This is a genomic window from Amycolatopsis sp. NPDC045836, assembly GCF_056431745.1.
Window position 1 is genome coordinate 1 of record NZ_JBWKKF010000022.1, and the last position, 57,671, is coordinate 57,671.

The window sequence follows — 57,671 nt, forward strand, 5'->3', positions numbered from 1 at the left end:
CATCCGCCCACACTGCTACCCCAGCGGTCAACCCACGCGAACATCAACCGGCGTGTCACCAACCCGGCCAACCTATGTGGTCACAGCACTAGCGCGCGTACGTCCGGAGCCCGCGAACCGATCCGTCCTGTGGCACGAGATCCTACTTTCGGACCTCTGGTGCTGCGGACGCAGTTCACGATTCGATAACTCTGTGTGACGTTTGGTCAACTGTGACGATGGACGAGGGGCGTGGCGTTTCAAGCGCTGGTGCTGATATCCAGGTGATCGTCGGACAGGGGTGGGATGGGTACGTCGTTGGTGGACCGCGCACGGCGGTTGTTCGAGTTCCTCCGTGGTGCGCAGCGGCTCAAGGCGACCCCGGTGCGCTCGGTCGAGTCCTACCAGCGTGATGGTGCTGTGTTCTGGTTCGCGGAGCTACCACGGCACCCGGCGGTCCGGGTGGCTCAGACGGGGCTGACGGGGATCGATGAACCCCTGGTCGTCGTCGACAGGGTGCCGAAGGTTGAGCCACCCGAGCCGGGGGCCGAACTCGCCCGTTGGCTGACCGCGCCGTGGGATCAGCCCGGCCAGCCCCCGGCACTACGCGAGCGGATCCAATCCATCGACGAAGACGAGGGAGCTGAATCCCGGCTCCTGAGCCTCGACGAGTCGCCTGACATCCAGGAGCAGTTCCGCCTGTGGTTGCCGAAGTGGCAGGAGTGGGCCAGCCAGGACCTGGTCGACGCGCCCGCGCGCCAGTTGTACAGCGATCTGTATTCGACGTACATCAGTGCCACCGATAGTCCGGAAGAGCTCGAGCTGGTCCTCGGCGTCGGTTGTTTGAGCTGGCTCCCGGAGGACCAGCAACCGGTGATCCGCCACGTGCTGACCAGTCCGGCGACCGTGCACTTCGATGACCGGACGGGCGCCATCGAGGCGCACCGGGTCGGAGCTGGCGAACCCTTGCGGCTCGAATTGGACATGGTGGACCCGGGCCTGATCACAGCGCCCGACAAGGTCAACGAGGTCCGTGCGGACGTCGAGGCGTTCGAAGGCAGTCCGCTGGACCGCGACGCGGTCGGCGAACTCGTACGACGCCTCGTGCACAGCCTGGATGCCGACGGTGAATACCGAGATCAGGACCAATTCGTCAAGCCGGTACCGCACGCCGTCGCGGCATTGGCCCCAGCTCTGATCCTTCGGCGGCGCACGGAGAACGGCCTGATCGAGATCTTCGATGCGATCCTCCGCCAGCTCGGCGACGCGGGTGAAGTGCCGGACGGCCTGGTCCCCCTGGTGGATCCCGATCGGAAGCCGACAGCTCCGGGGCCGGACGGGGAGGGGGCGATCGTCGCGGTCGACGACGAACCCTTCCTGCCGATGCCGGTCAACGACAAGCAGCTGGCGATCATCCGCAGGGTCGACGCACAAGCTCAGACCCTGGTGCAGGGCCCGCCCGGCACCGGTAAGACGCACACAGCAGCGGCTCTCATCTCCCACCTCCTCGCTCAAGGCAAGCGGGTGCTGGTCACCGCGCACACCGATCGCGCGCTCCGTGAGGTCCGGGAGAAGCTGCCTGACCCGATCAAGCCGCTGTCCGTCGCAGTGGTGGGTGCGGCTCGTGAAGACATGGCTGACCTCAAGCTCGCCGTCCAGGAGATCGCGGCGGCGGCGGTGGACCACGACCCGGAGGCGAACGCCGAAGCCATCAGTACCCACCTCGGTGAGATCGACCGGCTGAGGCGCGAACGCGCGGCTTCCTACCGCCGGCTGGTCGAAGCCAGGGAACGTGAGGTCCGGCATCGCGAGCACCGCGGCTACCGCGGCACGCTGGCGGCCATCGCGCGACAGCTGGACGCCGAATCCGAGGCACATCGCTGGCTGTCGGCTCACGCGGCGGTCGGCGCCGACGACCCGGCACCGTTGTCCGGCCCGGAAGCGGTCGAGTGGCGCGGCTACCTGCTCGACGACCGGCTTCAAGCCGATGAGGTCGAAGCACGCACACGGCTGCTCGAGGTCGAGGCGGTGCCCGCGCCCGAGGAATTCGCCCTGCTGGTGATGAGGGAGCGCGGTTCGACCGCCGAGGAGCAGAGGCATGCTCAGCTCAAGGCGCACGTTGCGTTCGACGCGGTGGTGATGCTCTCCGCGGACGAACGCACGCGGTTGCAGCAGCGGTTGCACCGGCTCGCCGATGAGGCGGATCGGCTGGCAGCCAGACGAGAGCAGTGGATGAACGACGCACTGCGGGATGTCCGTTCCGGGAGAGCTGGCCAGTGGCGCGCCAGGGCCGACACGTTGCAAACCCTCGTCGCACAGTGCGCCGCGTGCACGGCGCGGCTCGGTCCGCTGACTTCCGTGGAATTCCAGGGGGAACCCGGACCGCTGGTGGCGCTGGCGGGTGAGGTGTCCCGGTACCTCGCGGACGGTGGCTCCATCAAGACCCTGCCAGACGGCTGGCCGAAGGTCGGGGCCTTCTCGCCCAAGGTGCTCAAGCAGGCGCACCCGTTGTTCGACGGGGTGCGTGTCGACGGATTGCCGCCCACGTCGGTGGCCCGGTTGGACGCGTTCCTCGCCTGGATCGGGGCGGCGAAAGCGTTGTCCGCCCTGGACCGGGCGTGGCCTTCGAGCGTTGCCATCCCCGCCGAGGACACCCCGCAGGAACGACTCCAGTGGCACGTGACCGAGCTGGACCAGTTGCGCCACGTGCTGGCGCTGGGTGACGAGCTCGGCGTGGAGGAGGAACGGCTGCGGGTGCTCAAACTCCCGGCGCCGGATTGGAACGACCTGGACGGCGTCCGCCGCTATGCGCAGTTGACCGATGCGGCAGGCGCCGAGGATGCCAGGCGTTCGGCGACGGCACCATTGGCAGCACTCGAGCAGCTGATCGCAGGAACCGCGCAGTGGACCGACGCGGCCCCGTGCACCGCGGAGTTGCTCGACGCGGTCAAGCTCCGGGCTCATGATGCCTATGCGTCGGCGTACAGGCGGTTGGAGAGGCTGTGGGAGGTCCGGCGGGTCGTCCAGCGCCGTGAAGAACTCGCCGGTCGGCTGGTCGCGGTGGCCCCGGAACTGCGGCGGGCCGTCGTCGAGGCTCCCCGGGAGCAGGTCTGGACGTCCAGGTTGGCCCGATTCGACGAGGCGTGGTGCTGGGCCGCGACGCGGGCGTGGGTGCTGCACCAGGAATCGATCGACGTCAATTCGGTGCAGGCGCGGATCAGGGATATCGAGGAGAACATTCGCACGCACGTAGAATCGGTCGCCGCTCGCCGCGCGTGGGACTTCGCCGCCGCACCGGAGCGCCTGAGCGGTACGGCGCGCGCCGACCTGACCCAGTACGCCCAGTTGGTGCAGCGGGCGGGCAAGAACACGGGGATCTACCGCAACCAGCGCAGGGCGGAGATCCGGAAGGCGATGGACCGGTGCCGGCCATCGGTACCGGTGTGGATCATGCCGATCTACCGGATCGCCGAACAGCTCCGCGTACGGCCGGACATGTTCGACGTCGTCGTGGTCGACGAGGCTTCGCAGGCCGGTACCGAGGCGGTGTTCCTGCAGTACCTCGCGCCGAAGATCGTGGTCATCGGCGACGACAAGCAGGTGTCGCCGTCCGCGGTTGGGGTCGACCAGCAGCAGTTGCGCGACCTCGCCCGCCAGTACCTGGCGGACGATCGGTACCGCGATTCCTGGCACGACCCCAAGCGCAGCCTGTTCGACGAGGCCAAGATGCGCTACGGCAACCTGATCACCCTGACCGAGCACCGGCGATGCGTACCGGAGATCATCGGGTTCTCCAACCGGATCGCCTACGAACCGGACGGGATCCGGCTCGTTCCGGTCCGGCAGTACGGCGCAGACCGCCTGGAGCCGGTCAAGGCGGTCCACCTCCCCGAGGGGTATGAGCGAGGAACGACCAACAAGCTGAATCCCGTCGAGGCCGAGGCGATCGTCGACCAGATCGAGAAGTGCATCGCAGACCCGGCCTACGACGGCAAGACGTTCGGCGTCATCTCCTTGCTCGGCCCAGCACAGGCCAAGGACATCCAAACCCGGTTGCTCAGCCGGATCCCGAAGGACGAATGGAGGGCTCGCGACCTGCGTTGTGGCGATGCCGCGGATTTCCAGGGGTCCGAGCGCGACGTGGTGTTCTTGTCGATGGTGGCGGCGCTCGCGTCCGGCAAGCGGCTGGCCGCATTGACCCAGGAGCAATACGTGCAGCGCTACAACGTCGCCGTCTCACGCGCCAAGGATCAGGTGTGGCTGTTCCATTCGGTGGGCATGGACGACCTGGTGAACCAGGCGTGCATGCGCTTCCAATTGCTCGATTACAGCTACGGCGTGATGCGGCGCGGGCAGGGCACCGGCGACGGGCCCGGTACCGTCGTGCCGGAGGACCAGCGGGTCGGCCCGTTCGACTCGCTTTTCGAGCAGCGCGTGTACAACCGGATCATCGACCGTGGATACACGGTCCTGCCCCAGTACGAGACCCTGGGATACCGCATCGACTTGGTGGTCGTCGGCGGACGGGGACGCCTGGCAGTCGAGTGCGACGGTGATCACTGGCACGGCCCGGACGCCTACGAGCGCGACCTCGCCCGCCAGCGCGACCTCGAACGGTGCGGCTGGCGCTTCTTCCGGATCCCCGGCTCAGCCTTCGACGTCGACCCGGCGGCTGCGCTCGCTGGCTTGTGGGACGTGCTCCAGGAGGAGGGCATCCACCCGTCCGGCTATCGACCGCCGACCGGCGACACCGCTGCGCCCGAAGTCACCGAGGCGCGGCCGCACGTGGCCGACGAGCACACCACCGTTCTGCCGGACTTGCAGGCCGAGCGGCAGGGGCCGACCGAGGAAGAAGCCCAAGAGCCGACCGAGGACGTTGTCAGGGAAGGCGCGCTCGAACCGTATGCCAGCTACACGGGCGCCCTCGTACCGGTAGCGGAGGCTTCGCGCCAGGAGCTGATCGACGGCATCAGGGAGATCGTCGCGGTCGAGGGGCCGGTGCTGGGTGAACGCATCCACAGCGCCTACGTGCACTGCTCGGGTGGTCGGCGGGTGGGCTCGCAACTGGCCCGCACGCTCAACTCGGCGGTGACCGCGGCGGTGCGCCAGGGCTTGCTCGAGGTGGACAACCCACTCGGCCAGAGCGGGGTCCGCCCGCTGACCTACCGGTTACCCGACCAGCCGCTCGTTCGATCCAGGCAGTTGGGACCGCGCGACCTCGGCGACGTACCTCCCCGTGAGTTGGCCACCTTGATCGCCGATACCGCCGAACACCAGGGGTGGGCTGACGAGGAAATCCTGTTCCGGTCAGTGCTCGAGAGCTTGGGCTTGAAGCGGCTCACGCGGAATGTGCACGACCGGCTCTCCGGTCTGGTGGAGCTGGCCCGTGCGCACGCATCCGGTACCAACGGGTGATCTTGGGTACGTAACGTCACGCTCCGCGTCGACGACATTCGAGGATGCGGATCTCCGAATCGACTTCGGACGAGTTACCCGTCAACGAGAACGGCGTCGCTCGGAGGTGGCTGCCCGCGACAGTAGGCGAAGATTTGGCCACTTCGGTTCAAGGATGGGGGAGCCACGGAAATAGGTGCGAACGCAGCGGATGTGAGTCACTCGCCGATGCTGGCTTCCTCGGCGTGGCGCAGGACGGTCAGGCGCCAGTTCGCGCGCCTGACGGACGTGGGTGAGGCTGTAACGTAACGCAGTGTGACGTCGACCTGATACCGAGTGAGTGACTATCGACTGTTCGACATCGTAGGGCGCAGAACCCACCTGGCGGAGGCACCTAAGATCGTCGGCGAGCGGTTCAGCGAAGAAGGGGAGACCGAGTGTCGGGCGGTGGATCACCTGTACCCAAACCTGCACCTCCACCGCAGCAGAAGCGTTGGTTCCAGGAGCGGACGTCGCCCTACCCGTGGGAGCAGGACGGGCTCGATCACGTACGTCGACTCATGCCCAATGCGGAGCCTTACCGCGCGTGGGCCACCTTCTCGTTCACCGCTGCTTCAGGTCGCATCAACGAGTGTGACCTGCTCGTCGCTGTCCCGGGCGGCCTGTACCTGGTCGAGCTCAAAGGGCACCCCGGGCGGGTCGTGAACAACGGTGAGACCTGGCGGTTCCTCCAGGACGGCTCCAGTCGGGCGCGCATTCTGCGCAACCCCCTGCACCTCACCGACCTCAAGTCGAAGGAGCTCAAGGGCAGACTGGAGTGGGCCGCCAAACGGTTGCACATCAGTCAGCGGGTGCCGCGCGTGGAAGCGGCTGTGTTCTTGTCCGCGCCGGATCTGCGGTCCGAGCTCGACGAGGTGCAGGGCACCCGGGTCTACGGCCGCGACGATGCTTCCCGAGGTTTGCCGTGGCTGTGGCGCGACCTGCTGTCCCGCCCGCCGCAGCAGGATTCGCAGCGGATCACGCCGGCCTTTTCCGCGGTTCTGCCGAAGCTGCTGGAAGAAATCGGCATCCGCGCATCGACGGCGCACCTGCGCTTCGGCGACGACTGGACGCTCGGCTCGGATCTGCTCGATGCCGGCCCCACGTGGGAAGACCGCCTCGCCGAACGGAAGGGGATCGTCCGCGAAGAGGGCCGGGTGAGGATCTACCTCACCGCCCAGCAGGCCAGTGAGGAACGGCAGCAGTCCGTCGAACGCGCGGCACGCCGCGAGTACCAGGTGCTGCAGGGCATCACCCACCGCGGCATCGCCCAAGCGGTGCAGATCCGCGACCACGGGGGCGGCCCGGCGATCCTGTTCCGCCACCGCTCGGACGACTTGCGGCTGGATTCGTACCTCGCGGTTCACGGTGAGCACCTCGGCGCCGAGGTCCGCCTCGACATGGTGCGCCAGCTCGCCGAGGCAGTCCGGTACGCGCACAGCCGCTCCCTCTACCACCGCGCGCTGGCCGCGCGGTCGGTGTACGTGTCGGCGAAGGAAGACGGCTCCCGACCGGTCATGCGGATCATCGACTGGCAGGCCGCAGCACGCGACTTCGACACCACCGGGTTCTCCTCGATCGGCAACACCTCCCTGCCGGGCGAGCACGTCTCGAACTCCGCCGACGTGTATCTGGCGCCGGAGGTTGACACGCCGTTCGCCGATCCGGTCGACCTCGACGTATTCGGGCTCGGGGCGATCGCCTACTTCGTCGCGACCGGCCAACCTCCCGCTGCCCAGCGCAGCGGGCTGATCGAGCGACTGACCACCGACAAGGGACTGCACCCCTACGCCGTCTCAGACGTCATTTCCGACCCGCTCGACGCGCTGATCTTCGACGCGACCCGCGCTGACGTCGCGGACCGGCTCGATTCGGCCGACGCGTTCCTCGCGCGCCTGGACGCAGTCGAGCAGGACGCCGTTCCCGCCGAAGAGACCACTGCGCAGGCGGACCCCCTCACCGCGATGCCAGGGCAGAACGTCGACGGCGACTGGGTGGTCGACCGAATCCTCGGCACCGGCGCGACGGCCCGGGCCCTGCTCGTCACCCGTGCCGAGGAGGACGAGGACGGCAAGCCGCACGACAAGCGGCGCGTCTTCAAGATCGCGCTCGACGACAACAAGGCCGCTCGCCTCCGCGCCGAGGCCGTCGCGTTGGACCAGGTCGGCGGCGGCGTGATCGTCCGCCTGCTCGACGGTCCGCGGGAGCTCGCCGGCCGGACCGTGCTCGACCTCGAGTTCGCCGGTGGGGAGGACGCCGCCGGCCCCACGCTCGGTGCGTTGCTGCGCGCCGAAGGCAAGCTCACCTACCACCAGCTGGAGCGCTACGGCAAGGACCTGTTCACCGCGCTCGACCACCTCGCGGGCAAGGGGGTGCGTCACCGGGACCTCAAGCCCGACAACTTCGGGGTGTACCGGCGGGCCGACCGCTCCACGCAGCTGATGCTGTTCGACTTCTCCCTCGCCGACGCCTCCGATCGCGACGTCCAAGCGGGGACCCGCGGTTACCTCGACCCGTTCCTCGACTCCACCCGGCGTCCCGCCTTCGACGACCACGCCGAGCGCTACGCGGCGGCTGTGACCCTGCACGAGATGGCCTCGGGGCAGCGGCCGGTGTGGGGCGACGGCATGACCGACCCGCGGACCACGGCCGACGAAACCCCGACGATCGCCTCGGATCTGTTCGACCCCGCCCTCCGAGACGGTCTCACCGACTTCTTCCTGCGTGCCTTCCACCGCGACGTCGACCGGCGGTTCGACACCTACCGGCAGATGGAGGACCAGTGGCGTGCGGTGTTCGTCGCCGCCGACACCGCCGCCCCGCTCACCAACCAGGCCACGGTCGGGATGGAAGGCGAATCCCTCGAGGACACCCGTGACGCGCACGCGGCGGCTGCCAAGCTGGACACCCCGCTCGAGCTGGCCGGCCTGACGCCGCGCGCGGTGTCGGTGGCCCAAGGCTTCGAGGCCACCACCGTCGGACAGCTGCTCGAGGTCCCGCTGCACCTGATCGCGAAGGCACGTGGCGCGGGCGCGATAGTGCGGAAGGAACTCAACCGCAGGCACAAGCAGTGGTCCAAGCAGCTGCTGCACGCGGAATCCGCGGCTGCGCGCACGGCCGACGAGGACCACCTCACCATCGAGGACTTGGCCGCACTCCTCACGACGGCACAAACGCGCCGGGGGTCGAAGAAAGCCGACGTCATCCGGCTGACGCTCGGCCTGCCCGACGGTGACGAGCCGCTGGAGCCATGGGCCTCGCAAGGCACGGTCGCCAAGCGCCTCGCCATCTCGCAGCCCTCGGTGTCACGTCACCTCAACGCCGCTGCGAAGGAGTGGTCGGCCGCGTCCTGGCTGTCCACGATTCGCAACGAGCTCGTCGACGCCGTGGCTGAGGCCGGTCGGGTCGTCACCGTCCAGGCGCTGGCCGCTGCGCTCCGTACTCGACATGGCGCAGGCGAGGACGACGCGGAACGCACCATGGCGCGGGCGATGGCCGTCGTGCGGGCCGCGGTCGAGACCGAGGTCTGGGCCGGCCTGCACACCAAGGACGGGGAAGACACCGGTCCACGTCTCGCGGTGCAGCGGCGTGGACAGCGGGTGCTGATCGCGTTGGAGTCGCTGCCCGGTTCCCAGGACCCGAGTGCTCCGGAGATGGCTGACTACGCCTTCGCTCTCGGTGTCCGCGCCGACGATCTGGTGGGCCGGGAGCCGCTGCCCGGCCGGGGCGTCGTCGTGCGCGAGCTGCGGGCGGTGCCGCCGCCGGAGGGACTACCGCCGCTGGCCGACACTCGGCTCGTCGAGTTGGCGTCGGTGATGTCCGAGCACGCGGCTGCGTCGCCGCGGCTTGAACTGTATCCGCGCGAACTGGACCTGGTGCGCGCGCTGCGGATCTCGCAGGCCGCGGCCGGGGTGCGGCGTGACCACGGCATCACCCAGCTCGACCTGATAGCCAAGGTCCGGGCCCGGTTCCCCGCCCTCGACGTGGACGAGCGGCTCACCCATGTCGAGCTGGAAGATGCTCTGCATGCCGCCGGTTTTCCGCTGGACTACGACACGGCGGACAAGGTGTTCCGGCCGCCGGCGCTCGAGCAGTCACGCTTCTCCACCTCGTCCTCCGCGCTCAGCGGGCACGGGCACGGGCGCTGGCGCGCCGCCGGCGCAGACCCCCACGAGGTTCTGACGAGGAAACTCACCGCGGCGATCGAGCGCGGCGGGTTCCTCGCGCTCACCCTGCGCGGGGCCTACCTGCCCGGTACTCCGGAGGGCATCGCCGCCCGATATCCGGTGCGGGCGATCGACGTCGATCGCGAGTTCGTGTCGGCGTTCCGGGCGCTGGTCGCCGAGCGTGGGCAGGATTGGGCGAAAGTCAGCAAGCTGGACGCGAGGTTCGGCGAAACCGGCGTCATTTCGCCGGGGCTGGCGTCGTACGTGCGGACGACTTGGGACCGGGTGCGCTCCCGCATCGACGAATCGGCGGGCGGGGCCAACGTCGTGCTGTTCCTGCACCACGCGGGCATGCTGGCCCGCTACTTCGACGAGGGCGGTCGCGCCTTGCTGACGCAGTTGCAGAACGCGGCCCGTCGGCCTGACGAGGCGCCACACGGCCTGTGGCTGCTGTGCCCGGCGGAGTCGGCGCTCGACATCCCGCAGCTGGACGGCAAGATCGTCGAAGTACTGACCGACAGCGAACGCGTGGTGCTCGACCGCGCGTTCCTCGACGAGGTTCGCACCACGGACGGTGCGGCGTGAGTGAAGGACTACTGGTGACAACGGCAGGGCGCGTAGTGGACAGCAAGCAGCTGGTGAAGGACCTGCAGCGCCAGGTGCTGGTACTGGAGGACGACCTCCGGGAGCGCGCCGGCGAGGAGCCCGAGTTCGCCACAGCGCTGCGGGCCGAGTACGACGACGCCTACGAGAAGAACCGCACCGCGGCGACGTACGAATCGTGGCTGGACGCCCGGGTCACCCAGGTCGCGGCTGCGTGGGTGCTCGGCACGGTGTTCGTGCGGTTCTGCGAGGACAACGGGCTCATCGAGCAACCGTTCATCTCAGGCCCTGGCGAGCGGCTCAGGGAAGCCGAGGAGCACCACGAGGCATACACCAGCAAATTCACGAGCCACAACGACCGCGACTGGCTGATCGCGGCTTTCAACCACATCGCCGACGCACACCCCACAGCCGCCGGACTTTTCGACAAGCGGCACAACCCGCTGTGGGAGATCACCCCGTCGTACGAGGCGGCGACTTCACTGCTGAAGTTCTGGCGGCGTCCCGACGAGGAGCTCCGCTACGACTTCACCGATCCCGAATGGGACACCCGGTTCCTCGGCGACCTCTACCAGGATCTCTCCGAGCACGCCCGCAAGACCTACGCCCTGTTGCAGACCCCGGAGTTCGTCGAGGAGTTCATCCTCGACCTGACGCTGGAGCCAGCGGTCGAGGAATTCGGCCTCAAAGGACTGCGGACGATCGATCCAGCCTGCGGCTCCGGACACTTCCTGCTGGGCATTTTCCAGCGTCTGCTCGCGAAGTGGCGCGAGGCCGAGCCCGGCACCGACGACTGGGAGCTGATCCGGCGTTCACTGGAGTCAGTGCACGGCTGCGACAAAAACCCGTTCGCGGTGTCCATCGCCCGGTTCCGCCTACTGATCGCCGCACTACACGCAGGCGGTGAAACGCGCTTGGCATCTGCTCCGACATTTCCGATCAATGTCGCAGCCGGCGACTCCTTGATGCACGGCAGAGGCGCACCGGGTGTTCAAGGTGAACTCTTCCCATCCGAGCGGCCTCACACATACGCCACCGAAGATATCGACGAGTTCATCGACTCACGCGACCTCCTGGGCCGGGCGTCCTATCACATCGTCGTTGGAAACCCGCCATACATCGCGGTCAAGGACAAGCGAGAGAACGAAACCTACCGCGCCGGTTACGATGCCTGTTCCGGCACGTACGCCTTATCGGTGCCCTTTGCGCAACGTTTTTTTCAACTTGCAATCCGTCGCGACGGCAGTGATCGCAATGCCGGCTTCGTCGGTCAAATCACCGCGAACTCGTTCATGAAGCGCGAATTCGGAAAGAAGCTAATCGAGAATTTCTTCAAGACGGTGCAGTTGACTCACGTCATCGACACTTCCGGCGCTTACATTCCCGGACACGGAACGCCGACGGTCATCCTCGTCGGGCGTAACCATCCCTACCGCCAAAACGACCCCACAAGGGCCGTGCTCGGTGTTCGCGGAGAACCAACTCAGCCCGAAGAGCCCGCGCAAGGGTTAGTGTGGTCCGCAATTGTAGCGCAGATCAGCAGGCCGGGCAGCGAGTCGGACTGGATCTCTGTAGCTGACGTCGACAGAGAGACTTTTGCCAAGTATCCATGGTCCCTCAGCGGAGGTGGCGCGGGAGACTTGGTTTCAAAGCTTGAGCAGGTTCAGAACACCCTCAGTACCGCCATCGCAGAAGACGGCCGAACAACACATACCGGCCTTGATGACGCATTCTATCTTCCTGGTAAGGCCGCACGCACCTACACAATGAGTTCCGGTTGCGTCCCCGTCGTGCCCGGCGAAGCGGTCCGCGACTACCGCATCGATGCGCACACTTCTACCTTTTTCCCATACGACGCCCAAGGCGCTATTCGTCCGATCACCAATATTGAACTCCGATTCCTGTGGCCAAATCGGACCGTTCTGCGCGAACGTGTCGACTTTGGAAACAAGCCCGAAGCTCGCGGCCTGCGCTGGTTCGACCATAGCATGTTCTTTCCCAAACGATTCAAGCGACCACTATCCATTGCGTTTCCATTTGTTGCGACGCATGGTCATTTCGCACTTGACCGAGGTGGGAAAGTTTTCAACAGGACCGCGCCGGTTATCAAGTTGCCGGATGGGGCGAGTGAGGACGATCATCTGGCCCTGCTGGGTGTGCTGAATTCGTCGACGGCGTGTTTCTGGCTCAAGCAGGTGAGCCATAACAAGGGCGTCGGTGGAATTGGCGGAGGCATTGGCGATGAAGATTGGGAACCTCGATACGAGTTCACGGGCACAAAACTACAAGAGTTTCCACTACCACGTGACTTGCCACTTGAGTTCGGCCGCACCATGGACTCGCTCGCTCAGCAGCTCGCGGCGTTCGAGCCGGGAGCGTTGTGCAGTAGCGAGGTGCCGTCGCGGGAACGACTCGATAAGACGCGGACCGAGCACGACCGCATTCGATGCCGGATGATCGCGTTACAGGAAGAGCTCGACTGGCACACCTATGGCCTGTACGAACTGCTGACGACCACCGATCTAACAAGAGTTACTGCCACCGACCGCGACGATGTGCCCGAGATCAGCCTCGGCGAACGGGCCTTCGAGATCGTGTTGGCCCGCAAGGTCGCTGCGGGGGAGTTCGAGACCGCTTGGTTCGAGCGCCACAGGTCAACACCCATCACCGAGATTCCTTCGCACTGGCCGGAGTGGTACCGGCAAATCGTTCAGGCTCGGATCGACATCATCGAGCAGCGGCGGGACATCGCGCTGATCGAGCGGCCGGAGTGCAAGCGGCGGTGGGCGACGCAGCCGTGGGAGAAGAAGGAAGCCGAGGCGCTCGAAACCTGGCTGCTGGACCGCTGCGAGCGACGCGACCTCTGGTACGGCTTGCGTGACGGTTTCGAACAGCCGCGGGTGCTGACGATCAGCCAGCTCGCCGACGCGTTTCGGGACGACGCCGACATGCAATCGGTCGCGCAGCTCTACGCCACCGACCATCTCGGCAAACGCGACCTCACGCTGGCCCAGGTCCTGGAAAAGATCATCACTGACGAGCACGTGCCGTTCCTCGCCGCGATGCGCTACAAGGACCCGGGGCTGCGCAAGCGCGCGCAGTGGGAGAAGGTCTGGGAGAAGCAGCGCGAAGAAGATCGGACAGGCGAGCGCCTCAACATCCCGGTACCCCCCAAATACACCTCCGCCGATTTCCGCAAGACCAGCTACTGGTCCCAGCGCGGCAAGCTCGACGTGCCCAAGGAACGCTTCATCTCCTACCCCGAGGCGAGTCCGGACGGCGACCCGACATTGCTGCTCGGCTGGGCTGGCTGGGACCACAAGGACCAGGCGCAGGCCCTGGTCAACGTCATCAACGACCGCACGCAAGAGGCCGGCTGGGAAGCCGGGCGGCTGAAGCCGTTGCTGTCCGGGCTCGCCGAGATCATGCTGTGGGTCAAGCAGTGGCACGGCGAGTACGACGCCGAGTGGGGCGGGGTACCGGCCGACGAATACCAGGCGTTCCTCGACGAGCAGCTGACCAAGCATCAGCTGGCGATGCAGGACCTGACCGCATGGCGTCCCGAGGTCCCGCGCCGCGGGCGCCGCACCAACAGTGCAAAGGGTGATCAACAGTGAGCGGAGCCGAGATGTATCTCCGGGATGTCATCGACATCCCGGACTCCGTCCACGCCGGCGACTTCAAGATCGACCTCACCAAGGGGTTCGTCGAGACCGACGCCCGCGTTGCCGAGTACGTGGTGACCGATCAGCTCCGGCAGGCGTTCGGCAAGGCGCTGTCGATCGTGCGCGCCGCCGTCCGGGACGGCGCTTCCCACGCCGCGTACCTGCACGGCTCGTTCGGTTCCGGTAAGAGCCACTTCCTGACCGTGCTGCACGCGGTGCTCAACAACGACCCGGTCGCCCGCGCCAAGGCCGGGCTGCAGCCGGTGATCGCCGAGCACGACGAGTGGCTGCGGGGCAAGAAATTCCTCATGGTGCCCTACCACCTGGTCGGTGCCACCGACATCGATTCGGCGATCCTCGGTGGCTACGTCAGCACCGTGCGCCGGCTGCACCCCAAGAAGAGCACCCCGGCTGTCTACCGCGCCGACGCGATGCTCGACAACGCCCGGGGACAGCGGGAATTCCTCGCCGACGACGCGCGGTTCGCCGAGTGGCTGGGCAGCGAAGCGCCTGCCACCACGGACGACATCGTCGACGACATCGACGACCTGGACGTCATCGAGGGCACCACTGTCCGCACCTGGACGTCCGCCAAACTCGATCATGCATTCGGCGCTCCAGCGGGCGACCCGGTGCGCGAGGCCCTGGTCTCGGCGCTCCTGTCCGGACCCATGTCGGCGTACAGCCGTGGTGCCACGGGCGATGCCGAGGCGTTTCTCCCCCTGGAGGACGGCCTGTCGGTGATCAGTCGCCACGCCCGCGGCCTCGGCTACGACGGGCTGGTCCTCTTCCTCGACGAGCTGATCCTCTGGCTGCAGGCGCACATGGCCGACCAGGAGTTCGTCAACACGCAGGTCAGCAAGCTCGTCAAGCTGATCGAATCCGGCAACGCCGACCGCGCGCTGCCGATCGTCTCCTTCATCTCCCGGCAGCGGGACCTCTCCAAGCTGGTCGGCGAGGACGTCACCGGTGCGGACGTGAAGAACCTCGAGGCGCAGGTGCAGTACCTGGCCGAGCGGTTCGACATCGTGTCGCTGGAAGACCGCAACCTGCCGGCGATCATCAAGGAACGCGTCCTCAAACCGAAGACACCCCAGGCGAAAACCGCGCTGGAAGGCGCGTTCACCGCCATCGAGTCGACGAACTCGGCGGTGCGCGACGTCCTGCTGGACGCCAACGGTGCCACCGGCGCCGACTGGACGGACTTCCGCGCCGTCTACCCGCTTTCTCCCGTCCTGCTCAACGTGCTCGTCGCGTTGTCCGGGGCCCTCCAGCGCGAACGCACCGGCCTCAAGCTCCTGCAGGAGATGCTGTACCGGCGCCGGGCCGACATGAAGCTCGGCGAGCTGATCCCGCTGGGTGACCTCTGGGATGTCCTCGCCGACGGTATAGGGGAAGCCTTCACCGAGCGGTTGCGGCAGGAATCCGCGGCAGCGCACCGGTTCCACACCAAGGTGCGCGCATACCTGTTGGAGAAGTACGGCAGTGAGACCGACGAGCGATTCGTCGCCGACGACCGGTTCGTCAAGACGCTGATGCTGGCCGCACTGGCGCCGGACGTGTCCGCGCTGGCGCGGTTGACCGGGGCACGGCTGGCAGCCCTGAACCACGGCTCCATCCGCTCGCGCACCGTCGCTCCCGGGACGATGGTGGTCACCCGGCTGCGCGAGCTGGCCGCGGAATTCGGCGAGCTGCGCTCCGAAGGCGACGAAGACCCGGTGTTCCGCCTGCAACTGTCCGATCTGGACATCGAACCGCTGCTGGACGCCGTCGGTGAGCAGGACTCGGTCGGCGCCCGCCGGATCTGGACCAAGCGGCAGCTGTGGCGGAAGCTCGGCATCCGTGACGTCGAGGAGTTCGTCTGCGACCGCGAGGTCGTGTGGAAGGGTACGCGCCGCACCGCGGAGTTCGTGTTCGCCAACATCCGCGACAGCCAGGACCTGCCGGACGTGCAGTTCAGCCCCAGCGTGCCGGGGCGGATCCGGATCATCCTCGACTACCCCTTCGACCAGCACGGCCACCCACCGAGCGACGACGTCGCGCGGGTGAACCGGCTCCGGCGCGAAGGCTTCGCCGCAGCCACGATCACCTGGATCCCGCACTTCCTGTCGGCGCAGAAGTCCAATCAGCTGGGGCGGCTGCTCAAGATCCACTACCTGCTCGAGCGCAACCGGCTCGACGACTACGCCGGGGAGATGTCCGCGGACAACCGGGTCAAGATCCGCCACCAGCTGCAAGCCCAGGCCGACACCCTCGAATCACAGCTCACGGCGTCCCTGATGCAGGTCTACGGCATCGCGCGGGCCGAAGAGTCCACGCTCGGTGCGCAGGTCGGCGAGGAAGGACACGTGCTTTCCCTGTGGCCGGGGCACACGCCACGGCTGGCTGCCGGCGCGAGCTTCGAGCAGAACGGGCTCAGCCTCGCGGACGGCCTGTTCTCCGCGCTGTACCCGAAGCACCCGGACTTCGACACGACCGGGAACCGCAAACCGATCACCGTCGGTGAGCTCAAGACCGTGCTCGGCTGGATCACACAGGCGATGGAGGAGGGCAAGCGGCGCATCGTGGTCGACCGGTCGCAGCTGGCGCTGGTCCGGCGGATCGTGCATCCGCTCGAACTCGGCGAGGTCTCCGACGGGCCGCTCAACGTCTCCGCGGAGTGGCGTCGCCGCATCGATCAGGCGGCCGGACAGCGCGGTGTGGACGGCGATTACTCCGTGGAGAACATCCGCTCGTGGATAGAGGAGCTCGGCTACACCGGGTTGGACAAGGCCGTCGCCAACCTGATCATCGCGACCTACGCGCTGCTGTCCGACCGCGCCTGGGTCTTGCACGGTTCACCGCTGCGCGAGGCTCCGGAGCTGGACAAGATCGGTCCCGGGCACGCGTTGCGGGCTCAGGAACTCCCGTCGGCGGACGAGTTCGCCACTGCGCGTGCTCGGGCGTCGGCGCTGTTCGGGGTGAACGTGGCCGAACACCTGGTCGCCCGCAACGTCAACCGTCTCGCCTCCGACGTGCGCGAGAAGGTGACGAGCCTGGAGACAGCGGTCAACAACCTCCGCCGGGCGCTGGAGACGCGGGCCGATCAGCTGGGTGTGCCCGCAGCCGCCGCCCGCATCACGATCGCGCGCTACGCCGCCAATCTGCTCGCCCGGCTGTCGGCCACTCGCGATGCCAAGGCGATCGTGCGTGAACTGGCCAACGCCGGCCACGACGACCTGAACGACCAGGTGCTCGGCAATGCCGTCGCCACCGCGCCGCAGGTGCTCGACGTGCTCGACCGGGTCGACTGGAACCTCGTCGAGTCCGTGCGCCGGTTCGTCGATCGGGAAGACACCGTCGGCGTTCAAGCCCGGCGGCTGCTGGACGACATCAGCGACACCGCCGCCGCCGACGAGTTCACCCGCTCGCTGGTCCCGGTGCTGGGCGATGTCCGCCACCGTGCCATCGCACTGATCGAGGAAGCCGCACGACTCGCCGCCGTGACGACGCCTCCTCCAGCGCCGATCCCTTCACCGCAACAGCCGAGTTTCCCGCAGTACGCTCCGTCTTCTCATCCCACGGAGAATCCAGAATCGGCCAGCAGCCGGGCGAAGCCGGCCGCGCGCCGGATCACGACCAGCGTGGTCGAGCAGCAATTGCAAGCGATTCTGGACGACTTCTCAGCCGAGATCCGCGACTACGCGAAGGACCATCCTGGCGTCGAAATCGTCCTTGACTGGCACATCGCGGGCGAGGACCGGTCGTGACCACCGCGCCACCGCAGCTGACCAAACGGATGATCGAAACCTTGCTCGCGGACTGGCTGCCGCAGGCCAAGGAGCGCCGACTCGTGCTCATCTATGGCCGGTACGAGGACGGGAGCAGCGACTTCGCCCTGAACACCGAGCAAGACCAGAAGCGGGTGCACATCACCGATCAGCACTCGGTGCTCGGGATTGTCGAAGCGTGGCAGCAGCACCAGACCGAACGGGGCGCCGACGACGTCCTTGTGGTGACCACGAGCGTCGACGACGCCCAGCTCGGCTGGGACATCCGAGGATATGCGCTCGGGCGCTCCACCCGCACCGCGGACCGCGCCAGCATCGTGGCGCAGCGATTCGGTGCCGCGGACCTCGACCCGCGCGTCCGCGCCGAGCCGTGGCTGATCGACGCACTGCTGGACGCCGAACCGGCGGGCGGTTGGCCCCGCAGCGGGTCGGTGCTCACGCGCGACACAGCCATGCGCACGCTGATCGGTGCCCGGCTCGGCATCGGCACGCTGCGCGAGGACGCGCTTGATGCCGGCACCCTGCTCGCCTGGTCGCTCGACCCGACCGGGCCGGACCGGTTTGCACGCTTCCCCGAAGTCGAGCAGGCCGGGATGACCGACTGGTTGGCCGGTTCGGTCGGCGAAGTCGCTCCGATCGTCCTGCGGCTGGCGGCCGCGGGAAAGGCAGCCGACGCCATGCCGCTCGGCCTGGTCGGCACGGTTGCGACCCGTCCGGACGCCTCCCCGGAAGCCGCGCTCGCCTTCGGCGGCCTGCTGGCAGGTGTCCGGCCGCCGGCGTTGCGCGCCTACACCGACGCCGTCGAGGGAACGTTGGAGCGCTGGCTCAGCGAGGCCGAGTCCGGTGGGCAACTCGCCCGGGAGCGGATCACCGACGTCGCGAACCGCGCCGATCAGCTCGCCGCGAGCGCGCACCTCACCGAAGCTCTTCGCGACAGCCGGTTCCTTCCGTCCAGCTACGCAGCCGCGCTGGGCACGCTGGCGGGTGCGCTGTCACCGACCCCTGTCAAGAGCAGCATCACCGCGGTCGAGCGGGCACTCGACGAAGCCCGTGACCACGGGCTGGCGCGGCTGGAGCCGGAACGCCTCAAAACGGCGGAGATGGCAGTACGAGTCCACCGATGGCTCGCGTTGCCGTTTCCGGACGTCGGCTCCGTCGCGGACGCCGCGAACCGGCAGGTCATGGAGTGGGCGTGGGTGGACCGCGCCCTGACGACGTTGTGGGTCGGCGACACCGGCGGCGATCCAGCCGTCGCTCAGGCGTACCGGGCGCTTCACCAGGGTGCCCGCAACCGGCGCGACCGGCTCGACGAGCAGTTCGCCGCGCAGCTGGCCAGCTGGGTTCCCCGCGCGTCCGGCACCAACCCCGGCGGCTGCCTGTTGATCGAGGACGTCCTCGACACCGTCGTTCGCCCTGTGGCGAGCCGGCGCACGCCGCTGGTGATCGTCCTCGACGGGATGACTGCCGCGATCGGCGCCGCGATCGGCGAGGAAACCACCGCCGGTGGTTGGCGTGAAGCCTCGCCACGTCAGGGTGAACGCGTCGCCGCGGTGACGGTGTTCCCTTCGGTGACCCGTGCAGGTCGCGCGAGCCTGCTTTCCGGTGTGCCGAGCGTCGGTGATCAATCGGTGGAGCGTGCCGGCTTCACCAGGTTCTGGCGCAAGCACCGGCGCGAAGCCGCACTGTTCCACAAAAACGACCTGGCGGGCGAAGCTGGCCAGCGGCTCTCCGAGAGACTGCTGACCGCACTCGCCGGCGACGGTGTCGTCGGCGTCGTCCTCAACACGATTGACGACGCGCTGGACCACGGCAAGGAGGGTGAGCGCGCTGGCTGGTCGACGCGCGACATCACGTACCTGTCCGAGCTCCTCGACGCCGCACGGGGATACGGGCGGCCGGTTGTGCTCGTTGCCGACCACGGACACGTCCTGGAACGGTCATCGACGGAGAAACCGTCGAAGGCCGAGGGAACGTCGGCCCGATGGCGCACCGGTCCGGCGGGCGACGGCGAGATCGAGCTGGCTGGACCGCGCGTGCTGCTCGGCGGCCGGGTGACCGTGCCGTGGCGCGAGGACATCCGCTACACCTCCCGGAAGTCCGGCTACCACGGCGGCGCCTCGCTCGCCGAGATGATCGTGCCCGTCCTCGTCCTCCTACCGTCCGACGAACTCGTGCCGGCCGGGTGGCACGTTCTCTCCCCCGAAGCTGTTACCCCCGCTTGGTGGGAGCCGCGGCGAACGGTGCTCCCGGAGCAACCCGTGTCGGCTCGCAAGTCCAGCCGTCGCAAGCCCGAGCCGGAACCGGCCGTACCGCTGTTCGCGGTGGATGTGCCGGACGAATCCGTCGGTACCCGGGTCGTGGCCACCGATCTCTATGCCGCCCAACGGGCATTCGTGCCGAAGGCACCGGACAAGCAGGTCGTGGCGGCGGTGATCGATGCGTTGCTCGACGCGGACGGGTCGCTTTCGCTCAGCGCGGTCGCGGAGCGGGCCGGCCGGGCCGCACGCCGCCCGGAATTCTTCGTCAGGACCCTGGAGCGCCTGGTGAACGTTGATGGTTACCCGGTGCTGACGCTGCGCGACGGGGATCGCAGTGTCAAGCTTGATCGCGAGATGCTGGAGACGCAGTTCGGAGTGCGGGTGCGATGACCGTCCAAGCGAGCGAGGCGCGGCGACGCGAGGCAGTGGACGCCCTGCGACGCGGCACGGTGCCGCAGTCAGGACTCGACCTGCTCGCCGTCGGCCTGGATCGGTTCGCCAGCGCGATGGAGGAGGATCTGGCCACCGTGGCGCGTGGAGGTGCAGCCTTCCACGCAGTACGTGGTGAGTACGGATCCGGGAAGACGTTCTTCACGCGCTGGCTGGCCGAGCGCGCGAAACGCCGGGGCCTGGCGACCACTGAAATCCAGATCTCCGAGACCGAGACACCGTTGCACCGGTTGGAGACCGTCTATCGGCGCCTCACCGAGCGGCTGACCACAGCCAGCCACCAGCCCAGCGCACTGCGCGCGGTCGTCGATTCCTGGCTCTACACACTCGAGGAACAGGTCATCGAGGCCGGTGACGTCGCCGAGGACGACGAGAAGGCGTTGGCCGCGGCAGTCGAGCGGCTGATGGAGCAACGCCTTGCGGAAGTGGCTCGGACCACCCCCGCCTTCGCCGCGGCACTGCGGGGCTACCAGCAAGCCGTGACCGCCGAAGACCACGCCACCGCGGAGGCCCTGATCGCCTGGCTCGGGGGTCAGAAGTCGGTCGCCGCAGCCGCCCGCCGGGCCGCCGGGGTGCGCGGTGACCTGGACCACTTCGGTGCGCTCGGATTCCTCCAGGGACTGCTCACCGTGTTGCGGGATTGCGGGCACCCCGGTCTCCTCCTCGTACTGGACGAGACCGAAACACTGCAGCGCGTGCGCGGCGACGTGCGGGAGAAGGGCCTCAACGCGCTCCGGCAGCTGCTCGACGAAATCGACGCCGGTCGATTCCCCGGGCTCTTCGTCATCATGACGGGGACACCGGCGTTCTTCGACGGCCAGCAAGGTGTGCAGCGCCTGCCACCGCTGGCTCAACGGCTGGCAACGGACTTCGGCACCGACGCCCGGTTCGACTCGCCACGCGCCGTGCAGCTGCGGCTGCTGGGTTTTGACTTGGATCGGCTCGTCGAGCTGGGCCAACGGGTTCGCGAGCTGTATGCGAGCGTCGCGCAGCACCCCGACCGGATCGCCACGGTGATCGACGACGCGTACCTGCGGACCCTGGCTTCGGCGCTGACCGGTCAACTCGGCGGCAAGGTGGGCGTCGCGCCGCGGCTGTACCTGCGCAAGCTCGTGGCCGACGTGCTGGACCGCGTCGACGAGTTCGGGGACTTCGACCCCCGAGCCCACTACGCGCTGACCGTGTCGAGCACGGAGCTGACCGAGTCCGAGCGCAACGCCGCCGCGAGCGCGGACGACGTCGACCTGGATTTGCCGTGACCCATGCGTTGACGCGGCTGCATCCGGCGCTGGTGCACCACATCGTCAACACCCTGGGCTGGCGGTCGCTGCGACCGCTGCAGGAGCAAGCGATTGAGCCGGTCCTCGGCGGCCAGGACGCGGTGCTGCTCGCCCCGACCGCCGGCGGCAAGACGGAAGCGGCCTGCTTCCCGCTGCTGAGCGCAATGGAGGAACATCGCTGGACCGGTCTGTCGGTGCTCTACGTGTGCCCGCTCAAAGCGTTGCTGAACAACCTGCTGCCGAGGCTCGACACCTATGCGACGTGGCTCGGCCGGCGGGTCGGGCTCTGGCACGGCGACATCACGGCAAGCGCCCGTCGCGCGATCCTCCGCGACCCACCCGACCTGCTGCTCACCACGCCCGAGTCACTCGAAGCAATGCTGGTCAGCGTCAACGTCGATCACACGCAACTCTTCGCCGGTGTACGCGCGATCGTGGTCGACGAGGTGCACGCTTTCGCCGGTGACGACCGCGGGTGGCACCTGCTCGCCGTGCTCGAACGCCTGACGCGGATCGCCGGCGTGCCGATCCAGCGCATCGGGCTTTCCGCGACGGTCGGCAATCCGCACGAGCTGGTGACGTGGTTGCAGGGATCGAACCGCACCACACGAGAAGGTCGAGTGGTGGCCCCCGACACCAAACCTGCGCCCGGGGCGACGCCGCCAGGCGACCTGGAGATCGACTACGTCGGCTCGGTGCACAACGCAGCCACCGTGATCGCTGCCCTGCACCGCGGCGAAAAACGGCTGGTGTTCTGCGACTCGCGGCAGTTGGTCGAGGAAATCGGGGCCGCGCTGCGTGAGCGAGGCGTGACGACCTATCTCTCGCACGCTTCCCTTGCGCTCGACGAACGCAGACAAGCCGAGCAGGCGTTCGCCGAAGCTCGGGACTGCGTCATCGTGTCCACGTCCACCCTGGAGCTGGGTATCGACGTCGGCGACCTCGACCGAGTCATCCAGGTCAACGCCCCGTCCACCGTGGCGTCGTTCCTGCAGCGCCTGGGCCGGACGGGTCGCCGGCCTGGCAGCACTCGGAACTGCCTCTTCCTCGCCCTTGACGAGAATTCGCTGCTGTGGGCGTACGCGCTGGTTCTGTTGTGGAGCCGTGGTTTCGTCGAGCCGGTGCACGCACCACCTGAGCCTCGCCACATCGTCGCACAGCAACTTCTGGCCTTGTGTCTGCAGGAGCACACGATCGGGAACAGGTTGTGGAGCGAGGCTTGGAACGGGCTCGCGCCGTTCGACTGCAGCGCGGAGCCGATCACGCGTTACTTGGTCGAGGAGGGATTCCTGGACCAAGACGGTGAACTCCTGTTTATCGGCGAAGAGGCCGAACGTCGCTTCGGCCGCCAGCACTTCATGGGGATGACCGCGGTGTTCACGGCTCCGCCGCAGTTCACCGTCCTCGAAGGGCGCCGCGAGATCGGTCGGACCGATCCAGCGCTGCTCACCGAAAAGGTCGACGGGCCCCGCCTGCTGTTGCTGGGCGGGCGCAGTTGGAAGGTCACGTGGATCGACTGGAAACGGCGCCGATGTTTCGTGGAGGCTGCCAAGTCGGGAGGCCGCGCGCGCTGGATGACGCCCGGCATCGGCGGTGTGGGGTTCGACCTTTCCCGTGCCGCGCGTGACGTGCTGCTCGGCGAGGACCCGTCGGTGAAGCTGACGCAGCGGGCCATGCGGGTCATGGCGGAACTGCGCGAAGACCGCATTGGCTCGGTTCATCCCGGTGGAACGGTGATCAGCAGGCAGGGCCTGGACGTGCGCTGGTGGACGTGGGCGGGGTTCCGCGCCAACGCGACCTTGACCGCAACTTTGGGGCACCTGGCCGACGAAAAGCAGCGATTCGACGACGTGTCTGTCCGGCTCCGTTCCGACCTGGATCGGGATATGTGGCACTCGGGCGTCGCGGACGCCGCCCAGCGCCTGTGCCTGCCGGAAATCGACGAGCGGGCGCTGGACGGGCTGAAGTTCAGCGAGGCCCTGCCGCACCGGCTCGCCATGGCTACGTTGGCGGCACGGCTTGCGGACGTCGATGCGGCAGCAGAGGTGCTTGAAGAGCCCACGCGTTTCGTCGTTCAGTGATAACCGAAAGCGCAACCCGTTAGATGCGGTGACTGTGCCAGCACTTGATTCTGGTGCCACGACGCGAACCGCATTGATCATACGTTTCCACATTATCGACTACGCGCAGCGTGGTTGATTCGCTCGTTGACCTAGGCCGTTCTACCAAAGAGGCAGCCTCGGCGTAGGCGTGTCGTGACCGAGATAGGCCGATTCGGTGAGCGAGTCAGCGATGGAACTACCTGTGGTATCGGAGACTATCCTGCCCGCGCAACGGCAAAGGGTGCACTCGATGCGGCCACTCGTGTCAGACCGGTGACGTTCGATTGGTGGCACACGATACGGTGAGTTGCCGACGGCACGTGCTGTGGGGACTGTGGAGGTATCGGGGTGACCGCTGAGACGGACAAGGTCCAGCAGGAAATCGGTGAACTGCTGCGAGCGGTCCGCGCGGAGATCGACGCGACGATCGGTGCGGAGACCGGGTTCGACAAGGTGGCGTTGACCGATGGTCGGGTGACGGGCGGCGACGGCGAGCAGTTCGAATACTCGTTCGCCACCCGCGGTTGGAAGGAGTCGTTCGCCGAAAAGCCGCTGCTGGTGCGGCCTCGACCGGGCGCCGTGTGGGAGTCAGCGGAACTGGTCGCAGTGGCTCAGGCTCGGCTTCGGCTGCGTACGCCAACTTCGCTGGGCGTGAAGGCCGAGCTCCGCGAGGACGACACGGCTGGGTTGGTCGTGCTCGCGGAACAACTTGAGCAGGCCGCCGCCGGATCCACCGGATTGAACTTGACCACAGCCGGATGGCTGCTCGGCCGGAACAGCCCAGCCGCCGCGCGGTGCCCAGAGCCGGAGCGGTACGTTCGCGACTGGCAGAGCCTGCAGCTGAATGACCGTCAGCGTGCCGCCGTCGTCAGCGCACTCGGTAGCGAACTGGCGTTCGTCTGGGGCCCGCCCGGCACTGGCAAAACCGAAGTCGTCGGTCACATCGTGGAGGGCAGCTACCGACAGGGGCATCGGGTGTTGTTCCTCGCACCGACCAAGGTCGCTGTCGATCAGGCGATGGAGCGGCTGTGCACGCTGCTCAATGCTGAGAGCGGATTCGCCGACGGGCTCGTCCAGCGGCTCGGCGACATCGCGGTCAGTTCCCTCAAGGATGAGTACAGCAAACAAATTGAACCGGACAAGATCGTAGCGCGTTTGAGCGCTGCCCTGTCCGACGAGATATCCGTGTTGCGTCCTCGCCTCGCAGTTGCCGACGAGCAATTGGCACTTCACGTTGAATATGCCGAACTCGCTCAGAACTTCGAGCAGCTGCGAGCCAGTGCCGCGCAGTGCGCACAGGGTGCCGCTGCAGCGGCGGCACGAGCCGACTCAGCCGTTCGGACAGCGAATCTCCTGCGCAACGAGCTCACCGAAATCGGTGTACCGTCCGGTATGTTCGCCAGCCGGAAAGCACGGCGACGCGACGAACTCCTGTATCAACTACAGGCCGCTGATCGGGATGCAGCCGACTCCTGGGGGCAGCACCAGTTCGCCACCGCGGAACAGCAACGCCTCACAGCGCAAGCGGAGGCCGTGTCGCTCAAATGTAGCGGGCTCCGGCCACAACTGACTGGGATCGCACCCGCCGAACGACTCGCCGCCACAGCTGCGAGTCTCCGGGAACGTCTCGCGGTGTTGCAGGAGGAACTCCGTACCGTCGAGGACGTGGTGCGCAGGAACTGCCGGGTCATGGGCACGACGGTGGCCAAAGCGGTGCAGTCGCGATTCTTGATCAACAAGTTCGACACCGTCGTCATCGACGAGGCAGGCATGGTCAATCTTCCTTCTGCGTGGTACGCGGCTGCTCTGGCGGCGAAGCGGGTGGTCGTGGCGGGCGATTTTCGACAGCTGCCTGCGGTCACCCGGGCATCCAGCGACCGCAAGGCCACCCAGGAGGTGAAGGCGCACTCCGAGCGCTGGATGGATCGGGACGCTTTCCACGCGGCTGGTATGGTCGATGACCGCGGGCGGGTCCGGCCCCGTGACTGCCTGGTCGGACTGAACACCCAGTATCGCATGCGTCCGGCGATCTGCGCGGTCGTGAACACCATCGCTTACCCCGACGCACCCCTGGTAACCGGCCGAGGGGACACCAGTCGGCTGCCCCCGTCGCCGTTGCTGGGGGCTCCCTTGATCCTGGTCGACACCGGCTCACGCCGCGCGGCCGCTCGGGGTGGCTCAGTCGGTCACAAGGTCAACCCCGTGCACGAAGCCGTGATCCACGAACTTGTCCGCGGCCTTCAGTACGACGGCGTGTTGCCTGTGCGTAAACAGGACGATCACCCGCCCGAAGTCCACCCGTCCAATCGAATGGCGGTCATCACTCCCTACCGCGACCAGGTCAGGGCGCTGCAGGGCAGCCTCGCCTACCGGTTCGGTGTTGATTACGATGGCGTCGTAGACACCGTACACCGCTTCCAGGGTAGCCAGCGGCCCCTGGTGGTGATCGACACCGTCGCCGGCGCCGGGGACAAAGTCGGGTTCTTCTACGAGGGCGTGGGCTTGTCCTCCGCGACCTCTCGACTGCTCAACGTGGCCGTGAGCCGCGCGCAAGACCACCTCGTCGTGGTCGCGGACGTCGACTTCCTGAGCCGGAACCTCAAGCCCCACGGCGAAGCCGCCCGCTTGGCCGACTACCTGCAGAAGTATGCACACCGGCTCGACGTCGGTGATCTCGTGCCGTTCCGCGCGGCGGACGACCTCGCCAGCCTCGGTCCCGACGAACTGAGCCGGCCGGCCTTCTTCCCCGCCGACGAAGTGCCGCGCGCCGTCGCTTGGGACATCGACCACGCGCGGCGCAGCATCGACATCTACTGCGCGTTCCTCGACCCCGCTCCGGTCGAACGCTGGCTCTCGCGACTGAAACCCCGCATTGACGACGGCTTGCGCGTAACCATCCACACGCGACCATCCCAGCGAACCAAATCCGAGCGGCTGATCGCGGTGCTCGACGCGGCAGGTTGCATCGTGGTCCAGCGTGAACGCATGCACGAGAAGGTCGTGATCATCGACGATGAGGTGCTGTGGCACGGGTCGCTCAACCTGTTGGCCGGGACCGGGCTCACCGACCTGATGATGCGCATCACCGATCCTGGCGCCTGCGAACGGGTGCGCCGCATCGTCGAGCGTGCTCGACCCGACCGCCCTGCCCGTCCCTCTCGTCCTGGAAGGCAACGCACGCCTCAGCAGAGGGACAACGGCGCCGCCCGATTGTACCTGAACGTGCCGTACGAGGAGAAGGAGGCGGCCAAGGCGTCCGCAAAAGCCCGCTGGGATCCCACGACCAAACGCTGGTACGTGGCAGCGGACACGCCCCATCACCTCGTCGAACGCTGGCTGTGAGCTTCCACAACCCAAATGCACGGCTGGACGTTTGGCGCCAGACGTGGCACCGCCCCACGCGGATGTACAAAGACCTGTGCTGCATCTAGGAGCTGTTTGGGGTTCGGATCATGTGGTTCGGGTCAGGGGCTTCAGCCACAGGATCGCTCCTCGTAGATGCAACCCGGCCTCGTAGCTTTGCGGTGTCTTGTCGTAGCGGGTGGCCAGGCCGCGCCATGTCTTGACCTTCTGGAAGCAGCGTTCGAAGGTGTTGCGACGTTGGCTTTTCGGCTGGCCGATCTCCGTCGGAGCACTGAAGGAAACGACTTGCTTCGTCGTCTCGAAACCTTCATCGGATACCGCCGGGAACCCGTACTTGCGAGACTGTCGGTGCCCGCCGGGATGCTGTGGTGGTGTACAAGCACCTGGATCCGGGGCCCATCCCTCCCGCGTCGTCCCCAGCGACCGCGCGCGTGATGCGTCGAACTCGCAGGTCTGGTACCAGGCCAGAACTCGCGGTGCGTAGGGCACTGCACAGGTGTGGCTTGCGTTTCGTTGTGGACCGGGCTGTCCCTGGCGGCAATCCGCGCCGACGGGTGGACATCCTGCTGCGCGGTGCCCGAGTTGCGATCTTCGTAGATGGCTGCTTCTGGCACTCCTGCCCGCAGCACGCACACCTCCCGCGGGCGAACAGGAGCTGGTGGCGGTTGAAGCTTCGCGGCATCGCCCTGCGTGACCGCGACACAGACACTCGGCTGCAGGAAGCGGGCTGGATCGTCATCAGAGTCTGGGAGCACGAGGATCCTGCAGAGGCAGCCAGTAGGATCGAGAGGATCGCCTTCGATCGGCGAAATCGACGATCCGGGTAGTCCAGAGGCGGTGGAAACCTGCCAGAGCGCACGGCCCAAGCGGTCCAGTGCTTGCCAGCTGCCGAACCTGAGTCGAGTCGACTGCGTCCGCTCTGTGTATCGGTAGGGAGTTGAACCCCCAGAGTGTCCGAGGGGCGACTTGCACACTAACCACACGCCTACAGTTGTCCCGATAATGAGCGGATGAAGTTGAGTGGCTCACATCCAGCGAGCCTTTCCAACCTGTTCTTGGTTGATGGGGGGTGTGTCGCTGAGCTGGTGTCCATCCAGACATTGCGTGAGCTGACCCAATTATCCGCACCCACCGCTGTGTGTGATCGGCTCACACTGGCGGGGACTACCACCCCAACGCCAAGCCGGCCCGGTGCTCGCGCACCTGGGCAACGGCGACCCCTGCCAACGCTTGGCCAAAGGGTTCGGGATCGGCGTGGCCACCGGGTGCCGCTACCTGCACGAACCGTCACCCTGCTCCCCGCCGCGCCCCCACCCCGACCGCCACCTTATGGCAGTTGGCCTGGACCCGGCACAACTACGCCATCGTCGTTAGCACCGTCATCCGCACCGACCGTGTTGCCGCCAACCGCTCCTACTACTCGGGTACACACACCGCTACCGCGGCGTTAACATCCAAGCCCGCACCGGTCCCCATGGCCAGCGGCTGTGGCTCTCGCATGGGCTACCCGACGCGATCAACGACACCGCCGCCGCCCGCCACCACGACATCTGCGAGCAGGCCCGCCAGGCCGGACTGCGGCTGCTGGTTGATGGCGGCTACACCCAGGGCGCTCCCGGGGGTGATCACCTCGTAGCGGAACCGCCGCAACCGCCACTAGCCCACACGTGAGCTAGGATCCGCCTACGAAGCCTTTGCCAGGGTGCACAGCCGCGGCAACGCGGATTCGCCACCCTTGGAACTGGCATGTCCTCACCCGCGTCCGCGCCAGCACCCACCGCGCTACCACACTCGCCCACGCCATCCTTACCCTCGAACACCTCACCAACTAACCGAGATGGAAAAGGCTCCGTGAGTCAGTACACAGACAGAGTAACTTTTCGAGCAATATCGCTTTCCGTTTGAAGTAATTCTTGATCCGGGCTAATCCAGACGTTAATGGGCGCTCCTGCCGTGGACAGCACTTTGCGCAAATCGACGACTTGGGTCGTGTTTCTGACATCAAGTCGTCGAAGCTGTCGAAGATCGGCAAGTGGTGACCAGTCGACAATACTCGTTCCAACGAATGCGGCATCAACTAAATTCGGCATATCAGACACTGGCTGGAGATCTTTGAATTCGTCGTTGTTGCGGATCCACAGTGTCTTGACGGATTTCATTCCGCGAAAAGCGGAGATTTCTGAAAGCGACCTACTGTGAAAATTCGCCATCTCCAACTTGGGGACAGCGTCTCGAATGGCTCTTGATCCGCCACGTATTGGCCCACTTTTTGCGGCTAAAGATGTAAGGGTTGGAAATTTTTCGAGAATCTCAATGTCATCAATGCGATCCACATCCCATAAACCCAACTCTGCCAGTTTTGGCATTGAAGGGATGTTAGAAATTGAAGTCACGCTCTGCCCTAGGCCGCCCACGTTCAAAGACTCAATGGTGCCTCCAATGAACGATGCTGCATTAAAGATGTCGAGAATATGCGCATTCATTATATGAAGACTGCGCAGATTCTGGAGGTAGCCAATGGCGTCGACGTCACAAAATTTCGACTCGTCATTCGACGTAATATACACCTCAACGAGACTGCTATGCGCTCGCAGTGGCGCAAGACTGGCGCCGGATGCGAGTTTTGCTGAGAGGAACTTCATGTTTGGAACATCATTTAAAACCTCGAGATTTGGTAACTCCGAAAATCTTGAGGTGTTCACATAGACAGACTCTAGACGGTTCAACCTGTTGAGAAGCGGGAAATGTTCGACCAGTGAAACTGAAATCATGCCATCAATGAGCGGAGCGTCAGCAAGCACATGCTCGGCGTATCGTGTTGGATCAAAGAAGCGCCATGCCTGAATTAGTTCCAGTTGCACTTCCTCTCGAGCGTCGCTCGCGTATCGGTTAAGCACATCTAGGGCCTGGTCACCACCGATAAGCGCCACGGTTCGTACACAAGCTTTTGCCACTGAATCTGATAGCCCCTCGAGACTGAGCGGCATCTTTTCCAGCGTGGACGACCCGGCTGTAGCCAGGGAGCGAGCCTCTCTGATTTGCTTAGGTGGCACCAACTTATCTATCACTATCTGCATTCTTTGGCTAATGTTTTGAGCTATTTGCTCGCCCGCTGTTTCCAGGCAGGCGGCGGCAAGCAAGCGATATCGGCGAGCATTGCTTGGATCGTTGTCTATTCTCTGCAAAATACCTTCAAGGAGCTCGCTGCGCATTGGCTGAGTTGCATGTCCTGCGGCCATTACAATCACTTCGCGCCAAGAATCACGATGACAATTAGCAAGAAGCGTGTCTACATGATGTTCGTTAATCGCTTGTTTCGCGGCTAGGTACTCTTGGAAAGTCTTATGGATGAAATCAACCTTTCTTACCGCAGGACTTCGCAGCAAGCCACTTCGCTCTATCAGAAAGGTAAGAATTAACTCTGGAGAGGCCTCAATTGTAGGCATGCTCGAAATCGCGTGCGATATGTATTCCACGGCGCGTTCGGTGGTCAGCTCCGACTTCCCGGCCAGAGTGAGACGCCAAGCGAGTTGCTGTAATATTGCCAGGGATAATGGTGGCGTGACGCGAGACTCGAGAAAACCTGTATCTATCTCTCTTTCGGCGTCACGACGCTCTATCAACATTGATATAGCGTTCTCGTAGATACGCATCCTGTCAGCAGGAAGCTGACTTCTTCGATCCAGATTCAGAGCGCAGAGCATTGCGCACATCAGTGGATTGGTCGCCAGAGAGCGCAGGTGAGGTCTTCCGGTCAACTGTCGCAAAAATGAACGCTCGAAGTTCGAAACTTCAACGACTTTGCAAGGTAAGTTAATGGCGCCCGACGTTGCAGCTTCCGAAATGGCTGAGTGCCATCGGTTCACGAACTCGGTAATATCGTGCATAGACATTGACTCAAGCCGGACGTCGGCAAAGCCACTTTCCCGAAGCCAATTTGACTCGACGGCCGCAGGCCGAGTCGTCACTATAACGGTGGCCTTTGGGTAGGCTGCCGCGAAATTTCTCAACCAACGTCGAACTTGTCGTCTTCTTGAGGGTCCCACTTCATCGACCCCGTCGATTAGGACTAGAGCTCGACCAGCTGCCAGCTGTTCGTGTTCCCACTTTGGTGGACAGTAGCCACCAAGTTCTGGGGCGACGATTGCGACAAAGGTGTCCGGTTGCGGCATTTCGAAGTTTTCGATGCTGCGAAGTTTAATATAGAAGGGAGCGTGGCCGTTCCATTTTTCAAGTGATCCGCGGAATGTTCCTCGAGCCGCATTTACGGTAATCCATTGAAGAAGGGTGGTTTTGCCCGATCCAGCATTACCAATAATAAGAGTTCTCGGACTCACGTCTAACGCCGACTCGACTGCATAAGAATTGCTTCCATCGTCTCGTTCGTCGACCGTCGGCAGTGATCCAGGAATCTGATTCCTCCCAAGAGACACGGAGAGTGTCATATACGCTACGGTCACTCTAGACTTAGGTCGATAATTTCGGGTGCTTAGTCCAAAAATCTCGAGATGGTCATTGTCATTCGCGACAACCTTGAGGTAACGCGACCGGAAGTCAGAGTCGCTTTCGCAGGCTCCCGTCTTTGGCAGGCTTTGCAAGATTTCATCTATCTTACCATTAATTTCAGTGAACCTTGAAAGCAACTCAACGGTTGATCTATTCGTAAACTCCGGCAAGTGTTTGACTATCTCAACAATGGTCAAGCATGCCTCGTCGAGGACTCGATCGTAGAATTCCATCCCATCTGTGCTCAGCGTGAAACTGGATACGACACCTCTTCCAGCTCTGCGAACGCTGGATGCAAACTTCTGAGGATCGAGGTCTATGTCAAAAAATGCTTCGTCTGTAGTGTCTGCATGTAGAACAGAGTCGATCACGGCATGAACGGCGGCTGCTTTTTCGTTACCGTCGAGGGCTTTGAATTCAACATTCAGCGTGTCTTCAATTCGCTTGGCAATGGAGTCGGTCAACTCCTGAAGTTGTCGATCAAATGCCCGCTGCCTATAATAATCGATTACGTCGAATTTTATCAATTGGCGAAGCTCTGATTCTCGACTCAATTTAGCTGCCCGCTGAGTGCTCCATCTCTTCAAGGCAACCTGGGTGATGATTCTGCCGAGAGTTAGGCTGGCCGGCTCTAAAGTCAAGAGGTTCTCCCAGGTGCTCAGAAGTGCTGTTCTGAGACTGGGTCGCTTCATGTGGCTGTGACGTTACGATGACAGCGACACGTGCTCAATTTGTTGCCGAATGGGTACCTGATCGATATTGAGTCAGCATTGGTGTGCCACTGCGACCAAAGGTTGGTTTACGCCTCGTCATCCTCTGGTGGCGCCACATTAACAGTGGCTGTTTCTTGCAGTCTGCCCAAGCCCGTCTGCGGCTGCGGGATGGGTTCAGCGAGGGTTTCGTTTGGTTTATACGTAGTCAGGTGGCGTGAAATTGTTTCAACGGAACAGTCGAAGGCTGTCGCGAGTTCGTCGATGGTGAGGTTGAACTTGGTGCGGAGGCGGCGGCAGACCTCGGTGTTGACGTCGGGGCGGCGTTGGGAGGAGGTGGCGTGGCTGCGTCGGATGGCGTGGAGGCGGTCGAGGCTGTCGCCGCGGTTGAGGGCACGTGCGGTGAGGGTGGTGAACGCTGCTTGGTGGGTGGTGATGGCGGTGGGGTCGTCGGTGCAGGTGGTGGTGAGTAGGTCGTCGGTGCTGAGCCACGGGTGAGCTTGATCGCCGGTGAGGAGGGTGAAGCTGGTGGCGGCGGTGGTGTGGCCGCACTCGGCGAAGGGGAGGATTTGGAGGTGGATGTGGGGCAGTTTGACCAGTTTGGCGAGCTGGTCGAGTTGCCTGATCATCGTGCGGCTGCTGCCGGCGATGTTGTACAGCGCGGCTTCGCCGAGTACGACGTGTAGCTGGAGGGGCTGTTCGCGGCTGAGGAGCCAGGCGCTCTGCCGCACGTGGTACTTCGCTACGTCGGCGGTCGTCTGCTGGTCTGGGCGGGGAACCTGCTCGTTCACGGCGATGGCGTAGTCGTCGGTCTGCAGGATCGGGGGCAGCAGGGTCGGGGCGTAGGTCCGCTGTTCGGTGGCGGCGGACTGGAGTTCGTGGAACTGCTGGTACCGGGTGGGCACGGTGGCGGCCGGCGGTTCCTTGCTGGCGCGGGCGCGGAGAGCGCGGAGCCGTGTGGCTTCGGTGCCGGTGACCTCGTACAGGTTGAGCAGGGCTTTGAGGTCGGACGTGGTGACGCGCCGGGTGCCTTCTTCGATGGCGTCGAGGCGGGTTTGGGGCCAGGAGAGGTGCTCGGCGACTTCGGCGGGGTGGAGGTCGGCGTGCTCGCGGTACTCGCGAAGTTCGAGGCCCAGCTGTTCGCAGTAGCGGAGCGGGGTGGGCTGGGGTGCTTGGCCGGAGGCTGCTGTGGAGATGGTCACGGACTATTCCTGTTCGGGCAGAGCTGCGAGGCGGGCGGAGATGGTGTGGTCGAGGTGCTTGAGGAGCGTTTGCAGGGTCCTGAGTTGGGTGGCATCGAGGCCGGGTTCGTCGACCTCGCGGGCGAGACGCAGCGCGACGGGGCGGAGTCCGGGGCTGAGCGCATGGAGCAGTTGCGGCAGTTCGCTGGGCTGTTTCGCGGCGCCCCTGGTCGTGGACATGCGGATATCACCTCGTCTTGGTTGGGGGAGCCCGTCACGGCGGTTGTGACGGCATGGAGAGTGCGCTGACCTGCGTGGACGTTCGTTGTGACGGGTGAGCCGAGAGCGCGAGACCTGTCACAGAAGAGCGTCGGAGGGCTTTCTGCCGCCTGATGCGAGAGCGGAGGTCGGGGCGTCACGTGTCGCGGGAGCGCGGTGGCGGGCGTGAGGTGTTGGGGCCGGTGGGGGCGGGCGGAATGGCGTCCGCCCCCACCGGCATTGTCCGGCTGGTCCCGGGGGCATCGCCGTGCACGTTGAGGCGGGCGCGGCGGCGGAACAGCCGGAGATTGGGGGCGTCGAGCAGACAGCGTCGGGTGGAGCGCGTGCGGGTTCGGCGGGCCGGGCGATGGGGTACGGCGGGGCGTTGGGCGGTGGCGACGAGGTAGAGGCAGCGGGCACGGGCGTGTCGACGGCAGGAGGCACGAGCCGGTGTAGAGGTGGTGGCCGCAGAGGGCTTGGTGCCAGCCGGCACCGCGGTGGAGGCCGCGGGCGAATTCCTCGTCGGTGACGGCGTGTTCGAGGTGGTCGGCGATGCAGCGGTACCAGGTGACGTAGAGACGCTGGGGCGCCGCGTTGTCGTTGCTGGTGCTCACGGTGGTCGCCTTCCTGGGGAGCCGGTGGATGGTGATCACTGAACCGGCTGGCGAGGCGGCTTCCCAGAGCGGTAACGTCGAACTTGGGCCGCGAGGATGTTGCAGTCAGGGGTTTGACCTGCGAAGAAGGCTGATATGTTGGCGTAGTCGGGTGACTACGTGAGGTGATCGGCTTGGCTGGGCGGCGGACGGCCCTGGTGGCGGCGCGGAAGGCTGCCGGGTTCACGCAGGAAGGGCTTGCCGAGGCGCTGCACGTCGATCGGTCAACGGTGATCCGCTGGGAGGCTGGCGAGTACGCACCCCTGCCCTACCTACGGCCGAAGCTCGCGCGGCTACTTGGTCGGAGCGCGGACGAGCTGCGCGACGTGCTTGACGGCGAGGTGGCGGGCGACGCGGCGGACTTCGGCCCGGAGGTGGAGCGCGCGCTGAACTGGGTGGACGCGCGGGCGGGCTGGTCGGTCGGGGAAGCCGACCGGCGGTTGCGTGGCGAGCTGGCCAAGGGACGGGCGACGCAGGCGCCCCGCGTTGCGGGGCGTGGCGAGATCGCGGAGGCGTTGAGGGCGTACTACGGCGGCGAAGTCGCTGGGCGTGCACGCTACGCGGCGCGGGTTAGGAGCACGCGAACGGCGACCAGCATCTTTACGCGGCCTGCGTGGCTTGGGCCGTGGGAGTTGGACGCAACGGGCGATCTGGAGTTGGGGCCGGGCAGTGGTTCGGCGGCCGGGCCGATCGATGGGGCTGCGGCGGTTCGTAGGTTGGCCGGGGTCGCTGAGGGCGACGTGCGGATGACGGATGCGCCGATCTACCGGCTGAAGGAGATCGAGTCGGCGGCGGCTGGCGGCCTGGTGGGGCGGGTCGAGCTGGCGTCGTTCGTGGAGTACGCGCTGACGGCTGATCTGCTTGAAGGAGAGCTGGTGGACGCGCTGACTGCGGGGCGGTCGACGAAGCCGGGCGAGCTACCGCTCCGGGATCGGTATTTGCCGGATGTGGCGAGCGTGCTTGACCTTCGGAGCCGGTTGTGTGCTGGTGGCGTGCTGGCGTTGACGGCGATTGCGCGGCCAGCGGACCTGTACCGCGGCGAGGCCGATTACCTCTTGCTGGTCCAGGAGCGTTCGGCGCAGGTGCTCAACGCGGCTGGCAAGTTGTCCGTGATCCCGAAGGGCTTCCACGGGCCGTTGGCGGACTACCGGGCGGACGCCCGGATCGGGGCGACGCTGCGTCGCGAGCTGGAGGAAGAGCTGTTTGGGCGCGCTGACGTCGACAACACCGCCGGTGGGCCGCGGGCGGCGGACCCGATGCACGCAAGTCGGTTGTCGCGGCCGTTGCGGTGGTTGAGTGAGCGGCCGGACCGGATGCGGATGGAGTGCACCGGCTTCGGGTTCAACCTGGTCAGCGGCAACTACGAGTTCGCCACGCTGGTCGTGATCGAGGATGAAGAGTTCTGGTCACGGTTCGGTGGGGAGGTCGAGGCCAACTGGGAGGCGGCCGGGTTGCGCCAGTATTCGACGAGAGATGCTGAAATGCTGGTGGACCTTGTTGGTGATGAAGCGTGGAGCAATGAGGGACTGTTCGCTTTCCTGCAAGGCTTACGGCGACTCCGGGAGATCGGTGGCAGCCGGGTTGCCTTGCCGGAAATTGAATTAGGTGGCTGACGGCCAGCGGACGGTGAGGACTACCGATTCCTCGATGGCTTCCCATGAATGGTCAATGCCGGGTCCCCACATGACGTAGTCGCCCTGCTTGCTCATCGTGCTGCTGCCGCCGGTGACGTCGACGCGGAACTTGCCAGAGACGAGCATCACGAGTGTGGTGCGCTGGTCGTCGGAAGTCCACTCGGCTCGCTTGTCGCCGAGAGGGTGGTTGGCCCACTTGACTTCCACGTCCTTCGACGAGCGGACGCCCTGCGACGGGTCGATGAAGTGACCGACCAACCAGCCGCGCGTCTCGCTGGCGTCCTCGTTGGCGTTGCCGGCGGTCCAACCGTCGCTCACTGGCTGATCTCCCATTCAATTGGTGGCATTTTGACGCGTTCTCCGCCGAGTTGGGCAAGCCGTCGGAGCCCGAGGATCATAGCGAACAAACCCTCGTTGCTCCAAGCCGCGTCGGTTAGTAGTTCGGTCACAAGGTCGGTATCGGCTGTTGAATACTGTCGCAGGCTTTCCGACTCCCAGTTCGCTTCGACCACGCCGCCATAACGTGTCCAAAATTCTTCGTCGTCGATGACGATCAGGCTGGCGAATTCGTAGTTGCCGCTGACCAGGTTGAGCCCGAAGCCGGTGCACTCCATGCGGAGACGGCCGGGTTGGTCGATGAGCCAGCTCATCGGCTCGGAGAGCTTGCTGGGGTGCATCGGGTCGGCGGACAGCTGCTGCCCGAGTGTGTTGTCGATGTCCGGGCGGCCGAACAGCTCTTCTTCCATCTCCCGGCGCAGGGTCGCGCCGACTTGGGCGTCTCGGCGGATGTCGTTGAGCGGCTGGTGGAAGCCCTTGGGGATCACGGCCAGGCGGCGCGCGGCGTTCAGGACGCTTCCGGAACGCTCTTGGACGAGCAACAGGTAGTCGGCTTCGCCGCGGAACGGGTCGGCGGGTCGAGCGATGGCCGTGAGCGCGAGGACGCCACCGGCGCAGAGTCGGTTGCTGAGGTTGAGCACGGTCGCGACGTCCGGTAGGTAGCGGTCGCGGAGCGGCATGGGTGACGAACCGCCGGCGGCGATGGCGTCGACCAGCTCGCCTTCGAGCAGATCCATGGTCAGCGCGTAGTGAACGAAGTGGGTCACGCCCAGCGAGCCGCCGAGGTGCTGGGCGGCCGGTGCGATGTCGAGCAGGCGGTAGAGCGGGCTGTTGACCATCCGGGTGTTCATGGACAGCGTCTCGGCCAGGCGCTGAACGGCGGCGTCTGCGGCGTGTTCATCGAGTCGCAGGTCGGCTTCGGGTAAGGCGCTGGCGACGGTGAGCCGGTCGTGCTGAGGTAGCAACGGGCAGTCGAGAGCGAGCCAATCAGCGCTGGTCAGAATACTGGTGTTCACGAGTTGGTCGCCGCATCGGGCCGTGAACAGGCTGGCAGTGCCGTAGTAGTCGGCCAGGGTGCGGGCGACGTCGCGCTGGCTGACCCATCCGCGGCGGGTGCCGCGGTCGCGGAGGCTCTGGGGGTCGATGGCGGCGGCGCGCTCGGCGACTCGTTGGCGGCTTGTGCCGGGTGCCCATCGTGCGTGCCGGTCAAGCCATTCGAGGGCGTCGACGATGTTCGGGTCTTCGGTGAGCCGCGGGTCCGCGATGGGCTGTGCGCTGGTGAGTTCGGCGAAGCGGGTGCGCTCTGCGTCCGAGGCGCGTTCAAGCGCCGTGTCCAGGAGTTGTTGCATCTCCGATTTGGGGCGGAGCGACGGCTTTTGATGCCACGCGGCGACCGTGCGGACGCCGATTCCCAGGTGCTCGGCGAACCGCTCGTTGCTCAGGCGCAATGCGGCCTGAAGTGCGCAAGCTGTTTGGCCGGTCCAGCCCTCGGTATTCATCGCGCGACTGCCCCGAAAAGCGGAAGTGCAGTGTTTGTGCACTGGTCCTGCACTGGTGATGCATGGGAAGTCACGGCCATTCGGCCTTGAATTTCAGGTATGGAAATCACCCGGCGCTCAGCGCTTATTGCGAACATGCTCGACCACGGTCGCGAGGTTGCTCTGGACGTCTTCGAGGCGTTCGGTGATGTCCGCCAGCCGATCTTCGAGCGCGTCGAGGCGCGACCACAGGCCGCGGTCGTCGTCGGCCGGCTCGTCGCGGTGCGGGGGCACCCGGCCTTCCAGCACGGCGAGCAGGTGCTGCGGGTTCCAGCCGAGCGTCGTCGACAGGGCTTCGAGCGTTCTGGCGCTGCGCCGCCGCTCCACCGTGTGGTGTTGCAGCTCGCGCACGATCGCCTGCGACACGTGCGAGCGCTCAGCCAGCTCGCGTTGCCGCCAGCCGAGTTCGTTCACGCGCTCGTTGATGGCCCTGGCGACTGCCGCCCAGTCTTCCGACACCTATTCCTCCGCGCTCCGCCTCAGCGCCGAGATTAGCGGTTCTTCGACGATTTCCGGCGTCATCGAGCGCATCGCGGCGGCGCGTCGCTACAACGCGCGCTGACGAGAGCTGAAATTAACAATATAGTCTTGAAATTGATCACAAAGGGCTTCCTTCAATGCGTACCAATACGACCTTTCACACCATTCAAGAGACTGCCTGGATCTTGGGCGTGTCCCGGTCCGCGGTGAGCCGCGCGATCAGAACGGGCGCGCTGCGGGCTACCCGCCGCTCCGGGCTCAAGGTCTCGTCGACCGAGATCAAGCGCGTGCTGAGCACCCCGGTAGGTGCCGCATGATCACCTGCGAAGACGACTTCTGGCTGATCGCCATCGCCTGGCGGCTCGACCGGCTTCGGTGGGTGCCAGCGAGCGCGCTGAACGTTGTTGTTACTGGTCAGGGGCTGTGCATGTGGCCGCCGCCGGATACCGGGCCGCCCAGCGGCGGCTCCGACCGGGAGTTGGCTGCTCGGCTGTGCGAGGGGTGCTCGGTTCTGGACGAGTGCCTGGAGCTGGAACTGCGGGTCGGTGGCGACACCACGTTGGGCGTCTGGGGTGGTCTCGCCGAGGACGATCGGCGAGCGCTCCGGCCGCACTGGCTTCGCCGCGGTGAGCGCACCCAGGATGGGGGTGCACCGTGACCGTGACTCCGACGCAGATCATGGCCGTGGTCGGCGTGCTGCTCGTGTTGTTCTGGGTCTGGCGGACTGGGGCGCGCCGGGCGAAGGCGGCGGCTGAGGCCGCTCGGAGTGGGGCGCGGCTGGTCTCGCTCGCCGGGCGGGTGCTGTTCAACGCCGGGTTGATCGTGGCGGTTCAGTGGGTGGTGATCGCCAACCCCGGCAATCGCTGGTTGCTGTTGGCCGTGCTGGGACTGCCGGCGTTGTTCTCGTCGTATGCACTGACCAGGGCGATGACGGTGACGACGATCGACACGTCACGGCGGGGTGGTCGCCGATGAACGGGCGGGCGCAACGGCTGGTGCGCGATGCTGCCGAAGCCGCGCAGGTGCGCGCGTACCAGACCGATCCGGACGTGGTGGCGCTGCGGATCGAGCGCGTCCGGCGGCAGGTGGACTGGATGTGCTGGTCCGGGATCGTGCTCGGGCTGGCGTTCACGATGGCCAATGTTCAGGGGTTCGCGTCGGCGGGCACGCGGCCGTGGTCGTTGGCGTGGCTGGCCGCGTGGGTGCTCGACCCGACGGTTTCGCTCGTGCTGCTGGCGATCCTGCGGGCGGAGCAGGTGACGGCTCGCTACCAAGTGCAGACGGGGCCATGGGTGCGGCGGGCGAAGTGGTTCACGCTCGCCGCCACCTACGTCATGAACACCTGGGAGTCCTTTGCGGACCGTGATCCGGCGTCGATCGTGCTGCACTCGGTGCCGCCGCTGGTGGTGTTCGTTGCGGTGGAGGCGATCACGGATCTTCGGGACAAGCTGACGGATGCCGTGCTGGTGGCGCATCGAAGTGCTGGACAGGCCGGTTCGGAGGCTGGGCGGCGGAAGTTGTTCGCGGACTACTTGGCGGAGGCGCGGGAGTGCTGGTCGCCGGGGGTCGAGGTCAGTCCGGCTTGGGTTCGGCAGGTCACCGGATGTTCGCGTGGGCTGTCGCCGCGGTTGGCGCGGGCGCTTCGGGCGGAGGTCGCCGATGCGTGAGGACTCGTTGGTGAAGGCGGAGCCGGTACTGGACGGCGAGTTGGTGGATGAACTGCCGCAGCCACGCCGGCGGCCGGAGCGCCGAGGACGGCTTGCCTCCTGGTGGTTGAGGCGTGTTCCAGCGTGGGCGAAGGACCGGTACCAGGCACGCCAAGTCCTGAAGGATGCAGTGGCTGGTGTTCTTCGGGCGCCGGGGCGGTTGATCGGTGCTGTGGTTCGCGGGGTGGTTGCGGCGGCGCGCTGGTGGCGGCGGTGGGTTTCGGTTCGTGAGTACCGGGAGGCTGCGGAGCAGGCGGAGAAGCTGGCGGACAAGTTCGTTGAGATCAGGGCGTTGACCTTGTTCCGGTGGAAGGTGACCGGGCTCGTCGGCGTCTCGGTCGCCGTGCTCGGGGCGGTGGCTCACCTGCTGTTCGGCGAGCGGGTGCTGTGGGGCGGCGGGGTTGTGGTGGTCGTGGGGTTGGCGGTGCTCGGGCGGCGGAAGGACGGGAGCCCGGGGCGTAAGGCGGTGTTGGCTGGTCCACGGACTCTGAAGTGGACGATGGACCCGCAGGTGCTGGTGGACGCCTTCCGCGACGCGAAACTGATCGGTAAGGACGAGACGCTTCGCCTGGTCGAGCGCGCGACTCGGATTGGTGACGGCTGGGCGGTCACGGTGGATCTGCCGGCGACCCGCAAGGCGGCGGACGTGATCAAGAACCGGGATGCACTGGCGTCCGCCTTAGCGGTCGATGAGGTGCAGTTGATCGTTGAGCGGGTTCGTGGGAACGGTGGCCATGCCGGGCGGGTGTCGATGTGGGTGGCGGATCAGGACCCGTACGCCGGGCCGCCGTTGCGGACGCCGCTGTTGGACTTGGCGCGGTGGGATGCGTGGCGGCCGGTGCCGTTCGGGCGGGACGCTCGGGATCGGCGGGTGGATCTGCCGTTGGTATGGACGTCGCTGCTGGTTGGGGCGATTCCGCGGCAGGGCAAGACGTTCGCGGCACGACTGGCGGCGGCTGGATTGATCCTGGACCCGTTTACGCGGTTGTACGTGGCCGACTTCAAGGCGGGCAAGGACTGGGACGCTGCTGCTCAGGTGGCTCACCGGTTCATGTCCGGTGACGAGTCCGTGCATGTCCGGGCGCTGCTCGACTGGCTTGTTGAGTTGGTCGGTGAGGTGCAGGGGCGGTACCGGCGGATGCGTGAACTGGATGACGTGACGTGCCCGGAGTCGAAGGTGACGCCGGAGATGTCGCGGGATCGGGCGCTGAACATGCCGGTCACGGCGATTTTCGTCGATGAGGTCCAGGTCCCGTTGGAGGACCGGACTCCGGTGGCGGTCGACGGGCAGAAGGTTCCGGCTGGCGAGTACGTCGGCGAGCTGCTGACGTGGTTGGCGAAGAAAGGACCGGCGGCCGGGATTGTGCTGGCGTTGGCGACACAGCGGCCGGACTCGAAGACGATTCCGTCTGGGCTGCGCGCGGTGATCGGGTCGCGGTTCGCGCTGCGGGTGATGGACTGGCGGGACAGCAACATCGTGCTCGGCGAGCAGATGAACACGCGCGGGTACGACAGCAGTCGGCTGCTCGCATCGCACAAGGGCGTGGGCATTCTGCGGCCGGACGGTGACGTTGCGGATGTGCTCGCGTTGACGGTTCGCACGTACTACATGCCGAACGAGGATTGGCAGGTCATCTGCCGTCGTGGGCGGGAGTTGAGGGAGGCGGAGGGCACGCTGACCGGGCACGCGGCCGGGGATGATGTTCCGCTTTTGGAGCGCGTTGGGGAGGCGCCATCGGTGGAGCTGCCGGAGCCGTTGGCCGCGGTGGTCGAGTACTTGGGCGAGGACGGGCGGCGGTTCGTGCCGAGTGCGGAATTGGTCGAGGCGGTGGGGGTCGAGGCGACGGCGTTCGGGCGGCAGATGGGCGAGTTGGGGTGTCGGCCGACCAGGGACCGTGTGCCGGGCGAGGACGGGCGGACGAAGCAGGTCCGCGGATATCTGACGGCTGATATCAGGCGCGCGGTGGAGCGATTGGGTGACGGCCGTGGCCAGGGTGAGCGATCGTGAGCGCCGCTGGGTTCGATGGGCAGCCTGTTAGGGTTATTCTGCCTGGTGAGATGCCAGTCTTGACGGTGGCTGCTGCTCGGGTGCTGCTGGCGATTCTGGTCGAGCTGACCGAGGTTCCGGTGCTGGATGCGCCGGGTGAGGAAGTGTCCGATGACGGCTGATTTCAACAGCGATCCGTGGGCCGTGCTGGATGAGGTGCTAGGCGTTCAGGCGGTCGAGCCCGTGGACGAGGGAATCGGGGCGCTCGCCTTCTACGGGCGCTGCTCGACGGAGGACAACCAGGACCCGGAGACGTCGCTGGGCTGGCAGTTGGGCAACGCGCGGAAGTTCGTCGAGCCGCTGGGCGGCGAGGTGGTCGCCGAGTTCTTTGATGTGGGGCAGTCACGGTCGGTGCCTTGGGAACGGCGCACGGAGGGCAGTCGGCTGCTGGCGGCGTTGAAGGACCCGCGGCGGGGATGGAACGCGGTGGTGGTCGGTGAGGGGACGCGCTGCTGGTTCGGCAACCAGTTCTCGTTGATCGCGCCGCGGTTCGCGGCGTATGGGGTGGAGCTGTGGGTGCCGGAGCTGGGCGGGAAGTTCGACGCGCGGAATCCCTCGCACAAGATGTTGATGAGCGTGCTCGGGGGGATGAGCGAGTCGGAGCGGCAGCATGTTCAGGCGCGGGTGCGGGCGGCGATGGATGCGCAGGTGGTGAACGAAGGCAGGCATCAGGGCGGCCGGGCTCCGTACGGGTATGTCGTGGTCGATGGTGGGCCGCATCCGAACCCGCGCAAGGCGGCGGAAGGGTTCCGGCTCAGGGTGCTGGAGGTGGAGGACGAATCGGCTGAGGTGGTGCGGCGCATCTTCTCGGAGTACCTGGACGGCAACGGGGATCGGGCGATCGCGAACGGGCTGAACCGGGACGGAATTCCGTGCCCGTCGGCTCGGCGGCCGGATCAGAATCGGCACCGGCTTGCCGACGGTTGGCAGGGCAGCACGGTTCGGTCCCTTTTGGAGAATCCGAAGTACACGGGGTTCGCCGTGTTCGGGCGGTGGACGAAGCACGAGACCTTGCTGGACCCGGACGATGTGGCGGCTGGGCACGTGGTCCGTTTCAAGCGGGCCGAGCGGGAGCAGATTGTTCGGTCACGTACGCAGGCCCATCCGGAGATCGTGTCGGTTGAGGTGTTTGCGGAGGCTCAGTTGCTTCGCCGGTCCAAGGCGGCCGGTGGGCTTGCGACGGCGCGTAAGGCAGAGCGGGGTGCGAGGACGACAGCGCGCACGTACTTGTTGCGCGGTTTGGTGAGGTGCGGTGTCTGCCATCGGAAGATGCAGGGCGCGACGATTCGCAAGGGTGCGTACTACCGATGCACCGCACGGACCATGGCGCCGAGTTCGCCCGCGCTGATCGACCATCCGAAGACGGTGAACCTGCGTGAGGACGTGGTGGTGGAGGCGATCAACGGGTGGATTGGGCACTTGTTCGAGCCGGGCAACGTGGACGAGACCGCCGCAGCACTGCTCGCATCGGCGGGTGGCGAGGCTGGGGCGGGTCGGCGGGATGCTGCGAAGCGGCGGCTCGCTGATGCGGATGCGCGGCTTCGGCGTTTTCAGGACGCGATTGCAGCGGGCGTGGACCCGGCGGCGGTGGTCGAGGCGATGAACCACGCTCAGGCCGAGCGGGCGGCGGCCAAGGCGGAACTGGACAGTCAGCCGGCGAGCAAGACCATCACCGACGCAGAGATCTACGCGAGGATCGATTCGCTCGGGGACGTCGGCGCGGTGCTGGCGGATGCGAAGCCGGCTGGCTTGAGCCGCCTGTACCAGCGCTTGGGGCTCGACCTACGCTACGAACCAAAAGAGCTGGCCGTCTATGCGACGACCAGCCCCGGTGTAGATAGTGTGCGTGTCCGAGGGGGGACTTGAACCCCCACGCCCGTTAAGGGCACTAGCACCTCAAGCTAGCGCGTCTGCCATTCCGCCACTCGGACTTGCTGGAGAACAGGTTACTCGATGCGCCAGGCGCCGTTAACCGGGGGGCCGCTTCGTCGCCGGAGGGGTTGGTGGCAAGATCATCGGGCTTGGCGGGTGGTAGAAACGCGGGGTGACCCAACCGAGCCTGATCGATACAGCCGCCGACGAGGCAGTGACGCTGACCAGCGAACTCCTGCGCATCGACACCACCAACACCGGGGACCCCGACACGCTGGTCGGTGAGCGCGAGGCCGCCGAGTACGTGGCCGAGAAGCTGACCGAGGTCGGCTACGAGATCGAGTACGTGGAGTCCGGCGGCAAGAACCGGCACAACGTGATCGCCCGGCTGGCCGGGGCCGACCCGAGCCGCGGGGCGCTGCTGGTGCACGGGCACCTCGACGTCGTACCGGCGGACGCGGCCGAGTGGTCGGTTCACCCGTTTTCCGGGGCCATCCAGGACGACTACGTGTGGGGCCGCGGCGCGGTCGACATGAAGGACATGGTCGGCATGACGCTGGCCCTGGCCCGCCACTACAAGCGCAACGGCATCGTGCCGCCGCGTGATCTGATCTTCGCCTTCCTCGCCGACGAGGAGGCCGGGGGGAAGTACGGCGCCCAGTGGCTGGTCGACAACCGGCCCGACCTGTTCGAGGGGGCCACCGAGGCGATCAGCGAGGTCGGCGGCTTCTCCATCACGCTCAAGGACAACGTCCGCGCCTACCTCATCGAGACCGCCGAGAAGGGCATCCGCTGGATGAAGCTGCGGGTTCGCGGCACCGCGGGCCACGGCTCGATGATCCACCGCGACAACGCCGTCACCAAGCTCTCCGAGGCCGTCGCCCGGCTGGGCAACCACCGGTTCCCGCTGGTCATGAGCCCTTCGGTGCGGGAGTTCCTGGACGGCGTCACCGAGATCACCGGCTGGGACTTCCCCGACGACGACATCGAGGGCGCCGTCGCGAAGCTGGGCAACATCTCGCGGATGATCGGCGCCACCCTCCGCGACACCGCCAATCCGACCATGCTCACCGCCGGTTACAAGTCCAACGTGATCCCGTCGGTGGCCGAAGCCGCGGTCGACTGCCGCATCCTGCCCGGCCGCATCGAGGCGTTCAACCGCGAACTCGACGAGATCCTCGGCCCGGACATCGAGAAGGAGTGGATGGAACTCCCGCCGGTCGAGACCACCTTCGACGGGGCGCTGGTCGACGCGATGACCGCCGCGGTGCTCGCCGAGGACCCCGGCGCCCGCACCCTGCCGTACATGCTCTCCGGCGGCACGGACGCGAAGGCGTTCCAGCACCTCGGCATCCGGAACTTCGGCTTCGCCCCGCTGCAACTGCCCGCCGACCTGGACTTCTCCGCCTTGTTCCACGGCGTGGACGAGCGGGTGCCGGTGGCGGCGCTGAAGTTCGGGACCCGGGTGCTGGACCGCTTCCTGCGCGCCTCCTAACGCAGGTGCTGCTGTGCCCAGGCGGCCAGCGTGGTCGGCGTCGTGGTGACCACGCTGCGCTCGTCCTCGGGCACGAAGTCACCGGTGAGCCCGGACGGCATGCCCGCGATGCCGTCGATCTGCTCCGGGGGGAGGCCGGCGGACTCCAGCGTCGCGCGGAACTCGGCGTCGGAGATCTGCTCGGCCTTGACCGGGTGCCCCAGCACGTCGCCGAGGATGTCCGCCACCTGGGCGAAGGTCAGGTCCTCCGGCCCGTGCACGGCCTGCACCTGCCTGCCCCGCCAGGCCGAGGCGAGCAGCTTCACCGCGACGACCTCGCTGATGTCGCGGGGATCGACCCACGGCATCGCGTGGTCCAGCGGCCACGGCGTGCGAAGCACCCCGGCTCGCAGCGACTCGGTGTCCATCAGCAGGTTGCTGAAGAAGTACCCGCACCGCAGGTGGGTCACGGCGGCGCCGGTGGCGTCCAGCTGCTCCTCGGTGCGGGCCAGGCCGTCGATCTCGCCGGCGCCGTGCCGCTTCTCCGCGCCGACGCTGCTCAGGAACACCGTGTTCGCGATGCCGTTCTCCTGCACCGCCCGCGCCGCGTTCGCGCCCAGCCGGGTGTAGTGGGCGACGGGGTCGCCGCCGGGCGAGCCGGGATTCACCCAGAAGAGCGTGTCGGCGCCCCGCGTCGCGTGGACCACGAACTCGGCGTCGCCCTGGTCGCCTTCCACGAGGTCGACCCGTTCGCGCGTGGCGTCGTCGAGCTTGCTGCCGTCCCGCAGGAGCAGGGTGGGTCGCACGCCCGCCTGCAGCAGCAACCGCACGACCCGGGAACCCACCTGCCCGGTGGGGGTGGTGACAACGATCTTCCTGTCGAAAGTGGTCATGTCCCGGACCGTACGCAGGATTGTGGTCACATACTGACCACAATTACCGGCGTCGGGAGATCGCCACCCCACCGAGGCAGATCGCCCCACCGGCCAGCCCGTACACCGTGGGCACCTCGGCGAGCAGCACCCACGACAGCAGAACCGACACGGCGGGCACGGCGTAGGTGGTGGCGCTCAGGCGGCCGGCGTCCATCCGCCGCAGCGCGTACGCCCAGGCGGTGAAGCCGATCGCGGTCGGGAACAGGCCGAGGTAGACCACGCCCGCCACGGCACCGGCGGGGGCGGCCTGCAGTTCACCGACCAGCTGCGGAGCCCACGGCAGCAGCGAAGCGGTGGCGATGACGCAGCCGAGCCAGATGGCGGTCAGCCCGTCGACCGCACGCAGGGTCAGCTTCTGCACCAGCACGCCGGACGCGTAGAGCACCGCCGCCAGGACGCAGAGGGCGACGCCGAGCCAGTCCCGCTGGGAGTCGGCGCCCGCGGCGATGACGGCCACCCCGCCCATCGCCACCACGGAACCGATGATCAGCGGCCGCGGGAAGCCCTCGCCGAGGAACCTCCCGGCCGCGACGGCGACCAGCAGGGGAGCGATGTTCACCAGCAGCGCGGCGGTGCCCGCGTCGACGTGCCGTTCGGCGGCGTTCAGCGCGACGGTGTACCCCGCGAGCCAGAGCACGGCGTAGACGGCGATCAGCAGCAGCGACTTCCGCGACGGCAGCACCACCGGCGACCGGCGGTGCCGCAGCAGCACGAAAACGGTGAGCGCGACGGCCGCGACGGCGAGCCGGGCCAGTGCCATCGGGGCGGGCGAGAGCGTGTGCCCGACGTCGCGGATGGCGACGAAGGCGGACGCCCACAGCACGACGGTGAGCACCACGGCGGCAGCGGTCTTGACGGGGACCCGGGTGGCCGGGACGGCGGGGGCGGTCTGGAGTTCGGTCACCCGATCATCGTGCGGCCGGTTTTTCAACAGCACAAGCGATTTGTTCTACACGAACGTTAAGTCACACTGTACGGTTGACGACATGCTCGACGTCTCCCGGCTGCGTGTGCTGCGGGCGGTCATCGCCACCGGCTCGATCCGCGCGAGCGCCACCGCGCTCGGCTACACCCCGTCCGCGGTGAGCCAGCAACTCGCCGCCCTGCAACGGGAAACCGGGCTCCGGCTGGTGGAACGAGCCGGCCGGGGCATCGAGCCGACCACCGCGGGCCGCACGCTCGCCGCCGAGGCCGAGACCCTGTTCGAGGCGCTCAGCCAGGTCGAGCAGGTGGTCGCCGACCTGCGGGCGGGCCGGGTGGGCAGGCTGTCGATCGGCTACTTCGGTTCGGCGGGGGAGAGCTGGCTGGCGCCGCTGGTGGCCGCCCTGCGTGCCGAGTTCCCCGAACTGCGGCTGGACCTGCGGCTGACCGAGTTCACCGGCGGTGATCCGGACGTGGACATCTTCGTCGAGAGCACGGGGGTCGAGCGGGCGGCGCACGTCGAGGTGCACCGGCTCGTCGACGACCCGTACCTCGCCGTGGTGCGTGCCGACGACCCGCTGGCGCAGGCGGGGGAAGTGCCGCTGGCAGAGCTGGCGGAACGGTCCTGGGTGGACAACGACCTGCGGCAGGGCGCCTGCCGCCAGATCCTGCTCAACGCGTGCGCGCAGGCCGGGTTCGCGCCGCGGTTCGCCGTGGAGACCCACGACTACCGCACCGCGATCTCCTTCGTGGCCACCGGGATCGGCATCACGGTGGTTCCCGAACTGGGCATCCGCGAGCTGCCGCGTGAACTGGTCACCGTGCCGGTCGTGGCACCGCGCCCGGTGCGCCACATCGGCGTGGCGGTGAAGAAGTCCGTGGTGGACCACCCGGCTGCCCGGCGGATCGTCGAGCTGCTGTCGTTATCGGTGATATCAACCCAGCGCTAACAGTGATACTGTCGTGGGTGTTGGCACTGTTGGTCATGGGAGGACGCTGACATGAGCACCACGGAACAGCGGGTCGCGATCGTCACCGGCGGGTCGCGCGGCATCGGCCGGGAGGCCGCCGAGCGGCTCGCCGCGGACGGGATGGCCGTCGTGGTCGTCTACGCCGGGAACGAGGCCGAAGCCAAGTCGGCGGTGGAGAACATCGTCGCCGGTGGTGGCCGGGCGATCGCCGCCCAGGCCGACGTGGCCGACGAGCAGGCGGTCGCGGCGGTGTTCGACCAGGCCGAGGCGGTGTTCGGGGGAGTGGACGTGGTCGTGCACGCCGCCGGGCGCATGACGCTGGCGCCGGTGGCCGAACTCGACCTCGAGGAACTCGACCGCCTGCACCGCACCAACATCCGCGGCACCTTCGTGGTCGACCAGCAGGCGGCCCGCCGGGTGCGCGGCGGTGGCGCGATCATCAACTTCTCCACGTCGGTGCTCGCGCTGGCGATGCCGGGTTACGCCGCCTACGCCGCGTCGAAGGGTGCGGTGGAGGCGATCACCCTGATCCTCGCCCGCGAGCTGCGGGGCCGCGACATCACCGTGAACGCGGTCGCGCCGGGGCCGACGGCCACCGCGTTGTTCCTCGACGGCAAGGATGAGCAGACCATCGGGAAGATGGCCGCGCAGCCGCCGCTCGAACGGCTCGGCACCCCGGCCGACATCGCCGAGGTCGTCTCGTTCCTGGCCGGACCGGCTCGCTGGGTCAACGGGCAGGTGCTCCGGGCCAACGGCGGGATCGCCTGAGGTCACAGCTCGCTGATCAGCTGCAGTGCCCGGCCCAGCGTGGTGAGGCGGGCGTCGAGGGTGCCGCCCGCGGGATAGAGCCGGACGGTGTCGACCCCGGCGTCACGCCAGACGCCGAGCCGTGCGCGCACCATTTCCTCGGTGCCGATGAGCGTGGTGGCGAGCACCATTTCGTCGGTGACCAACGCGGCCGCGCCGGTCCGGTCGCCGGAAAGCCAGCGTGACCGCACCTCCGCGGCCACCTCGGCCCAGCCCTGCCTGCGGTAGGCGGCGTTGTAGAAATTGCTGCCTGCCGTGCCCATCCCGCCCAGGCTGAACGCCAGCTCCATCTTGCGGCCGGCGACCAGGGTGCGCAGTTCCTCTTCGTCGGCGGCGAAGGCGACCTCGGCGCCTTGGCACACATCGAGATCCGCCCGTGTGCGCCCGGAGCGGGCCAGGCCGTCGTCGAGGTGGCGGAAGTAGGCGTCCGCGGCGCCTTCCGGCACAAAACTGGTGCCGAGCCAGCCGTCGGCGATTTCCCCGGTCAGCCGGAGCAGGCGCGGGGAAAGGGTGGCCAGATAAATCGGAATGGGGTGCTCCGGACGGGTGGAGAGGCGCATCGGCCGGGCTTCACCGGGCCGCGGGAGGGTGAACATCGAACCCGAGTAACGCAGTTTCTCCCCGGTGAACGCCGCCCGGACGATTTCCACCGTTTCCCGCATCCGCGTGAGCGGCCGGGAGAACGGAATCCCGTGCAGCCCCTCGATCACCTGTGGACCGGACGGGCCCAAGCCCAGCAGGAACCGCCCGTCCGAGAGGTTCGACAGGGTGATCGCGGCCTGCGCGATGGCCGCCGGAGTCCGCGTGCCGAGCTGGATGATGCCGGATCCGAGCCGGATGCGTTCGGTGCGTGCGGCCAGGAAACCCAGCGGAGAGGGCGCGTCGGACCCCCACGCTTCGGCGACCCAGCAGATGTCGAGGCCGAGCTTTTCCGCCTCCACCACGAAGTCGACGGTCTCCGGCCAGGAACCGCCGGACGCCTCGATCGTCGTCGCGGTCCGCATCAGCCCTCGGCCAGCTTCTTCACCGCTTCGAGGTTGGCGAGGATGGCGTTGTCCAGCTCACGCAGGCGGACGAACACGATCTTCTGCTCCTTCTCCGGCATCCGCTCGATCGCCATGGACAGCCCGGACGGGCCGGGGCCCATCTGCATCCACTGGCGCAGCTCGGTGCCGCCGTCCCGGGGTTCGAGGCTGAACCGCCAGCTGGCAGACGGGTTCTCCGGGTCGTTGATCGCCCAGGCGAACGTGCGTTCCGGCTCGTAGCCGACCACGTGGGAGGTGGTTTCCCACTCCCCGAACGACGGGTGCGCGTTGCGCCCGCGGAACCGGGCGCCCAGCGCCGGGCCGCCGTCGTCGAGCCACTCCACGGACTGCAGTTCGCTGCTGAGCGAGGGCATCAGCTCGATGTCGGAGACCAGGGACCACACGCGCTCGGGTGGCGCCTCGATCCAGATCCGCTGCTCGACGGTCGGCGCGTCCGCGTACCGTGCACCCGTCCATTCCATGGATCGACCTCCTCAGCCCGGGGAACCCGCTCTGAGCATCAGAGTTTCGTAATTGGACTGACCCTGTCAAGGCTCACAGGTCGTCGAACCGGCGCCGGGCCCCCGGCTGCTGCTTGAGGCCGTCGGGATAACCGGGGCCGGTGCGCATCCGGATCCGCGCCGGGTCGAGCCGTGCCCCGCAGTGCGCGCACACCACCTCGGCGCGGGTGTCGTGCCCGCAGTCCAGGTGGTGCATCCGGACCGGCGGGCCGTCCTGGCCGGACAGCCAGCGGTCACCCCAGCGCGAGAGCACCGCGAGCACGTCGAAGAAGTCGCGGCCCATCTCGGTGAGCACGTAGTCGTAGCGGACCGGCTCGTCCTGGTAGGCGCGCTTGACCAGCAGGCCCTCGTCGACCAGCCGCTTGAGCCGGTCGGCCAGGGTGTTGCGGGGAATGCCCAGCTCCTGCTGGAACTCGTCGAACCGGCGGATGCCGTAGAAGCACTCGCGCAGCACCAGCGGGCTCCACTGGTCGCCGAACAGGTCCATGGTGCGCGCGATCGAGCACGGCCACCTGGCAAAAGAGGTCCGCTTCATGCGCCGAGCATAGGTCCCGCCTCAGCGCAGCAGCGCCAGGTCGACGGCGTCGGCCATGGCCCGGAAACCGGCGTCGTTGGGGTGCAGGTGATCACCGCAGTCGTAGGCGGGCAGCATGCGCAGCGGGTCCCGCGGGTCCCGGACGGCCGCGTCGAAGTCGACCACGCCGTCGAAGGCGCCGCCGTGGCGGATGAACTCGTTCACCGCGAGCCGGGTGGCTTCCAGGGTTTCGTCGTAGACCCGCCAGCCCTTGAACGGGGTCAGCGTGCCGCCGACGACCCGGATGCCGCGGGCGTGCGCCTGCGCGATGATCTGCCGGTAGGCCGCGATGATCCGCGCCGGATCGGTCTGGTGCGGTGTCTGCTGGATGTCGTTGATGCCCTCCAGCACGATCAGCGTCTTCACCCCGCCGAGGCTCAGCACGTCCTCGTCGAGGCGGGCCAGCGCGTTGCGGCCCGCGCCGGACCCCGGCACGTCGAGCAGCAGCCGGTTCGCGCTGATGCCCGCGTTGAGCACGCCGAGCGGGCGCCCGGCGGCCTGCAGCCGGTCGCTGAGGAAGTCCGGCCACCGCTGGTTCGTGCCCGGCGTGCCCCCGACGCCGTCGGTGATCGAGTCGCCCAGCGTGACCACCGCACCGCGGGCCGGGCTCTGCACGTCGACGCCGGAGACGTAGTGCCACACCGAGGTCCGCTCGGTGAACGAGGCACCGGACTCCTCGGCGGCGAGGTCGCCCGCCTTGGTGAAGAACGAGGTCTGCTGCGCGGCCGGGTGGTGGGTCACCGGGCCGGACGGGGTGGGGGTGAACGTGGTGACCAGCAGGTCGCCGTCCGCCGGTACGCGCAGCAGCGCCGGGTCGCTGAGCACCTCGGCGCCCGCGGGCACCACGGTCGACTCGGCACCGCCGAAGGTCAGCGTGCGCATCGAGCCCGGCACCGCCCGCGGTGAATTCGGCTCGGCCGCCAGCGCCACGGTCACCTTGCCCAGCGTCAGCGGCGCGGTGCCGAAGGCGTTGGACAGCCGGACCCGCACCGAAGCGCCGCCGACACTGGTGTGGACCAGGTTGCGGATCGAGTAGTCGGGATAGCCGCCCTCGGTGCCGGCCACCCCGGCCGCGGGGGAGGCGGCCCAGGTGCCGACCCAGTTGCCGCTCACGCCGGGGTCCTGCGCGTTGCTCGATGCCGTCACCACGCCGAGGGCCGCCACCGCGGCCGCCCCGGCGGCCAGGATTCGCCGCATGAGCTCACCTTCCAGCGAGAGCGGCCACTCCGGGGACCGCCGTTCAGGTGATCGACTGCCCGGAGTCGGTCAGGTTTTGGTGACCAGCAACAAGTTCAGGTGGCAGACCACCCGGTGTGCGGGATCGTCCAGCTCGATGCCGCTGACCGCGCACGCCCGGCGCACGCGGTGGCGCAGGGTGTTCGGGTGCACGTGCAGCCGTTGTGCGGCCGCGCGGACGTCGCCGAGCGCGTCCAGGTAGGCCAGCAGCGAACCGGCCAGTTCGGTGCCGTGCGCGGCGTCGTGGTCCACAAGGGACTGAACTGCCGGGTCGTGCAGCTCGGAATGGCCACGCAGCAAGGAAAGCGTCTCGCCGAGCAGCACTTCGGCACGCAGGTCGCCGATGGCGCCGACGGCGCGGTCCGGGGTGCGGCTGACCGCGTCGAGCACGCGGTCGGCTTCCGCGCGGGAGGTCACCACGGCCCGCAGCGACGGTGCCGTGCCGCCGATCCCGGCTTGGACGGTCAACGCCGTCCGGCGCTTGAGGACCTCCACGATGCGCTCGGCGAGCCCGGCCGGGGCGGTGCCCGCCGGGAGCACGGCGTACACCCGGCCGCCGATCGAGCCGACCAGCGAACCCCGCCGGTGCGCGGTCACGTGCACCGAGACCACCCTGGTCAGCTCGGCCAGGTGCAGCTCGTGCTCCGGCAGGTCCGGTTCCACGGTGCGCGCGGCGAAGGCCAGCACCACCGACGGCGCCGCCGGGTCCAGGCCGAGCTGCCCGGCGACCAGGTCGGCGCTGATCCGGCCGTCCAGCAGGCCGGTGATCAGCTCGTTCCGCGAGCGCACGCCCGGCAGCCCGCGCTGGGTCAGCATGCTCAACGCGGCCATGCGCGCAGCCCCCAGCAGGGCGCTCTCGGCCTGCTCGGCGAACGGCTGCGCACCCTGCTGCACCCAGATCGCGCCGAGGTGCTGGCTGCCGGCCCGGATGCCGACCGCGAGCCGCCGCCGGATGCCCAGTTCCGGGCGCTCCTCCAGGTCGACCACCTCTTCACCGGACCGCAGCCGCTGGTAGACGCCCCATTCCCGGAGCAGTTCGAGGTAGCGTTCGGGTCCCTTCCAGCCGAGGATGGTCAACCGGCGCATTTCGTCGACCTCGTCGGCCTCGTGGTCGGACCGGGAGTAGGCGAGCAGCCGGTACGACGCGTCCTCGATGCTGACGATGCCGCCGGTCAGCGCGGCGACCGTCTGCGCCAGCGAGAACAGGTCCCGATCGGACTCGTCGTCGCGCAGCCCGGCGGACAACGCGGCGCTGTCGAGCAGTTCGCGGATGAGCGCCGCGAGCTGGTCCCACCGCGCCCGCGGCTGGACCACCAGCAGGCCGATGCCCGCGTCCCCGGCGGCGGCTTCGAGCTGGGCGGTGTCCGGTTCCTCGGACTTCACCGCGACCGCCGCGGCGCCCCGGCGGGCCGCCGCGCGCAGGTACCGCAGCGCGTCCCGGCCCCGCGCGCCGATGATCAGCACCAGTTCCCCGCGGTAGGCACCCGGATCGTCGTCCGGGTCGAGGATGGCCAGCCCGTGCACCGGCAGCTCGGCCGGTCCGGCACCCAGCTGGACCAGGGGTTCGCCGACCGCGGCGAGCAGCTGGCGCAGGGTGGGACCGTCGGTCATCAGGCTTGTCCGATCGAACAGGGAAAGTACGTCAAGCCTAGCCGATCGGACAATCCCTGGTGGCCGCCGCGGTTCTACCCTGGCGGCTATGGACGCGATCACCCAGCCGCCCGCACCCCGCAACGAGCCCGTCCGCGAGTACGCCCCCGGCTCGCCGGAACGCGCCTCGCTCGTGGCGAAGCTCGCCGAACTCGAATCCCGCCGGTTCGAGCTGACCTCGACCATCGACGGTGAGCAGCGGATGGCCGGCGGGGAGCGCATCGACGTGGTGCAGCCGCACAAGCACGCCCACGTGCTCGGCACCACCGCCAACGCCACGCACGCCGACGCCAAGGCCGCCGTGGCCGCCGCGCTGCGGGCCGCCGAGTCCTGGCGCGAACTGCCCTTCGACGAGCGCGCCGCGGTGCTGCTGCGGGCCGCCGACCTGCTCTCCGGCCCGTGGCGTGACACGCTGAACGCGGCGACCATGCTCGGCCAGTCGAAGACCGCGGTGCAGGCCGAGATCGACTCCGCCTGCGAGCTGGCCGACTTCTGGCGGTTCAACGTGCACTTCGCGCGGCAGCTGCAGGGCGAGCAGCCGATCAGCTCGCCGGGGGTGTGGAACCGGCTGGACTACCGCCCGCTGGAGGGCTTCGTCTACGCCATCACCCCGTTCAACTTCACCGCCATCGCGGGCAACCTGCCCACCGCACCCGCGCTGATGGGCAACACCGTGGTCTGGAAGCCGTCGCCGACCCAGGGCCTGGCCGCGCACCTGACCATGCGCCTGCTCGAAGAGGCCGGGCTCCCGCCGGGCGTGATCAACCTGGTCACCGGCGACGGGCTGGCCGTCTCCGACGTGGCGCTGGCCGACCCCGCGCTGGCCGGGATCCACTTCACCGGGTCCACCCGCACCTTCCAGCACCTGTGGTCCTCGGTCGGCGCCAACATCTCCGGGTACCGCACCTACCCGCGGCTGGTCGGCGAGACCGGCGGCAAGGACTTCGTGCTCGCCCACCCGTCGGCCGACGTGGACGTGCTGCGCACCGCGCTGGTCCGCGGCGCCTTCGAGTTCCAGGGCCAGAAGTGCTCGGCCGCCTCGCGCGCCTTCGTGCCGCGGTCGGTGTGGAACCGGCTGCGCGACGACCTGGTGTCCGAAGTGGACGCGCTGAAGATGGGGCCGGTCACCGACCTGACCAACTTCCTCGGCGCGGTGATCGACCGGCGGGCCTACGACCGGCTGGCCGGGGCGCTGAAGCTGGCGCACGAGTCGGATTCGCTGCAGGTCGTGGCCGGCGGCACCGCCGACGACAGCGAGGGCTACTTCGTCCGCCCGACCGTCGTGGTCGGCGAGGACCCCACGCACGAGGTGTTCAGCACCGAGTACTTCGGCCCGTTCCTGGCCGTGCACGTCTACGAGGACAGCGACTTCGAGACCGTGCTCAAGCAGGTCGACCAGGGCGCGGCGTACGGGCTGACCGGCTCGATCATCGCCAGCGACCGCGCCGCGGTGGTGAAGGCGTCGCAGGCGCTGCGGTTCGCGGCGGGCAACTTCTACGTCAACGACAAGCCCACCGGTGCCGTCGTCGGCCAGCAGCCCTTCGGCGGCGGGCGGGCGTCGGGCACGAACGACAAGGCGGGCTCGATCTACAACCTGCAGCGCTGGATCAGCCCGCGCACGATCAAGGAAACCTTCGTGCCGCCGACCTCGGCGGGTTACCCGCACCAGCTGGAGGACTGAGCCATGCTCCGTTCCGCGTTGATCGCCGCTTCCCGGTCTTCGTCGTTCCGGACCCTCGCCGAGCGCACGCCGGTGATGCGGCCCATCGTCGACCGGTTCGTCGCCGGTGACGAACTCGGCCAGGCCATCGAGAACGTGCGGCGGCTCGCCGAAGACCGGCTGGTCACGCTCGACCACCTCGGTGAGGACACCACCGACCGGGCGCAGGCCGAGCGGACCGTCGAGGCGTACCGGGCGCTGCTGGCCACGCTCGGCGAGCAGGGCCTGGCCGGGCGGGCCGAGGTGTCGGTCAAGCTGTCCGCGCTGGGCCAGGCGCTGCCGGTGGACGGCGACAAGATCGCGCTGGAGCACACCCGGCAGATCTGCGCGGCCGCGGCGGCGGTGGGCACCACGGTGACCGTCGACATGGAGGACCACACCACCACGGACTCGACCCTGTCGATCGTGCGGGAGCTGCGGGTGGACTTCCCGTGGACCGGCACGGTGCTGCAGGCCTACCTCAAGCGCACCGAAGCCGACTGCGCCGAGCTGGCGGGCCCGGGTTCGCGGATCCGGCTGTGCAAGGGCGCCTACGACGAGCCCGCCTCGGTCGCCTACCGCGAAAAGTCCGAAGTGGACGCTTCGTACGTGCGGTGCCTGAAGGTGCTGATGGCGGGGCAGGGCTACCCGATGGTGGCCACGCACGACCCGCGGCTGGTGGACATCGCGGAGTGGCTGGCCATGCAGCACGACCGCTCGGCCGCGGACTTCGAGTTCCAGATGCTCTACGGGGTGCGCCCGGAAGCGCAGCGGGAACTGGCGGGGCGCGGCATGCAGCTGCGGGCCTACGTGCCGTACGGCACCGAGTGGTACCCGTACTTCATGCGCCGCCTGGCCGAACGCCCGGCGAACGTGGCCTTCTTCCTGCGCTCGTTCACTTCCCGCGGATAGCGGCGCACTCGCCGGCGAAGGCGCACAATTCGCCCGGTTCCCTCCGTTCGAACCACCGCTGCCACGATCTGCCTGCTCGCGGGTACGACGCGGCGGCGGTGGTTCCGAGCAGTTCGGCATCGGCCGGTGTGCCGAAGCGGGCGAGCACGATGGCATAGCCCTCGCCCGCGAACGGCATTTCGCTGGCCAGGAGCAGGCTGCCGAGCTGTGCGCGGAATCCGGTCCGGCCAGCGACGGCGAGGAACCACGCCGCGGTCCGGCGCTCGCGCCGGCCACCGTCCAGCAGGATCGCCAGTTCGGCGGGTGTGGTTCCGGTGGCGGCCGCGGTCAGTGAGCGGGCGAACTCGGCTCGGTCCACGGGGTCCAGGCGGGTGAAGGAGCCGCTGAGCAGGACGCAGCGGGGGACACCAGTCACTTCGGGGTCCCGGCACAGGGAGCGGGCCGCGCTAGAGGCTCGGCCCCGGTACGCCGGCCGCGGCCAGGGAGCGGCGGCGCCGGAGCCAGACGCGGCGGGTGCCGTCGGCGTAGAGCCGCACGTTGGACAGTTCCCAGCCGGAGAACTCCGCCTGGAGGGAGAGCTGGATCGCCGCGGAGAGCCGCGACACGCCGGGTGGCAGCTGCAACCGGCGATACTCCCAGTCCCCTTCGACCACCGCCTCGGTCACGGTTCGATCACCTGGATCCCTTCTCCCGCGGCCGAGCCGACGACCACCGCCGCGCTCGCCGGGTCCACTGACACCGAATTGGGCTGGCGGACGGCGGGGAAGCGGAACTTCTCCACCGGCTCGCCGCCGCCGACGTCGAACGCGGCGACCTCGTTGCGCTCGGTGAGCGTGACCCAGGCCAGATCGCGCTGGGCGTCGTAGGCGATGCCGTAGAGCCCGCCCGGCACCGGGTAGCGCTGCCGCAGCAGCAGGGGAGCTGCCGAGAAGGCCAGCAGCGAGCCCGCCCGGGAG

38 protein-coding genes and 1 tRNA gene (1 of these 39 running past the window's edge) are annotated in these 57,671 nt (G+C 67.3%); 21 read left to right on the forward strand and 18 right to left on the reverse strand.

The window, feature by feature from the left end:
* Nucleotides 1-285: 285 nt before the first annotated feature.
* The 8 genes from AC07EG_RS32270 (at nucleotide 286) to AC07EG_RS32305 (ending at nucleotide 27,048) form a co-directional block, all read left to right on the forward strand.
* Nucleotides 286-5,394: an AAA domain-containing protein gene (locus AC07EG_RS32270; RefSeq protein ID WP_478257016.1), complete on the forward strand. Its 5,109-nt coding sequence runs from the start codon at nucleotides 286-288 to the stop codon at nucleotides 5,392-5,394.
* A gap of 416 nt (nucleotides 5,395-5,810) precedes the next feature.
* Entirely contained in the window at nucleotides 5,811-10,163 is a 4,353-nt protein-coding gene (gene pglW / locus AC07EG_RS32275; protein ID WP_478257017.1) for a BREX system serine/threonine kinase PglW, read from the forward strand.
* Between the two features lie 35 nt (nucleotides 10,164-10,198).
* Nucleotides 10,199-13,798 (forward strand): BREX-2 system adenine-specific DNA-methyltransferase PglX, encoded by a 3,600-nt coding sequence (gene pglX / locus AC07EG_RS32280; RefSeq protein WP_478257018.1) that lies wholly within the window; start codon nucleotides 10,199-10,201, stop codon nucleotides 13,796-13,798.
* Nucleotides 13,799-13,809: 11 nt separating this feature from the next.
* On the forward strand, nucleotides 13,810-17,595 hold the full coding sequence (locus AC07EG_RS32285) for a BREX-2 system ATPase PglY family protein (protein WP_478257019.1): 3,786 nt from the start codon (nucleotides 13,810-13,812) through the stop codon (nucleotides 17,593-17,595).
* Complete coding sequence (gene pglZ / locus AC07EG_RS32290) at nucleotides 17,592-20,264, forward strand: BREX-2 system phosphatase PglZ (protein ID WP_478257020.1); 2,673 nt, start codon at nucleotides 17,592-17,594, stop codon at nucleotides 20,262-20,264. Before AC07EG_RS32285 ends, pglZ begins: the two co-directional genes overlap by 4 nt.
* A complete protein-coding gene (gene brxD / locus AC07EG_RS32295; protein ID WP_478257021.1) occupies nucleotides 20,261-21,583 on the forward strand; it encodes a BREX system ATP-binding protein BrxD in 1,323 nt (440 codons plus the stop codon). The genes pglZ and brxD overlap by 4 nt, the downstream gene beginning before the upstream one ends.
* Nucleotides 21,580-23,685, forward strand: a complete 2,106-nt coding sequence (locus tag AC07EG_RS32300; RefSeq protein ID WP_478257022.1) for a DEAD/DEAH box helicase — start codon at nucleotides 21,580-21,582, stop codon at nucleotides 23,683-23,685. The genes brxD and AC07EG_RS32300 overlap by 4 nt, the downstream gene beginning before the upstream one ends.
* Nucleotides 23,686-24,054: 369 nt before the next feature.
* Nucleotides 24,055-27,048, forward strand: coding sequence for an AAA domain-containing protein (locus tag AC07EG_RS32305; RefSeq protein WP_478257023.1), 2,994 nt, complete (start codon nucleotides 24,055-24,057; stop codon nucleotides 27,046-27,048).
* Between the two features lie 108 nt (nucleotides 27,049-27,156).
* Here the strand turns inward: AC07EG_RS32305 and AC07EG_RS32310 are convergent, their stop codons facing one another.
* On the reverse strand, nucleotides 27,157-27,558 hold the full coding sequence (locus AC07EG_RS32310; RefSeq protein ID WP_478257107.1) for a hypothetical protein: 402 nt from the start codon (nucleotides 27,556-27,558) through the stop codon (nucleotides 27,157-27,159).
* On the opposite strand from AC07EG_RS32310, the gene AC07EG_RS32315 reads away from it, so the two are divergent.
* A complete protein-coding gene (locus AC07EG_RS32315) occupies nucleotides 27,504-27,896 on the forward strand; it encodes a very short patch repair endonuclease (protein ID WP_478257102.1) in 393 nt (130 codons plus the stop codon). The genes AC07EG_RS32310 and AC07EG_RS32315 overlap by 55 nt on opposite strands.
* Nucleotides 27,897-28,925: 1,029 nt before the next feature.
* Here the strand turns inward: AC07EG_RS32315 and AC07EG_RS32320 are convergent.
* The 3 genes from AC07EG_RS32320 to AC07EG_RS32330 all read right to left on the reverse strand — a co-directional run bounded on the left by AC07EG_RS32320 (nucleotide 28,926) and on the right by AC07EG_RS32330 (nucleotide 33,706).
* Nucleotides 28,926-32,216, reverse strand: coding sequence for an NACHT N-terminal Helical domain 1-containing protein (locus AC07EG_RS32320; protein WP_478257024.1), 3,291 nt, complete (start codon nucleotides 32,214-32,216; stop codon nucleotides 28,926-28,928).
* Between the two features lie 158 nt (nucleotides 32,217-32,374).
* Nucleotides 32,375-33,487 carry a helix-turn-helix domain-containing protein gene (locus AC07EG_RS32325; protein WP_478257025.1) on the reverse strand — a complete coding sequence of 371 codons (1,113 nt, stop codon included), beginning with the start codon at nucleotides 33,485-33,487 and terminating at the stop codon, nucleotides 32,375-32,377.
* Between the two features lie 3 nt (nucleotides 33,488-33,490).
* Nucleotides 33,491-33,706: a hypothetical protein gene (locus tag AC07EG_RS32330; protein ID WP_478257026.1), complete on the reverse strand. Its 216-nt coding sequence runs from the start codon at nucleotides 33,704-33,706 to the stop codon at nucleotides 33,491-33,493.
* A gap of 829 nt (nucleotides 33,707-34,535) precedes the next feature.
* Between AC07EG_RS32330 and AC07EG_RS32335 the strand changes: the two genes are divergently transcribed.
* The gene (locus tag AC07EG_RS32335) at nucleotides 34,536-35,990 is read left to right on the forward strand and encodes a helix-turn-helix transcriptional regulator (RefSeq protein WP_478257027.1); all 1,455 of its coding nucleotides are present in this window, start codon (nucleotides 34,536-34,538) and stop codon (nucleotides 35,988-35,990) included.
* On the opposite strand, the gene AC07EG_RS32340 is transcribed toward AC07EG_RS32335, so the two are convergent.
* The 3 genes from AC07EG_RS32340 to AC07EG_RS32350 form a co-directional block, all read right to left on the reverse strand.
* Nucleotides 35,979-36,329 (reverse strand): signal peptidase I, encoded by a 351-nt coding sequence (locus AC07EG_RS32340; protein WP_395896177.1) that lies wholly within the window; start codon nucleotides 36,327-36,329, stop codon nucleotides 35,979-35,981. The two genes, AC07EG_RS32335 and AC07EG_RS32340, sit on opposite strands and share 12 nt — an antisense overlap.
* Nucleotides 36,326-37,846 carry a transcriptional regulator gene (locus AC07EG_RS32345; RefSeq protein WP_478257028.1) on the reverse strand — a complete coding sequence of 507 codons (1,521 nt, stop codon included), beginning with the start codon at nucleotides 37,844-37,846 and terminating at the stop codon, nucleotides 36,326-36,328. Before AC07EG_RS32345 ends, AC07EG_RS32340 begins: the two co-directional genes overlap by 4 nt.
* Before the next feature lie 117 nt (nucleotides 37,847-37,963).
* Nucleotides 37,964-38,344, reverse strand: coding sequence for a helix-turn-helix domain-containing protein (locus tag AC07EG_RS32350; RefSeq protein ID WP_478257029.1), 381 nt, complete (start codon nucleotides 38,342-38,344; stop codon nucleotides 37,964-37,966).
* A gap of 334 nt (nucleotides 38,345-38,678) precedes the next feature.
* On the opposite strand from AC07EG_RS32350, the gene AC07EG_RS32355 reads away from it, so the two are divergent.
* The 6 genes from AC07EG_RS32355 to AC07EG_RS32380 are packed head-to-tail and all read left to right on the forward strand — an operon-like array spanning nucleotide 38,679 to nucleotide 43,984.
* Nucleotides 38,679-39,023: a WhiB family transcriptional regulator gene (locus AC07EG_RS32355; protein WP_478257030.1), complete on the forward strand. Its 345-nt coding sequence runs from the start codon at nucleotides 38,679-38,681 to the stop codon at nucleotides 39,021-39,023.
* Between the two features lie 20 nt (nucleotides 39,024-39,043).
* Nucleotides 39,044-39,340, forward strand: coding sequence for a hypothetical protein (locus AC07EG_RS32360; protein ID WP_478257103.1), 297 nt, complete (start codon nucleotides 39,044-39,046; stop codon nucleotides 39,338-39,340).
* Nucleotides 39,337-40,032, forward strand: a complete 696-nt coding sequence (locus tag AC07EG_RS32365) for a hypothetical protein (RefSeq protein WP_478257031.1) — start codon at nucleotides 39,337-39,339, stop codon at nucleotides 40,030-40,032. Before AC07EG_RS32360 ends, AC07EG_RS32365 begins: the two co-directional genes overlap by 4 nt.
* Complete coding sequence (locus tag AC07EG_RS32370) at nucleotides 40,025-42,079, forward strand: cell division protein FtsK (protein ID WP_478257032.1); 2,055 nt, start codon at nucleotides 40,025-40,027, stop codon at nucleotides 42,077-42,079. The genes AC07EG_RS32365 and AC07EG_RS32370 overlap by 8 nt, the downstream gene beginning before the upstream one ends.
* Nucleotides 42,076-42,240 carry a hypothetical protein gene (locus AC07EG_RS32375; RefSeq protein WP_478257033.1) on the forward strand — a complete coding sequence of 55 codons (165 nt, stop codon included), beginning with the start codon at nucleotides 42,076-42,078 and terminating at the stop codon, nucleotides 42,238-42,240. Before AC07EG_RS32370 ends, AC07EG_RS32375 begins: the two co-directional genes overlap by 4 nt.
* Nucleotides 42,230-43,984, forward strand: coding sequence for a recombinase family protein (locus AC07EG_RS32380; protein ID WP_478257034.1), 1,755 nt, complete (start codon nucleotides 42,230-42,232; stop codon nucleotides 43,982-43,984). Before AC07EG_RS32375 ends, AC07EG_RS32380 begins: the two co-directional genes overlap by 11 nt.
* On the opposite strand, the gene AC07EG_RS32385 is transcribed toward AC07EG_RS32380, so the two are convergent.
* Nucleotides 43,966-44,049, reverse strand: a tRNA-Leu gene (locus AC07EG_RS32385). The two genes, AC07EG_RS32380 and AC07EG_RS32385, sit on opposite strands and share 19 nt — an antisense overlap.
* 113 nt (nucleotides 44,050-44,162) lie before the next feature.
* Between AC07EG_RS32385 and AC07EG_RS32390 the strand changes: the two genes are divergently transcribed.
* Nucleotides 44,163-45,485 carry a M20/M25/M40 family metallo-hydrolase gene (locus AC07EG_RS32390; protein WP_478257035.1) on the forward strand — a complete coding sequence of 441 codons (1,323 nt, stop codon included), beginning with the start codon at nucleotides 44,163-44,165 and terminating at the stop codon, nucleotides 45,483-45,485.
* On the opposite strand, the gene AC07EG_RS32395 is transcribed toward AC07EG_RS32390, so the two are convergent.
* Both AC07EG_RS32395 and AC07EG_RS32400 read right to left on the reverse strand, forming a co-directional pair.
* Complete coding sequence (locus AC07EG_RS32395; RefSeq protein ID WP_478257036.1) at nucleotides 45,482-46,357, reverse strand: NmrA family NAD(P)-binding protein; 876 nt, start codon at nucleotides 46,355-46,357, stop codon at nucleotides 45,482-45,484. The two genes, AC07EG_RS32390 and AC07EG_RS32395, sit on opposite strands and share 4 nt — an antisense overlap.
* 43 nt (nucleotides 46,358-46,400) lie before the next feature.
* On the reverse strand, nucleotides 46,401-47,303 hold the full coding sequence (locus AC07EG_RS32400; RefSeq protein ID WP_478257037.1) for a DMT family transporter: 903 nt from the start codon (nucleotides 47,301-47,303) through the stop codon (nucleotides 46,401-46,403).
* An 82-nt stretch (nucleotides 47,304-47,385) separates the two neighbouring features.
* Between AC07EG_RS32400 and AC07EG_RS32405 the strand changes: the two genes are divergently transcribed.
* Entirely contained in the window at nucleotides 47,386-48,270 is an 885-nt protein-coding gene (locus AC07EG_RS32405; RefSeq protein WP_478257038.1) for a LysR family transcriptional regulator, read from the forward strand.
* Nucleotides 48,271-48,321: 51 nt separating this feature from the next.
* Entirely contained in the window at nucleotides 48,322-49,059 is a 738-nt protein-coding gene (locus AC07EG_RS32410) for an SDR family oxidoreductase (protein WP_478257039.1), read from the forward strand.
* Between the two features lie 2 nt (nucleotides 49,060-49,061).
* Here the strand turns inward: AC07EG_RS32410 and AC07EG_RS32415 are convergent, their stop codons facing one another.
* The 5 genes from AC07EG_RS32415 to AC07EG_RS32435 all read right to left on the reverse strand — a co-directional run bounded on the left by AC07EG_RS32415 (nucleotide 49,062) and on the right by AC07EG_RS32435 (nucleotide 54,065).
* On the reverse strand, nucleotides 49,062-50,102 hold the full coding sequence (locus AC07EG_RS32415; protein WP_478257040.1) for an LLM class flavin-dependent oxidoreductase: 1,041 nt from the start codon (nucleotides 50,100-50,102) through the stop codon (nucleotides 49,062-49,064).
* Complete coding sequence (locus tag AC07EG_RS32420; protein ID WP_478257041.1) at nucleotides 50,102-50,605, reverse strand: SRPBCC family protein; 504 nt, start codon at nucleotides 50,603-50,605, stop codon at nucleotides 50,102-50,104. Before AC07EG_RS32420 ends, AC07EG_RS32415 begins: the two co-directional genes overlap by 1 nt.
* 73 nt (nucleotides 50,606-50,678) lie before the next feature.
* Entirely contained in the window at nucleotides 50,679-51,179 is a 501-nt protein-coding gene (locus tag AC07EG_RS32425) for a winged helix-turn-helix transcriptional regulator (RefSeq protein ID WP_478257042.1), read from the reverse strand.
* A 21-nt stretch (nucleotides 51,180-51,200) separates the two neighbouring features.
* A complete protein-coding gene (locus tag AC07EG_RS32430) occupies nucleotides 51,201-52,415 on the reverse strand; it encodes an SGNH/GDSL hydrolase family protein (protein ID WP_478257043.1) in 1,215 nt (404 codons plus the stop codon).
* Nucleotides 52,416-52,484: 69 nt separating this feature from the next.
* The gene (locus AC07EG_RS32435; protein ID WP_478257044.1) at nucleotides 52,485-54,065 is read right to left on the reverse strand and encodes a PucR family transcriptional regulator; all 1,581 of its coding nucleotides are present in this window, start codon (nucleotides 54,063-54,065) and stop codon (nucleotides 52,485-52,487) included.
* Nucleotides 54,066-54,153: 88 nt separating this feature from the next.
* On the opposite strand from AC07EG_RS32435, the gene pruA reads away from it, so the two are divergent.
* Nucleotides 54,154-55,785 (forward strand): L-glutamate gamma-semialdehyde dehydrogenase, encoded by a 1,632-nt coding sequence (pruA, locus tag AC07EG_RS32440; protein ID WP_478257045.1) that lies wholly within the window; start codon nucleotides 54,154-54,156, stop codon nucleotides 55,783-55,785.
* Nucleotides 55,786-55,788: 3 nt separating this feature from the next.
* Nucleotides 55,789-56,715, forward strand: a complete 927-nt coding sequence (locus AC07EG_RS32445) for a proline dehydrogenase family protein (protein WP_478257046.1) — start codon at nucleotides 55,789-55,791, stop codon at nucleotides 56,713-56,715.
* Here the strand turns inward: AC07EG_RS32445 and AC07EG_RS32450 are convergent.
* The 3 genes in view from AC07EG_RS32450 to AC07EG_RS32460 are tightly spaced (at most 31 nt apart) and all read right to left on the reverse strand, a layout consistent with a single transcriptional unit that may run on beyond the window.
* The gene (locus AC07EG_RS32450; protein ID WP_478257047.1) at nucleotides 56,699-57,130 is read right to left on the reverse strand and encodes a DUF6000 family protein; all 432 of its coding nucleotides are present in this window, start codon (nucleotides 57,128-57,130) and stop codon (nucleotides 56,699-56,701) included. The two genes, AC07EG_RS32445 and AC07EG_RS32450, sit on opposite strands and share 17 nt — an antisense overlap.
* A 31-nt stretch (nucleotides 57,131-57,161) precedes the next feature.
* Nucleotides 57,162-57,380 (reverse strand): DUF5703 family protein, encoded by a 219-nt coding sequence (locus tag AC07EG_RS32455; protein WP_478257048.1) that lies wholly within the window; start codon nucleotides 57,378-57,380, stop codon nucleotides 57,162-57,164.
* Nucleotides 57,377-57,671 carry the final stretch of a YncE family protein gene (locus AC07EG_RS32460; RefSeq protein WP_478257049.1) on the reverse strand. It continues 701 nt past the right edge of the window, so only the last 295 of its 996 coding nucleotides appear in the window; its start codon lies beyond the right edge, outside the window; its stop codon occupies nucleotides 57,377-57,379. Before AC07EG_RS32460 ends, AC07EG_RS32455 begins: the two co-directional genes overlap by 4 nt.

Bases quoted from the DNA above. Each gene is read 5' to 3' on its own strand.
- AC07EG_RS32345 (WP_478257028.1), bottom strand. From the start codon at position 37,846: ATGAATACCGAGGGCTGGACCGGCCAAACAGCTTGCGCACTTCAGGCC.
- AC07EG_RS32435 (WP_478257044.1), bottom strand. From the start codon at position 54,065: ATGACCGACGGTCCCACCCTGCGCCAGCTGCTCGCCGCGGTCGGCGAA.
- AC07EG_RS32270 (WP_478257016.1), top strand. From the start codon at position 286: ATGGGTACGTCGTTGGTGGACCGCGCACGGCGGTTGTTCGAGTTCCTC.
- AC07EG_RS32285 (WP_478257019.1), top strand. From the start codon at position 13,810: ATGTATCTCCGGGATGTCATCGACATCCCGGACTCCGTCCACGCCGGC.
- pruA (WP_478257045.1), top strand. From the start codon at position 54,154: ATGGACGCGATCACCCAGCCGCCCGCACCCCGCAACGAGCCCGTCCGC.
- AC07EG_RS32315 (WP_478257102.1), top strand. From the start codon at position 27,504: ATGCGTCGAACTCGCAGGTCTGGTACCAGGCCAGAACTCGCGGTGCGT.
- AC07EG_RS32410 (WP_478257039.1), top strand. From the start codon at position 48,322: ATGAGCACCACGGAACAGCGGGTCGCGATCGTCACCGGCGGGTCGCGC.
- AC07EG_RS32395 (WP_478257036.1), bottom strand. From the start codon at position 46,357: ATGACCACTTTCGACAGGAAGATCGTTGTCACCACCCCCACCGGGCAG.
- AC07EG_RS32415 (WP_478257040.1), bottom strand. From the start codon at position 50,102: ATGCGGACCGCGACGACGATCGAGGCGTCCGGCGGTTCCTGGCCGGAG.
- AC07EG_RS32430 (WP_478257043.1), bottom strand. From the start codon at position 52,415: ATGCGGCGAATCCTGGCCGCCGGGGCGGCCGCGGTGGCGGCCCTCGGC.
- brxD (WP_478257021.1), top strand. From the start codon at position 20,261: ATGACCGTCCAAGCGAGCGAGGCGCGGCGACGCGAGGCAGTGGACGCC.
- AC07EG_RS32330 (WP_478257026.1), bottom strand. From the start codon at position 33,706: ATGTCCACGACCAGGGGCGCCGCGAAACAGCCCAGCGAACTGCCGCAA.
- AC07EG_RS32370 (WP_478257032.1), top strand. From the start codon at position 40,025: ATGCGTGAGGACTCGTTGGTGAAGGCGGAGCCGGTACTGGACGGCGAG.
- AC07EG_RS32420 (WP_478257041.1), bottom strand. From the start codon at position 50,605: ATGGAATGGACGGGTGCACGGTACGCGGACGCGCCGACCGTCGAGCAG.
- AC07EG_RS32360 (WP_478257103.1), top strand. From the start codon at position 39,044: ATGGCCGTGGTCGGCGTGCTGCTCGTGTTGTTCTGGGTCTGGCGGACT.
- AC07EG_RS32355 (WP_478257030.1), top strand. From the start codon at position 38,679: ATGATCACCTGCGAAGACGACTTCTGGCTGATCGCCATCGCCTGGCGG.
- AC07EG_RS32380 (WP_478257034.1), top strand. From the start codon at position 42,230: ATGACGGCTGATTTCAACAGCGATCCGTGGGCCGTGCTGGATGAGGTG.
- AC07EG_RS32445 (WP_478257046.1), top strand. From the start codon at position 55,789: ATGCTCCGTTCCGCGTTGATCGCCGCTTCCCGGTCTTCGTCGTTCCGG.
- AC07EG_RS32425 (WP_478257042.1), bottom strand. From the start codon at position 51,179: ATGAAGCGGACCTCTTTTGCCAGGTGGCCGTGCTCGATCGCGCGCACC.
- AC07EG_RS32405 (WP_478257038.1), top strand. From the start codon at position 47,386: ATGCTCGACGTCTCCCGGCTGCGTGTGCTGCGGGCGGTCATCGCCACC.
- AC07EG_RS32365 (WP_478257031.1), top strand. From the start codon at position 39,337: ATGAACGGGCGGGCGCAACGGCTGGTGCGCGATGCTGCCGAAGCCGCG.